Consider the following 55851-nt stretch of genomic DNA (forward strand, 5'->3'; position numbering starts at 1 on the left):
GTGCAGGGCGTCGTCGACTACGGAGCCACGGAGGCGGGCGTCGTCGTCCTCGCCCTGCCGTGCATCCTCCTCTTCCTGATCCTCCAACGTCACTACGTGCGCGGCTTCATGTCGGGCGCCTTCAAGGGATGAACATGACCCGCACCGCGACCACCACCACCGCCCACCTCGTGCCCGTCGCGCCGAGCTCGGGAGCCCTGCGCCCGCTCGGCCTCGACGAGGTGACCATCACGGGCGGGTTCTGGCACCACCGCCAGGAGGTGAACGGCACGAACACGCTCGCGCACATCGAGGGATGGCTCGAGCGCGAGGGCTGGCTGCCGAACTTCGACCTCGCGGCATCCGGTCGACTGCCCGAGGGCCGCCGCGGACGCGAGTTCTCGGACTCCGAGGTCTACAAGTACCTCGAGGCCGTGTCGTGGGAGATCGGCCGCCGCGGCGGCGACGAGGAGCTCGAGGCGCGCCTGCGCCGCATCGTCGCCCGCGTCGCGGCGGCGCAGGAGGACGACGGCTACCTCAACACGCAGTTCGGCCGGCCCGGGCAGGGGCCGCGTTGGTCCGACCTCGAGTGGGGGCACGAGCTGTACTGCCTCGGGCACCTGTTCCAAGCGGCGGTCGCCCGCGTGCGCACGCGTCCCGACGCCGACGACGGGCTCATCGACGTCGCGCGTCGCGCCGCCGACCTCGTGTGCGACGTGTTCGGCGAGGGCGGCGACGAGCGCATCTGCGGTCACGCCGAGATCGAGGTGGGGCTCGCCGAGCTCGGCCGGGCGCTGGGCGAGCCGCGGTACGTCGAGCAGGCGCGCCTGTTCGTGGAACGCCATGGCCGCGGCACGCTGCGCGACATCGAGTGGGGCCGCTCGTACTACCAGGACGACGTCGCCGTGCGCGACGCCGACGTGCTGCGCGGCCATGCCGTGCGGGCGAACTACCTGGCCTCGGGTGCCACGGATGTCGCGGTCGAGACCGGCGACGACGAGCTGCTGCGCGCGCTCGACCGCCAGTGGGATGCGACCGTCGCCCGCCGCACGTACGTCACGGGCGGGCAGGGCTCGCACCACCAGGACGAGGCGTTCGGCGACGACTGGGAGCTGCCCGCCGACCGGGCGTACTCCGAGACGTGCGCGGGCGTGGCATCCGTCATGTTCAGCTGGCGCCTGCTGCTCGCCCAGGGCGACCCGCGGCACGCCGACCAGATCGAGCGCACGCTCTTCAACGTGATCGAGACGTCGCCGTCGGCCCAGGGCACGGCGTTCTACTACGCGAACACGCTGCACCAGCGGCAGCCGGGCTCCGAGGCCGAGGCCGACGTGGTCTCGCCGCGGGCCCACTCGTCGCTGCGCGCGCCGTGGTTCGACGTGTCGTGCTGCCCGCCCAACACGGCGCGCACGTTCGCGAGCCTCGCCGCCTACGTCGCAACGGCGGATGCCTCGGGCCTCCAGCTGCACCAGTACGCGCCCGCGTCGATCCGCACCACGCTCGCCGACGGGCAGGAGGTCGCGCTCGAGGTGTCGACCGAGTACCCGGCGTCGGGTGTCGTGCGCGTGCGCGTGCTGACGGATGCCGCGACGCCGTGGACCCTCTCGCTCCGCGTCCCGGCGTGGGCGTCGGGTGCGTCGCTCGTGGTGCGCCCGGCCGGATCCGGGCTCGAGCAGCGCATGCCCGCCGCGCGCGGGGTCGTCTCCGTCGAGCGCCTGTTCGCGGCCGGCGACGAGGTCGTGCTCGAGCTGCCCGTCGCGCCGCGGTTCACGCGTCCCGACTCCCGGGTCGATGCGGTGCGCGGATGCCTCGTGGTGGAGCGCGGGCCCGAGGTGTTCGCGCTCGAGTCGGTCGACCTCGCGGGCACGGTGCTCGAGGCATCCGACTTCGCGGACCTGCGCGTGGACGCGGCCGTGGAGCCGCGGGAGGTCGCCGACGGCGGCGTGGTCGTGGCGGTCGTCGACGAGCGCACGGGCGCCCGCGCCGAGGTGCCGCTCGTGCGGTACCACGACTGGGCCGAGCGCGGCCCGTCGCGCATGCGCGTCTGGGTGCCGGTCGTCGGGAGCTGAGCGCCCCGCAGGCACGGAAGACGTCCGGGACGGTGGCCGCACCACCGCCCCGGACGTCGGTCCGATCGCGCCGCGGGGCGCGTCAGCGCATCAGCGCCTCCCGCATCAGCCGCGGCCGTTCGCCGATGCCGCCGGCATCGTGATGTTCAGCTGCAGCGTGTCGGTGAGCCGGATGTCCCGCGACGACGAGCCGACCGAGATCTCGTACGACCCCTTCGGCGAGACCCACCGGTCGGCGTCCACGTCCCAGATCGAGAACGGCTGGTTGCTCGCCGCCGAGTCCACCACGAGCTCGACGCGCGTGCTCTCGCCGGCGGCCAGCTCGACGCGGTCGAACGAGACCAGGCGCTTGCCCGGCTCGCCCGCGGCATCCGGCAGCGTGAGGTACACCTGCGGGATCTCGGCGCCGTCGCGGTCGCCCGTGTTGGTGACCGTGAAGGAGACCGTCGCGACCGCGCGCTCGTTCGTGCGGCGCTCGCGATCGACCTGCACCTTCAGGTCCGAGTACTCGAACGACGTGTACGAGAGGCCGTAGCCGAACTCGAACAGCGGGTCGATGTCCTGCTCGTCGTACCACTTGTAGCCGACCTCGAGGCCCTCGGCGTACGACACCTGGCGGATCTCGTTCGAGCCGGCCGGTCGCGTCGTCGAGCCGTCCGAGAAGATGCCGGGGTACTGCGCGGTCGAGGCGCCCGTGGGCGTGTCGGCCACCGACTTCGGGAATGTCATGGGCAGCTTCGCCGACGGGTTCACGTCGCCCCAGAGCAGCGCCGCGAGCGCCGGGCCGAACTGCTCGCCCGAGTGCCAGGCGTGCAGCACCGCGTCGACCTCGCCGAGCCACGGCATCTCCACCGCGCTGCCCGCGTTGAGCACCGCGACGGTCCGGTCGGATGCCGCGGCCACCGCCGAGATGAGGGCGTCGCCGTTGGCGTCGAGGTGCAGGTCGGCGAGGTCCGTCGTCTCGCCCATCGTGTAGTGGCCGAAGACGATCGCGACATCCGCCTGCGCCGCGACGGCCGCCGCCTGTGCGGTGTCGGCGCCGTTGGCGTAGAGCACCTGCCCGCCGGCCTGCTGCACCCGCTGGGTGATGCCGGTCAGCGGATCGACGATCGCATCGCAGTTGAGGGCCGTGCTGCGGGCGAACACGAGGTACCAGGCGCAGCCGGTCTTCGCGCTCACGCCGGCGGTCGGCGTCGCCGAGGCGGTCTGGCCGATGACGGCGACCGTCGGGGCATCCTCCGCGAGCGGCAGCACGCCGTCGTTCTTCAGCAGCACCGTGCTCTGCTCGGCGATCTCGCGGGCGAGCGCCTTGTGGGCGGGCGTCGACACGTTCGGGATCGCCGTCGCCGGGACCGGGTGGTCGAACAGGCCCTTCTCGATGTAGGTGTGCACCACGTCGAACGCGGCCTGCTCGATCTGCGCCTGCGTGATCTCGCCGGCCGCGAGCGCGGCGTCGAGGCGCACGGGCGTGTACCAGATCGGGCGGTTGAGCTCCTGGTCGAGTCCTGCGTCCAGGGACGCGGCCGTCGAGTGCACCGAGCCGAAGTCGCTCATGACGTAGCCGTCGAAGCCGGCCTGCTCGCCGAGGCTCGTCGTGAGGATCGGGTTCTCGCAGGCGTAGACGCCGTTGACCTGGTTGTACGAGCACATGACGCTGCCGGGGTCGCTCTCCGTGATCGCGATCTCGTAGGGCAGGTCGTAGACCTGGCGCAGCGTGCGCTCGTCCATGTTCGACGAGCTCGTCTGGCGGTCGACCTCCTGCTCGTTCGCGACGTAGTGCTTGAGGTTCGCGACGACGGGCTTGTCGGGGTTGCCGTGCTCGAGGCCCTTCACGTTGGCCGCGGCCATGAGCCCCGAGAGCAGCGGGTCCTCGCCGAAGTACTCGGAGCCGCGGCCCGAGAGCGGAGTGCGGCCGCTCGCGATGCCCGGGCCGAGCACGACGGCGCTGCGGCTGTCGAACGACTCGCTCGCGTGCGCGACGGCCTTCTCCTCGCCGAGGGCGAGGTTCCACGTCGAGGCGACGGCGATGGGGCCGGGCCACGCCGTCGTGCCGGCCTTCGTGTAGACGCCGTCGGGTCCGTTGGCGTAGATCACGGCCGGCGTGCACGGCACCTGCACCGGGTAGACGACGCCGCCCGTCCACGTCGTGCGCAGCGGGTCGTTCGCCGGCTGCTCGACCAGCCAGCGGTACATCTGGTGCTGCGTGCTCGCGTCCAGCAGCGCGTGCGCCCGCTGGTCGGCCGACTTCGACGTGTCCATCCACGGATACGCCGAACAGTCCTCGGCCGTCGCGGGTGCGGCGGCGGTGGCGACGACGCCGCCGGCGGCGATCGTCACCCCGATCGCCACGGCCGCGAGCCGCCGCCACCGGCTGCGCGCCGGTCGTGCGGTGATCGAATCCATCGATCTCTCCCTCTTCCTTGAAGGTGTCCCCTGACGGGCGTGCCCCGCCAAGCCCTGTGGTCGGCTCGCCGTGGAGATCGATCTATGTAGACCGATCTACACTCTGAACCGTTTCACAGCCTAGCCACGAGGCGGTCGTCGAGGGAAGGGGTGGTGCGGATTTCGTGACGGATGTCGCGTGCTCGCCGACGGATGTCGCGTGGCGAGGCCGGCTCAGCCCTCGGTCGGCCCCGGCGTCGAGCTCACGATGCCCTGCTCGGAGTCGAGGGCCACGCTGCCGCCGTACTGGCCGAAGAACACGAGGTCGTAGCGCGTGCCGTCGACGCTCGTCTCGTAGTCCACCTCGGTGCCGTCGGGCAGCCCCGCGACCACGAATCCGTCGAGCGTGAGCAGGAGGTCGCCGTTGGTGGCGACGGCGAGCGTGGTCGGGTAGGTGCCGGTCGTCTGCCGCGCGGCATCCAGCATCTGCTCGGCCACCCGGGCGGATGCCTCGAGCTGCCGCAGCTCGTCGTCGACGGGCCGCACGACCGACGGTGGCGCTGCCGGCGGCGCGTCGCCTCGCTCGGCGAGGACCGACATGAACAGGTAGGGGACGAACGAGATCGCGAGGAGCGCGAGCGCCACGACGGACAGGATGATGCCGATGAACGCGTTCGTCGCTCGTTGGTGAGCGCCCACCGCGCGCACCCGCACGACGAGTCCGAGCACCAGGGCGAGCACGGCGAGCGCCGCGAGGCCGCCCGTCGCGATCGGATCGCGGAACGGCGTGACCATGGTGAGCAGCGCGGCGGCGATGCCGACGACGAGCGACACCGTGCCGAGTGCATCGAGCCAGCCCGTGACGGCGGGCCGGCGCTGCGGCACGACGGTGATCGGCTGGTCGCCGTCGCTCGGCGCCGCCGCGGTCGCCGGAGGCACCGGGGGCGCAGGGGCCGCGGGCGGCGTGCTGCTCGGAGGCGCTGCCGACATCGTGGGGCCCTCCTCGTGTCCGATCGGTGTGCCTGCTGTGGCACCATCTTCCGACCGTGCAGGCGGCGCGAACCTCTCGATCCGGTCACGACGGTCTCGATCCGGTCACGACGGTCTCGATCCGATCACGACGGTCTCGAACAGGTCACGACGGTCTCGAACAGGTCACGCGCCGGTCTCGATCCGGTCACGAACGCTGCCGGGCCGAGGGAAATGCATGAGATTCCGGCGGATGCCCCGCTGCTGAGCCTCATCACGCGGAATCTCATGCATCTGCACGGTGGGGGCCGTGGTGCGCCCGAGTTGATGAGGCGGGAGTGGCGGCATCCTTGCGCACCATGGCAGTCTGGCCGGATGCAGCGCAGGAACCATCGGGTCGCTGTGCTCGTGCTCGACGGGGCGAAGCCGCTCGACGTCGGCATCCCGGCGCAGATCTTCTCGACGCGGCAGAGCATGCCGTACGAGGTACGGGTGTGCGGCGCGCATCCCGGCATGGTGACCGGCGGCGACGGGCTCTCGTACCACGTGGCCGACGGACTCGAGGCGTTCGAGTGGGCGGAGACGATCTTCATCCCGGGCTACCGGCACCCCGACCGGGAGGATCCGCCGCCCGAGGTGGTCGACGCCCTGCGCGCGGCGCACGCGCGCGGCGCCCGGCTCGCGGCGATCTCCACGGGCGCGTTCGCGCTCGCCGCGACGGGACTGCTCGACGGACGGCGCGCCACGACGCACTGGCACTACACGCACGCGCTGCAGGCGCGGCATCCGTCGATCAGGGTCGATGAGAACGTGCTGTTCGTCGACGAGGGGAGCGTGCTCACGTCCGCGGGCGCGGCATCCGGGATCGACCTGTGCCTGCACCTCGTGCGGCGCGACCACGGCGTCGGCCTGTCGAACCACGTCGCGCGCCGGCTCGTGGCCGCGCCCTATCGCAGCGGCGGCCAGGCGCAGTACGTGCCCCGCGCGCTGCCCGAGCCGCTCGGCGAGCTCTTCGCGGCGACGCGCCAGTGGGCGATGGAGCGCCTCGGGCAGCCGCTCACGCTCGGCGACCTCGCGCGCAACGCGAACGTGTCGGCGCGCACGTTCTCGCGGCGCTTCGTCGAGGACACGGGCTACACGCCCATGCAGTGGATCCTGCGCGCCCGCATCGACCACGCACGCGAACTGCTCGAGCGCACCGACCTCGGCGTCGAGCAGATCGCCGATCGCGTCGGCCTCGGCACGGGCGCGAACCTGCGGCTGCACTTCCACCGCATCCTCGGGACGTCGCCGAGCGAGTACCGGCACACGTTCGCGGCCCACCCGACGGTCGAGTAGGCGGCGAAGCACCACCCGGTGGTCGAGTACGCGGCGAAGCAGCACCCGTGGTCGAGTAGGCAGCGAAGCAGCCGTATCGAGACCCAGCGGATGCCGCAGCGCGGGCTCGCAGCCTCAGGCCAGTGCGGCCCGGCGCTCCGAGAGCACGGCCGCGTGCTCGGTGCGCGCGAGGAAGTCGCGGATCGTATCGCGGCTGCGGCTGAGGCAGGCGATGCGCTCCTCGATGCCGGTGAGCTCGTGCGCCAGCATGTCGGCGACCGTGCGCGGGCAGCTCGGGCGCTCGTCGGCCGCGGCGTCCTCGAGCTCGAGCACCTCCTTCACGAGGCGTGTCGTGAGGCCAGCCTGCACCAGGCCGGCGACGCGGATGACGCGGTCGACGTGCTCCTCGTCGTACTCGCGGTACCCGTTGGGCTGCCGGTTCGGGGCGAGCAGCCCCTGCTGCTCGTAGTACCTGACCAGCCGCGGGGAGACGCCCGCGCGGCTCGCGAGCTCGCCGATCTTCATGGGGCCGCCTCCTGGGAGCGGGCGATCCGCGACGCAGACCTTGACATTGACATCAATGTCAGAGTTTAGCGTCGAAGCATGGACCGCACCAGCACCCGGATCACCCCCTCCGAAGCCGCACTCCCGACCCGCCCGGCGCCGGCGCCGCGCGGCCTTCCGTGGTCGTCGCTGCTCGTGCTCGGCGGCACCGCGTTCGTGATGGTCACCGCCGAGATGCTCCCGACCGCGGTGCTCCCCGAGATGAGCGCGGGGCTCGGCGTGACCGAGGCGCAGACCGGCTTCCTCGTGTCGCTGTGGGCCGCGGTCGTGGTCGTGGGCAGCCTGCCGCTCGTGCGCCTCACGCGCCGGCTCGACCGGCGCAACGTCGTCGTCTGGAGCCTCGTGGGGCTCGCGGCATCCGTCGCGGTGACGGCACTGGCGCCGACGTACCCGATCGCGGTCGGCGGGCGGCTCGCCGGTGCGCTCGCCGTCGGCCTGCTCTGGGCGACGACGAACGCGTACACCGCCGACCTCGTCGCCGATCGCGACCTGGCCCGCGCGGTCGCCGTGGTGCTCGGCGGCGCGACGCTCGGCACGGTGCTGGGCACGCCGATCGGGAGCCTCGTCGCGCAAGGGGTCGGCTGGCGGGCCGCGTTCGTCGGGCTCGCGGTCGCCGCGGTCGTGGCGGCGGTGCTCGTGCGCACGGTGGTGCGGCGCCCGACCGCGGCGCACGCTGCGACGGATGCTGCGACGGTTGCCGCGCCCACCCCGACCACGCCGGCCGCCGCGCCCACCCCGATCACCGCGCCGGATGCCGCGCCCACCGCGACCACGACGACGGATGCCGCGCCGCCGGATGACCCGACCACCCCCGCCACCCCGGCGGCCACCGGAACCCTGCGCCCGATGCTCGCGATCGTCGGACTCGTCGCGCTGCTGCTCGTCGGGCACTACGGCGTCTACACGTTCGTCACGCGACTCGTCGAGGCGCCGGCGCAGGCGATGCCCGGGGGCGTCGGCGGCATGCTGCTCGCGTTCGGCGTCGCGTCGTGGCTCGGCATCGTGCTCGCCGGACGGTTCGGCGCGCGCACCGCCCGGGTGCTCGTCGCGGGCGCGTTCGTCACCGCGATCGCCGTCGCCGCGCTCGCCCTCGTCGGCGTGCACCCGGTAATCGGCATCGCGGTCGTCGTGGTCTGGGGCGTGGCATCCGGTGCGCTCCCGGCCCTCGCGCAGACGATGATCCTGCGCCTGGCCGGCACCGAGCGACGGTCGCTCGCGGGCGCGCTCATCCCGGTCGTGTTCAACCTCGGCATCGCGATCGGCGCGGGCCTGGCGGCACTCGTCGTCGATGCCTCGGGCGTCGCGGCGCTGCCGCCGCTGGGCGCCGCGGTCGTGGCCGTTGCCGCGCTGGGGCTGTTCGTCGTGCTGCGGCGCTCGCGCGAGGAAGCGGCCTGAGCTACACGTCCACGCCGGGCACGATCCCCACGCCTGGATTCGAGATGCCGGCGATCCAGTTCGGCGCCATCGGTAGCAGCACGCCGTAGTAGATCGCCATGATGAGCGCGAACATCGCGTACGCCATGATCACCATCGTGAGGATGCCGAGCACGGTCCCGAGCACCGCCGGCCACGACACCGGGTGCTCGATCGCGCGGAAGCGGCTCCGCGCCATGAGCCCGAACCAGATCGCGAAGCCGCCGAAGAACGCGACCACGGCGACGCGCCCGATCTCGCCCGCGAGCGGCACCAGGAACGCCACGGCGAGGGATGCGGCCCCGATGCCGAGCGAGGTCCACGCGAAGAAGCGCGCCCAGCCGGCGCCCGCGGTGTGCTCGTAGGGGATCATCCGAACGATTCTGCCCGGTTCGCGCCCCGCGGCGCGAGGATGGATCCATGCCGACCCGGCTCCTGCTCATCTCCGACACGCACGTGCCGGCGCGCGCGAAGCGCCTGCCCGACAGGGTCTGGCGCGCGGTCGACGAGGCCGACGTGGTCGTGCACGCGGGCGACTGGGTGGATGCCGCGACGCTCGACGCCCTCGAAGCCCGTGCGGCGCGGCTCGTCGGGGTCTTCGGCAACAACGACGGCGCGGCGCTGCGGGCCCGGCTGCCCGAGGTCGCACGGTTCGAGCTCGAGGGCCTGCGGTTCGGCGTCGTGCACGAGACGGGTCCTGCGACCGGGCGAGGGCTCCGAGCGGATGCCGCGTACGCCGGCAGCGGCGACGGGCGCCCCGAGCTCGACGTGCTCGTGTTCGGGCACAGCCACATCCCGTGGGACGCCGTGACGCCACGCGGCATCCGCCTGCTGAACCCCGGATCGCCGACCGACCGGCGACGCCAGCCGGTGTGCACGATGATGACCGCGATCGCGGATGCCGGGGAGCTGCGCGAGGTCGAGCTCGTGCCCGTCGAGCGCTGAGGCTCGGCATCCGTCGCCTGCCTCCGGGCGGTGCGTCGCGGCATCCGCTGCCTCGATCGAGGGCGCGAACATCGTGGCGTGATCCTTGCGCATGCTGTCGCTCCGGCCACTGCCGCGGACGCCGCGCATCGACGATCCTCGTGGGGTACCACCGGGAACGAAAGGAACCCCCGCATGACCCGCATCGCCGTGAACGGCTTCGGACGCATCGGCCGCAACACGCTGCGCGCCCTCCTCGAGCGCGACTCCGACCTCGAGATCGTGGCCGTGAACGACCTCACCGACCCGAAGGCGCTCGCCCAGCTGCTGCGCTTCGACAGCTCGCTCGGTCGCCTCGGCCGCCCCGTCGAGGTCGAGGGCGACGAGCTCGTCGTCGACGGCCGCCGCATCAAGGTCCTCGCCGAGCGCGACCCCGCGAACCTGCCGTGGAAGGAGCTCGAGGTCGACGTCGTGCTCGAATCGACCGGCCGCTTCACGTCCGCCGAGGCCGCCAAGGCGCACCTCGAGGCCGGCGCACGAAAGGTGCTCGTGAGCGCGCCCTCCGACGGCGCCGACGTGACGCTCGCCTACGGCGTGAACACCGACGCGTACGACGCGGCATCCCACACCATCGTGTCGAACGCCTCGTGCACCACGAACGCGCTCGCGCCGCTCGCCTCGGTGCTCGACGACCTCGCCGGCATCGAGCACGGCTTCATGACCACGGTGCACGCCTACACGCAGGAGCAGAACCTGCAGGACGGCCCGCACCGCGACCCGCGCCGCGCCCGCGCCGCCGGCGTGAACATCGTGCCGACCACGACGGGCGCCGCGAAGGCGATCGGCCTCGTGCTGCCGGGCCTCGACGGCAAGCTGTCGGGCGACTCGATCCGCGTGCCCGTGCCCGTCGGCTCGATCGTCGAGCTCAACACGACGGTGTCGCGCGAGGTCACCCGCGACGAGGTGCTCGCCGCGTACCGGGCCGCCGCGTCCGGACCCCTCGCCGGCGTCCTCGAGTACTCGGAGGACCCCCTCGTGTCGTCGGACATTACCGGCAACCCGGCGTCGTCCATCTTCGACGCGGCGCTCACCCGGGTCGACGGGAAGCACGTCAAGGTCGTCGCCTGGTACGACAACGAGTGGGGCTTCTCGAACCGCGTGATCGACACGCTGGAGCTGCTCGCTCAGGGCTGAGACGCTCGTCCGAGCTGCCGGGTTGGCGGGATATCGCGCCAACCCGGCAGCCGACCGGTCGCACGATGTCGGTGGCACGACGCAGAATTGGCTGGTGACTCGTCGTGGGCTGATCCTCTTCGCCGCGCTCGGCATCGCCTGGGGCATCCCCTACCTCTTCATCAAGATCGCGGTCAGCGAGCTGGAGCCCTCGATGGTGGTCCTCGGGCGATCCGCGCTGGCCGCGCTCCTGCTGCTGCCGCTCGCATTCTTCCGTCGCGAGGTCTGGCAGGTCGTGCGGCGCTGGAAGCCGATGCTCGCCTACACGATCGTCGAGATCGTGCTGCCGTGGTACTTCCTGAGCTCGGCCGAGCAGAAGCTCCCGAGCTCGACCGCGGGGCTGCTGCTCGCCACGGTGCCGCTCGCCGGCGTCGCCATCGCCTTCATCATGGGCCGCCCCGAGCGGCTCAGCCGGTTGAACTGGCTCGGCATCGCCTTCGGCATGCTCGGCGTCGCCGCGCTCGTCGGGCTCGACATCGCGGGGTCCGACCTCATCGCCGTCGCCGAGGTGGCCGTCGTCGTGGTCGGCTACGCGCTCGGGCCCGCGATCCTCGCCCGCTGGATGTCCGACCTCCCCGGCGTCGGCGTGGTCGCCGTGTCGCTGGCAGCGACCGCCGTCATCTATGTGCCCTTCGTGCTGTTCACCGGTGCGTGGCCGACGGCCTGGCCGTCGACGTCGGTCGTCGTGTCGATCGTCGTGCTCGCGGTGGTCTGCAGCGCCTTGGCGTTCCTGCTCATGGTCGCGCTCATCGGCGAGATCGGACCGGTCAAGGCGACGGCCATCACCTACGTGAACCCGGCGGTCGCCATCCTCGCGGGCGTGCTCATCCTCGGCGAGCGCATCACCGTGTGGACGGTCGTCGGCTTCGTGCTCGTGCTCCTCGGCTCCTACCTGGTGACACGGAAGCGGCAGGAGCCCGTGGCCGCCGAGGGTCCCGAGGAGGCCTGCGCGGAGCAGGAACAGCAACCGGGGCAACGGCAGGATCAGGAGGCGCGCCGACAGGCGTAGCCCGGCTGAGCCCGCTCGACGGGATTGCCAGCACGGCCCTGCGCGGCCAGCATGGGGCGCATGGATGTCGAGCCCATTACGCCGCAGCAGTTCCACGACGCTGACGGCGTCGACGACTGGCGGGTGCTCTACTGGGGTGCGCACGCGTTCTTCCGGGCTACCTCGTACGCGCAGGCGGCCAGGTTCGTGGCCGCGGTCGCCGAGCTCGCCGCGCCGACTCGGCACGACCCCGACGTCGACCTGCGTCGCGAGGGCGTCGCGGTGAAGCTCATCACCCGCGGCATCCGGAACCTCAGCACTCGAGACCTCGAGCTCGCGCGGCGGATCTCCGAGGTGGCGCGCGACCTCGGACTTGATGCCGACCCGTCGGCGCTGCTGGTCGTGCAGGCCGCGGTCGCGTCGCCGCCGTCGGCCGACGTCATCCCGTTCTGGGCGGCGGTGCTCGGTTACGTGCGGCCCAATGGGTCCCACCTCGTCGACCCGTTGCGGCGCAACCCGTCCTTCTTCCTCCAGCGCGAGGAGCGCGTCGCGCCGGGCCGCGGACGCATGCACATCGACGTGAGCGTGCCGCACGACCAGGTGCACGCCCGCATCGACGCGGCCGTCGCGGCGGGCGGCCGCATCGCGGACGACTCCTTCGCGCCCGAGTGGTGGACGCTCGCCGACGCCGAGAACCATGGCGTGGACATCACGACGTGGTGGGGTCGCGAGGCCGTGCGGCTCGAGGAGGCGCGCGACGAGTGACGCGCCCGGCGCGTTGATGCTGCGGAAGCTCCGGGCGCGGCGGGCTCTCCAGCCGCCCGGGCGGGCGGCTCGCTACCAGGTCCCGCCGACGGGATGCTCGTCGTCGGTGAACATGCCGCCGATCGGTCCCCGCGGTGCCGGGATGACGGGCGCCACGCCGTCGCGCTCGGTCGCGACACGCACGGCGTCGTCCTGCGGCTCGTACCCGATGGCGCGACCCGCCTCGAGCGAGAAGCGCGCGGGCGCGTTCGCGGAGACGCCCCAGACGAGGTGGTGACGTCCGTCGTCGACGCGCAGCGCCGCCTCGATGAGCCGCACGGCGTCGTCGACCGAGAACCACTGCGCCAGGCTGAGACCGAGGATGCCGCCGGTTCCGGGGTCGGGCGCGAAGTGGCCGATGCGCGCCGTCACGATGCTCATTCCGAACCGGTCGGCGTATAGGCTGCCGAGCGCCTCGAGGGCCGCCTTGCTGACCCCGTAGTACGTGTCGGGCCGCGGCAGCAGCGGCTCGTCCTGCGCGACATCCGCGACCTCGGCGAACCCGACGGCGTGCACGCTGCTCGCGAGGAAGACCCGGGGCACGCCCGCCGTGCGGGCCGCCTCGAGCACCTTCTGCGTGCCGTCGATGTTCACGCGCAGCAGCTCGGCCCACGGCCGCTCCGAGGCGAGGGCAGCGAGGTGCACGACGGCATCGGCGCCGTCGACGACCCGCCCGATCGCGTCGGGGTCCTCGATCGAGGCCCGATGCCACTCGATGACCCCGAGCTCGTGGTCATCGGATGCCGCGGCGGAATCCTCGGGCACGTCGACGTCGACCAGCCGCAGGGTCCGGCCGGGCCGCCGCAGCAGCGGCACCACGCGCCGGCCGATACGCCCCGACGCGCCCGTGACGACGACGACCTCGCTCGCGGCATCCGCTGCACCCATGGGCACGATCATGCCAAACGGCGCCCCGGCCGCCCGCACGGCACGGTGACGCGACGTTCAGGCTGCGCTGGACGACGGCATTCCGGCCGCGAGCTCCTCGAACACGGCGCGCACGTCGTCGCGCACCGCGAGCGGCGCCGACTGGCCCATCCAAAGCGACTGCAGGTCGCCGCGGCCCTGGCGCGCGGCCTCGGCGCGGAACCTCCCGGTGAGCCAGTTCTGTGCGGGGAACGGCGCGATGGCCCCGGATGCCTCGATCTCGCGGATCGCGCGGTTGAGCTTCCCGCGTGCCAAGCGTCCGCTCATGGCGCGGGTGAGCACGGTCTCGTGCGCGGCCGTCTCGCCGATGGCCGCGCGGTGGGCGTCGTTCGCGGCCGACTGCCGCGTGCGCAGGAACGCCGTGCCCACCTGCACACCCGACGCGCCGAGCGCGAGCGCCGCGGCGACGCCCCTCCGATCGGCGATGCCGCCTGCCGCGATGACGGGCACCGACACCGCGTCGACCACCTGCGGGACGAGCGCGATCGACCCGACGAGCGACTGCTCGGGTTCGCGCAGGAACGACACCCGGTGTCCGCCGGCCTCGAGCCCGGTCGCGACGATCGCGTCGACTCCGCCCGCGTCGAGCGCGACGGCCTCGTCGACCGAGGTGGCGGTGCCGATCAAGCGGATGCCGCGCGCTCGCGCGCGCTCGACGACGTCGGCGGGCGGCACGCCGAACACGAAGCTCGCGACGGCGGGCCGCGCCTCGAGCACGGCGTCCCACTGCTCCTCGAACGACGGAAGGTACGACGCGGGCGGTTCCGTCGGAACGGGGAGCCCGACCTCGTCGAAGAACGGGCGCAGCGCTTCGACGGTGCGATCGTAGCCGTCGCGGTCGAGCGGGGCGTCGGTCGCGGCAACCGTCAGCGGAAGCCACACGTTGAGGTTGAACGGCCGGTCGGTCGCCGCGCGCAGCGCCGCCGCGGTCTCGGCGATGCGCCCGGCGTCGTAGCCGTAGAGCCCGAACGACCCCAGCCCGCCGAGCTCGCTCACCGCCGAGGTGAGCTCGACCGACGAGAGCCCGCCGAACGGCCCGAGCACGATCGGATGCTCGATGCCCAGCAGCTCGGTCAGCCGTGTCGCGGCATCCGCCATGTCAGTCCTCCGTCGTCGCGGGCTGCACGCCCCACTCGTCGGCGCGCCGGGCGCCGCAGTTCCAGCATGTGCCACCCTCGATGAGCGCGCCGCACTCGGTGCACGTCGCCGCGAGCCAGCACACGGCGCCGTCGAGCATCCTGCCCTCGAGCTCGTTCGGCTGCTCCTCCGCTCGCACCGTTCCACGCTACGCCCGTGTGGCCCGAACGAGGGGGATGCGCGCAGTTCCGGCGCCAGCAGGTGGGGAGTACCCTCGGCCCTGAAACGAGCACGCAGGGGGTGTGCGATGCCGTACTACATCATCGAACGCAACTACGCGGAGCAGGTCCACAATTCGCCCGACGGGGCTCGCGAGCTGGGCCTGATCAACGACGAGGAAGACGTGCGCTGGCTGTACTCCTTCCTCTCGGTGGATCGTCGCAAGAGCTACTGCGTCTACGAGGCGCCGTCGCCCGACGCGATCATCGCGGCGGCGGCACGGGCAGGGCTGCCGGCTGACGTCATCATCGAGGTCGACAGCATGGCGCTGCCCAACGGGACGTACGCACCGGTCTCCTGAGGCTCAGGCGAGACCCTGCTCACGGGCGAAGCGGGCGGCGCGGGTCCGGTTCGGCACGCCCACCTTCGTGAGGATGCTGCGCACGTGGTTCGCGGCCGTGTGCTCGCTGATCACGAGCTCGGACGCGATCTCGCGATTGCTGAGTCCCTCGGCCAGCAGCCGCAGCACCTCGATCTCGCGCGGCGTGAGTCCGCCGATGCTCGGTGCCGCGGATGCCTCGGGCAGGCCCCTGAGCACGCGGACGAGCCCGAGCGGCTCAGCGAGTGCGCGCGCCCGTTCGGTGAACGCCCGCGCCTCGACGGTGTCCCCCTCGCGCCGGGCGAAGGCGCCCGCCGCCGCGCAGGCGTAGGCGACGTGCAACGGCGCGTGGAACTCCTCGGCGAGGCGGATGGCGCGATCGAAGTCGGCCGAGGGATCGCCGGCCCCGCACAACGCATTCAGTCGGCCGAGGTACATGTCCGCCGGGCCGAACTGCGCCACGAAGAAGCCCGAGACCAGGTTGCAGCCGGAGTATTCCTCGAGGTGATCGAGAAGAACGCTCGCCGCATCGGTGTCCCCGAGGGCGAGGGCGGCCTCGGCCATGAAGGCCAACCGCCCCGGCCAGTCGGCCGAGAGGCGGATCTTCTCGCCGTCGCGTTCGAGGAGCCAGTGCAGGGTCCGACTGCAGGGCTCCTCCATCCCGAGCTCCGTGTACAACGCGAGCAGCCCCGGCGCCCAGGTGGAGGTGGGCGACTCGTCCCCGGTGACCACGGACGCGGCGATGCCGAGGCGGCCCGTCTCCCGTCGCACCATGAACTCCTGCACGGCATACGAACCGGGGGTGAGGTCGCCGCGGAACCCCTGCTCGATCGTGCCGATCTCACCGAGGATGCGCTTGGCGTCCTCGAGTCGACCGTCGGCGAAGGCACGGCCGAAGCGAGCGGACTCGGCCCAGAACGTCCAGTAGGCGCCCCAGCGCTTCGAGTTCGCCGTCAGGCGGGACTGGCCGCGCTCCATGACGGCGGGATCGCCGACGACGTACCCGGCGAACGCGCGAACGATCCCGGTGAGACCCGCCCAGTCCTCGCTCATGCCCGTCGTCAGCGGCTCCATCTCGTCCGCCTCGGCGATCCGCTCCCAGAGCCCCTCGGGCCGCAGCGACTGCCAGATCCGGGTGCGCAGCGTGGCGGCGAGCGTTCGCTCGTCGCCGAGCTCACGCGCCAGGACGATGGCGCGGTCGCTGATCATGGCGCCCTTCGCCGGGTCTCCGGTGAAGGCGATCGCACGTCCCAGGCTCCCGAGTCCCTCGACGAAGAGGGGATCGTGCTCGTCGGCCGGAACGGCGTCGAGCGCGGCGGACAGCAGCTCCATCCCGCGTGTCCCATCGAGGCCTTCGCGCCACGACCCGTCCTCGTAGCCGATCGCGGCGCGGAGCCGGACTCGGGGATCGCGCGACTCCATCATCCGCTCGTGCAGCTCGCGTTCCCGGCTGAAGTCCGATGCCAACGCCCAGCTGCGTGCGGATCGTCGCCGCAGGTCGTCGCGCTGCCCGGGATCCGCCGCCAGGTCGGCCGCCCGCTCGAACAGCCCGCCCGCCTGCTCGTGCGCGAGTCGCAGGTCGGCGGATTCGGCGGACCGGACGAGGTACTCGACGGCTCGGTCGCCGAACCCGAGTGCCCGCGCCGCGACGTAGTGGTAGGCGAGGCGCTGTACGAGCCGGGGAGCCGTCGGGAACCGGGCCTCGAGCGTCTGGGCGATCCGGGCGTGCAGCCGCATGAGCTCGGACGCCGGCACCCCGTCGAGCACCGCCTGCCGCGCGATCGCGTGCGGGAACCGATACGGGTCGCCGATCCGCGCCGGAAGCTCGAGGAGGCCGGCCCGCACGCTGGCGTCGACCGCGACGAGCGTGTACTCCTGCGTCGCCTCGCTCACGGCGAGGAGCTCCCCGAGGTCGACCTCGTGACCCAGGACGGCGGCTACGCGGAGAACGCCGAGCGCGGCATCCGACAGCATCGCGATGCGTGGTCGAAGCGGCTCGAACACGGACTCGGGCATGTCGACGCGCCGGTCGCGGGCCCCCACTGCATCCAGGACCTGTCGCCAGGTCGTCCGCACGAGGAACGGGTTGCCGCCCGTCACCTCCACGAGGGCGAGGGCCGCCCCACGGGCCTCATCGGCGGGGAGGCCGGCGCCGAGCTCGAGGAACTCGGTGAGATCGGCTGGACTGAACGGCGGGAGCGTCATCCGCTCCACGCCGGGCAGGTGCGTGAGCTGGGAGATCAGGTCGGTGAGCGGCTCCGATCGGTCGGGCGGGTCGGGTCGCAGCGCCACGAGCACGAAGATCCGGGAGTCGGCGATGCCGACGACGAGTCGACGGAGCAGGCGCACCACGTCCTCCGCCGCCCAGTGCATGTCGTCGAGCGCGAGCACGATCGGCCGCATGACGGAAGCCGCGGTGAGCACATCGGCGATGGACGCGAAGAGCCGGTCCTGGCCGATCGCCGGGGCGGTCTCGCGTTCGCGCGCGGTGAATGTGTCGCGAACCACGGCGAGCGCTTCTGCGGGGATGCCGCCGTCCTCCCCCGACCCGAGGGCCGACAGCAGCGGCTCGAGCGCCTGGTCGACCGGCTCGAGCGGACGCCCCAGCTCCTGGATGCAGTCGCCGTACAGCACGGCAGCGCCGAGGTCGTGCAGCGCGCTGCCGATCGTCGCGAGCAGCCGCGACTTTCCGGCGCCCGGATCACCGCTCAGGAAGATGGCCCGCCCCGCACCGGCCTCGACCGCGGAGAAGGCCTCGTGCAGCGCACGGAGTTCCTCGCGTCGGGCCACGAAGGGCGGGGCGCCGGTGTTCGTCCAGCTCGAAGGCAGGGCGGGAGCTGGCCAGCTCCGCATGCTCCACACGATAGCGCCGTCACCGGGGGACGGTCGATGACCCGAATTGACTATGCGATCTGGCCGGCAAGATGACCGATCCACGTCATGTGGCGGGCTCGCGGCATCCGTAGCGTCGCCCTCGACCGGCCGCGGAGGCGAGCCGGCGGGGAAGGGAACGACCATGAACGCTCGAACACTGCGATGGGCGGTTCCGGCAGCTGCGGCCGTACTGCTGCTGGCCGGGTGCGGGCTGACGACGACGGCAGGCTCAGCGAAGCTGACCGTGCCGAAGACCTCGACCGAGGTCTGCAATGCGCCGAACTACGTGCGCCAGGCCGCGCCCGAGGGCGTGTGCGGCACCGACTTCGACCGGCTGATCGCGGAGCAGGTGGAGGACGACCTGAGCCTCGGGTACCTGCACCAGGAGCGGATGCAGCGCGTCCAGCGATGACACCGAGGGTGACGCAGGCCCTCCCAGGGGGCGGATGCCGCAAGGCTCCGCCCCCGCCTTCTGCCTTCACGTGCGTTGGGCGACGACTCCCGGGGCAGCAGATCTCGAGGAGATGTCGATCTGCCGCGGCATCCGTTCGACGTCCAGAATGAGACGGACAGTCCGCCTCGAACGGCCCAGGAGAAGGATCCGCCATGCGCACCCTCATCGTCACCGAGTTCATCACCCTCGACGGCGTCGTCGACTCCCCCGGAGGCGGCGACCACCCGCGCGCGGGCTGGACCTTCAAGGAGGTCCCGTTCGTCGAGGAGGCCTACGAGATCAAGGGCACTGAGCAGGAGGAGGCCGGCGCCCTGCTCATCGGCCGGCAGAGCTACGACGAGTTCGCGCCCGTCTGGCCGAAGATGGACGAGTTCGCCGACTACAACGCCATGCCCAAGTACGTCGTCTCGACGACCCTCACCGATCCCGAGTGGAACAACACCTCGGTGCTGCGCTCGCTCGACGAGGTCGCCGCGCTCAAGGAGGGCGACGGCGAGGGCACGATCCTCGTGCACGGCAGCGCGACGCTCGCGCAGGCGCTCGCCGAGGCCGGTCTCGTCGACCGCTACCACCTGCTGCAGTTCCCCGTCACGCTCGGCGAGGGCAAGCGCCTCTTCAACGGGCGCGAGCAGGGAAAGCTCAAGCTCGTCGAGTTCGAGGCCTACTCGAACGGCGTCGTCAAGTACGTCTACGACGTCGAGCGCTGACGTCGCCTGTCGTCGCAGCGCACGGTGAGCGAATGCCGCGGGGCGACCTCGCGGCATCCGCTCACGCGCGTCGCGGCTGCCAGGGTGCCGGCCGAAAACCGACCAACGTTGGCTCTTTCCAGTCGCGTGAGCTATCCTCGCCTGCACCGGGGGACGTCGTCATGATCGCCATGACGGAAATCGAGGAGAACATGATCTACGAAGACCGGGACCGGCTCCTGCGCGCCCTCCGGACCAACACCGAGGGCTTCACGCGACAGCTCGAGATCGACGAGGCCGCTCGCGGCTGCGCCGAGGCCCTGCTCGCCGGCGACTTCGACCTGGCACAGCTGCACGCCGGCCGCTACGGCGCCCTCACGCGCGAGCCCGCGATCGCGTAACGCGCGTAGCGACTGAGCGGACGCCGCGGGCCTGACCTCGCGGCATCCGCTCGCTCGAACTCGGTACCGAAGTGCCGAAGTTCCGTCGCCCGAAGGGGAGAACCTCGGACCTCGCGGTGCCCACGTGCCCGAGTGTCCAAGTGCACCGACCATTGCCGGGCGGACCCGTCCCGGGATAGGTTCGGCCCGCCGGGAGGATCGACATGGGGACTTCGAACGACAGCGGCGACGCGGCATCCGTCGACCTCGACGAGGTGCGCGCGCTGCTCGTGAGCTATCACGACAACGCGTCGATCTCGCGGGCGAAGGTGCTGCCGGCGCGGGCGCTCGCCGGGGCGGCGTCGCACGGCATCACGATCTCGAACAGCGTCGGGTTCCTGTTCTCGGTCGACGACCACCTCAACGAGACGGCGGCGCTCGACCCGATCGTCGGCGACCTGCGCGGCATCCCCGACGTGTCGGCCGTGGCGATGCTCGACCCCGCGGTCGGGCTCGCGTGGGCGCCCGCCGACCTGCACACGCTCGAGGGCACGGTGCATCCGACCTGCACGCGGTCGGCGCTGCGCCGAGTGGCTGCGGATGCCGCGACCGCCGGCCTCGACTTCCTCGTCGGGTTCGAGCTCGAGTTCACGCTCTTCCGCGGCAGCCCCGACGAACCCGAGCTCGTCGCGCAGGGACCGGGGTACTCGACGCGCGCGACCCTCGACGTCGAGGCGTGGATGCTCGACGTGCTCGACGCGCTCGACACCGCGGGCGTGCCCGTGGCGCAGTTCCACCCCGAGTTCGGGCCGGGCCAGTACGAGCTCGCGCTCGCGCCGCGCGAGCCGTTGCGCGCGGTCGACGACCTCGCGCTCGCACGCATCGTGATCCTGCGCACGGCCGCCGCGCACGGGCTGCTCGTCTCGTTCTCGCCCGTGCCGCTCGTCGGCGGTGCGACCAACGGATGCCACGTGCACCTCTCCGCGACCCGAGACGGGCAGCCGCTGCTCGTCGACCCGGCGACCCGGCTCGGCGTGACGTGGGAGGGCGGGCACCTCATCGCCGGCATCCTCGACCGGCTCGAGGAGGGCGTCGCGCTCCTCGGCGGCAGCGTGCTCTCGTTCGTGCGGCTCAGTCCGCGCACCTGGGCGGGCGCCGACATCTGCTGGGGGACGGCCAATCGCGAGGCGGCGATCCGGTACGTCACCGGGCAGACCGTCGACGTGCTCGCGCACGCGAGCCAGGCGAACCTCGAGGTGAAGCCGATGGACGCCGCGGCGAACCCGTACCTCGCCGTGGCGGCGGTCCTCGCGGCGGCCGTCGACGGCGTGCGTCGCAGCGCACGACTGCCCGAGCCCGTGGAGATCGACCCGGGGCGCCTCACCGACGCGCAGCGTGCGGCACGCGGCATCCGTCGACTGCCCGCCGACCTCGGCACGGCGCTCGACCTGCTCGACGGGAGCGCGTTCTTCCGCGAGGTGTTCGGCGACGTGCTGCTCGACGCGTACCTCGCGGTGCGCCGGCACGAGGCCGACGCCTACGGGGGACGCCCGCCGCAGAACGTGGCCGACGCCGTGCGGTGGCGGTACTGATGGCGCGCGCCGCCGCTCGCGGCTCCGCAGCCGGTGCGCTCGACAAGCGTCCCGTCGTGGTGGACTTCCCGCTGCGCGGCGAGAACTGGATGGCGGTCACGACGCCCGCGTACCGCGTGCCGAGTCACGGCACCGACATGCTCGGACAGCGGTACGCCTACGACTTCGTGAAGGTCGACGACCGCCCGGGCGTGCACGTGCATCCGGGCGGATCGTGGCGCACCGAGACGGTCGGCGGCCGCACGCGCGAGTGCTACGCGTGGGGGCAGCCGATCCACGCGCCGTTCGACGGCGAGGTCGTCGCGGCGGTCGACGGCATGGCCGAGCGCGAGTGGATCGTGCCGACGGGCGAGATCTTCCGCATGCTCAAGAACGCCGTGACGTTCACGCCCGAGAAGCTGCCGTCGATCATGGGGAACCACGTGCTGCTGCGGGCGAGCATGCCGGCGCAGGTCGGCCGGGCCGGCGGCACTGGACCCGTCTATGCGGGCTTCGCCCACATCGCACCCGGCACCGTCGCGGTCGGGCCCGGCCAGCGCGTCGCGGCGGGGGACCTGCTCGGACACGTCGGCCACACCGGCAATTCGACGTCGCCGCACCTGCACTTCCAGCTCATGGATTCGCCCGACCTCATGACGGCGAACGGCATCCCGTGCGCGTTCCGCGCCTACGAGGTGCGGCGCGACGGCGTGTGGGAGCCGGTCGCCGACGGCGTGCCGGGGCGCCGCGAGCGGATCCGGTCGGTCATTGCTCGTTCGTGAAGGTGACCTCGACGTGGTCGACGGTCGGCGAGTCGAGGAGCGTGATCGCGTTGGGGTCGGCGACCGACCAGGCTTCCCGCCACGTGACCGCCTGACCCGGCTCGAGGACGCCGCTCGGCTCGACGCCGACCTCCTCGCCGGTGTCGAGGATGTCGAAGATGATCGCGCCGGGCTGTCCGCCAGACGTGACCTGAGAGTACGTGAGCAGGCTGATGGCCTCGGGGGAGCCGTTCGTGATGGTGAGCGTGAAGACCACGTTGCTCGCGCCGCCGGTGGCGACCTCGGTCGGCACGTACGGCTCGGGCGGGGTGACCGTCATCGTCACGCCGTCCTCCCACGCGATGGTCTGGCCGAAGGGGACGCTCGGGCTCGTCGGCGCGATCATGCCGGGGAAGTCGCCCTTGACCGGATCCTCGATCTCGTCCGGCTCGGAGGTCGATTCGGGTTCGGGCTCGACCGTCGGCTGCTGGACATCCGCGGTGGGCACCCCGCCGCCCATCTCGTCGAGCGTCGCGGGGATCACCGACAGCGCGCCGATGGTGAAGGCGATGATGGAGGTCGCGAGGCCGATGATCGAGACGACGAGGGCGGTGACCGCGCGCCATTCCCTCCCGATGATCACGATCGCGATGATCGCGACCACGAGGCCGACCAGGAGCAGCACCACGCCGACGAGCGCGGGGATCTCGAACGGGAGGCGGGTGAGCACGAAGCCGACGAGCGCCGAGGTCAGTGCACCGATGCCGTACGCGTTGGATCTCCGGGCCTCCGACGGCGGTTCGTCGGCGGTTGCGGTCGCCGTCGCGACGGCCGAGGTGTGCTCCGTCCACGAGTCGCCGTCCCAGTAGCGGAGACTCCCGGCACCGTCGTCGTACCAGCCTGCAGGGGCCTTGCCCGGCTCGCCCACAGCTCGATCGTGGCACTGCGGGACGCCCGCCGACAGTGCTCGCGTGCCCCAGATCGGGGCACAGTCGCCGACGGTGACGGCGGACGCCGCGCCGAGGACGGCCGGCGCGACATCCGTCAGCGCTTCACGGCACGTTCGTGAACGTCGCGTTCGCGTAGGCGAAGCTCGGCGAGGCCTGCATCGTGAGCGAGGCCGGATCGGCGACCGACCATGCGACGCGCCACGACACCGAGCCGCCCGGCGGCACGATCGCGCTGGGCGGGATGCCGACGTCGTCGCCGTTGCCCTCGAGGTCCTCGCCGATGTCGAAGATCTGGCTCGCCTCCTGGTCGGCCGAGGTGAGCGTCGGGAACGGCACGGGCTGCAGGTTCTCGGTCGAGTTGTTCGTGATGGTCATGGTGAAGACGACGTTGTCCGCGAGCGTGGAGCCGACCGCGAACGGGCTCGGCGTGTACGGCTCGGGCGCCGAGACGGTGAGGGCGACGCCGTCGTCCCACGTCATGGTGTCGCCGAAGGCGAGGTTGCCGACCGGCACGGCCGGTTGCTCGGGCTCCCCGAAGGGCGCATCGTCGCCGGGCTGCGGCACGTCGGTCGCGTCGGGGATCGCCTCGTCGATCGTGTCCCACACGTCGCCGAACGAGCCGATGAGCGCGTTGACGAACACGACGATGCCGACGATCGTCGCAACGATCGAGATGATGAGGCCCGTGATCGCGGGCCACTTCGCACCGCGCGCGAACAGCCCGACGAGCGACAGCACGAAGGCGACGGGCAGCAGGATCCACGCGACCCCCATCACGTCGGGGATGACCGCGAACACGAACCCAGCGATCGCGACGACGAGCGCGATGATGCCGACGACGTTCGGCGGCGGGTTCGACGGCTCGGTGAACGGATGCTGCGCCGTCATCACCGCCGTCGGCTGCGGGGCGTACGGTGCCGCGTACTGCGCGCCGTAGTTCTCGGTCGGCGCGGTCGGGCTCGCCGTGAACGCGCTCAGGTCGGGGTCGTCGTACCGTGCGGTCGGGTCGTTCCAGCCGCTCGGCACGGTCGTCGAGTCGCCGTACCCGGATGCCGCGGGCACGCCCTCCCCGTATGCGGATCCGCCGCCCGTCGCAGCGCCCGACCCCCAGACGTACGGGATCGTCGGGCCGTCGATCGGCACGGTCGCGTCGTCGTTTCCGATCGGCGTCGTCGGCGTGGCATCCGCACCGGCCCCTCCGGCCCCGGCGGCCGACTCGCTCGCGCCGCCGAACCCGGGCGCGGTGTACTGGGTCCACGCCTCACCGTCCCAGTACCGCCGCCCGCCCGAGCCGTCTTCGTACCACCCGGCCGGCGCCTTCGTCGGGTCGCTCATGCCTTGATCGTGGCAGACGCGGCGGCCGCCGGTTCAGAACGTTGGCATATCGGTACCTGGGCACTTGGGCACCAGGTCGTGCAGTGCTTCGGTGCTTAGGTGCTTCCGTGCTTCCGTGCTTCGGTGCTTCGGTGCTTCGGTGCTTCGGTGCTTCGGTGCTTCGGTGCTTCGGTGCTTCGGAACTTCGGAACTTCGGAACTTCGGAACTTCGGCACTTCGGCACTTCGGAACTTCGGCACCGCCGTCGCCCGCGGCACCTCGCGGAAGTTCGGCCATGCCGGGCCTCGCGACTGCGGCGATGGGGGTTACGCCCTACCATCGAACGTGCGCGGGTGCCCCGCCCGCCGCATACGAACCTCCAAGCCTGCACTCTCCACCCGATCCGCCGACCCGACGGACCAGCCGCCCCCTGGAGCCCGGTTGACCGCCCCCGCTGAAGACGACCACGTGTCCGGATTCGGCGCGCCCTCGGCCGCACTCGACCGCCCGCGGGATCGATCGGCACGGCAGCAGGCCGGCGCGCACGCACGACGGCTCGAGGTGCCGCCGGTCGAGGTGCCGCGGCATCCGATGCCCGAGCGGCGCCGGTACTTCCTGAGCTCCTTCGAGCCGAGTGGCGACTACGACTCGGTCATCGTCGCCGTGACCGACGGCTCGCGGCGCCGGTATTTCACGACCCGCGACGGCGATGCCCTCACGGAGGTCGACGAGGTGTCGTTCGAGCGTCGCCGAGAGAGCGGCACGCGATCGCTGCTCGAGCTCGACGAACGCGAGCTCGGCGAGCTCGAGGCCGAGCTGCGGTTCGTGCGACCGGTGCGCGGGCGTGATCCGATCGCCGAGGCGGATGAGGCCGACGAGGCGTACGAGCCTGCCGAGCCGGAGCCCGAGACGGCGGCCACCGAGCAGGAGCCGGAGCTCGAATCGGAGCCGGAGCCGGAGCCCGAGCCGGTGCCTACGGAGCCCGAGCCGGAGCCGGTGCCTACGGAGACGACTGCCGAGGAGCAAGACACGGATGAAGCCTGGATCGACGATCCGGCCGACGAGCTTGCGCCCGAGTTCGCAGAGGACGCGGCGCACGACCCGACCGACCTGCCGACCGACGACGCCGACGAGAGGGAGACCGACGACGTGGATCCGATGACCGAGGAGTTCGAGGCGCTGATGATGGAGTCGACGACGTCGCCGTTCGCTCGGCCGGCTGCGGCGGCATCCGTCGTCACCGGCATCGCGGATGCCGCGCCTGCACCTGCACCCGCACCCGAGCCCGACTCCGCCCTCTCGCTGTCGGCCGCCGAGGCCATCGCGCAGGTGTCGCTCGCGAAGGGCATCGCGTTCGTCGCGCATCGCGGGCAGCTCGACCGCAGCGGCCTGCCGTACATCGACCACCCCGGACGCATCGCCGAGCGCTTCGACCCGGTGACCGAGCCTGTCGAGGCGGCGGCCTCGTGGCTGCACGACGTGCTCGAGGACACCGCCGTCACCGAGCAGGAGCTGCTCGAGGCGGGCGTGCTGCCCGAGATCGTCGTCGTCGTGCAGCTGCTGACGCGCCGGCCCGAGGTCTCGCCCGACGAGTACTACGCGCGCATCCGCCGCGACCCGATCGCCCTGCGCGTGAAGCTCAACGACATCGACGACAACACCGCGCCGTGGCGCCTGCGCCGCCTCGACTACGACATGCAGCAGCGCCTCGCCGAGAAGTACCGGTACGCGCGCCACGCGCTCGGCGCCGAATAGCGCCCGCGCTGCCGCGAACCTAAGCGCTCGACGCGCGCCCGTCGATGAGCTCCTGCGCGTAGTCGGGCACGATGTTCGACCAGTCGCGCGGCGGCCGCTCGTACCCGCCGGGCGCCGGACGCGGCGGGATCACGATCGGCTCGGGCTCGACCCGCTCGTAGGGGATCTTCGAGAGCAGGTGCGCCATCATGTTGATGCGCGAGCGCCGCTTGTCGTCGCTGCGCACCTCGTACCAGGGCGCCTCTGCGATGTCCGTCTGGATGAACATGTTGTCCTTCGCGCGGGAGTAGTCCTCCCACTTCGTGATCGACAGCACGTCGTTCGGACTGAGCTTCCACCGCCGCATCGGGTCGTCGAGGCGCGACCGGAACCGCTCCTCCTGCACGACGTCCGACACGCTGAACCAGTACTTCAGCAGGATGATGCCGTCCTCCACCAGCAGCCGCTCGAAGATCGGCGTCTGGTGCAGGAACCGGTGGTACTCCTCGTTCGTGCAGTAGCCCATCACGCGCTCCACGCCGGCCCGGTTGTACCAGGAGCGGTCCATGAGCACGATCTCGCCGCCCGCCGGCAGGTGCGGCACGTACCGCTGGAAGTACCAGCGCGTCTTGTCGCGGGCGCTCGGCGTCGGCAGCGCCACGATCCGCGTGACGCGCGGGTTCATGTACTCCGACACCCGCTTGATCGTGGAGCCCTTTCCCGCGGCATCCCGCCCCTCGAAGATCACCACGACGCGGGCGCCCGTCTGCTGCACCCACGCCTGCATGTCGACGAGCTTCGCCTGCAACGAGATGAGCTCGCGCTCGTACAGGGCCTTCGGCATCCGCTTGGTCATCGGTGACCTCCTCGCGATCGAAGCCTATTGTGTCGGCCCTTCCCCGCGGCAGGTCCGAACTGGTAGCCATGAGCAATGGCCACCAACCTCACGGGCCCGGTGCCCGAGCCGAGTGCCCCGCTCATCCGAGGCGAATCGGCGACGGATGCCGCGCGCCGCGTGCTCGCCGCGATCACCTACGTCACGCTCGCCACCGCCGACGCCGCCGGGCACCCGTGGGCGACGCCCGTGTGGTTCGCCGAGCGCGACCTGCGCGAGTTCATCTGGGTGTCGCGCTTCGAGACCCGGCACTCGCGCAACATCGCCGAGCGGCCGGAGGTGGGGCTCGCGATCTTCGACTCGACGGTTCCGGTCGGCAGCGCGATCGCCGTCTACGTCGAGGCGACGGTCGAGGAGGTCGCCGAGGGCGACCTGTCCGAGGCGCTTGACGTGTTCAACGAGCGCTCCGTCGCGCAGGGGTTGCGGGCCTGGCGCCCGTCCGACGTGAGCGGGTTCGCGCCGCACCGCATCTACCGCGCGACCGCGTCGCAGGCGTGGGTGCTCGACGAGGAGGAGCACCGGATCCCGCTGTTGTAGGGGCGTCGCGCCCGTGGCATCCGCTCGGTTCAGCTCGTGACGGATGCCGCGGCATCCGTCACGCGGCGCTTCTCGCGCACGTAGACCTCGCGCCGAACGCGCGCGACGACGTCGCCGTTGCGGTCCGTGATCGACGTCTCGAACCACTCGAGCACCTTCGCGCCGCCGCGGGCGCGCTCGCGCAGCTCGGCGACCTTCGCGCGCGGCACCTCGAAGTGCGCGGTGAGCACGCCGCGCCCGGGCTTGAGGAACTCGATCTCGCCGCGCGTGTCCCACACCACGTAGTCGCGCCCGATCTGGTGCCGCACGAGCATGAAGTAGTACGGGTCGGTCATCGCCGACATCGACCCGCCGAACGCCGTCTTCACGTAGTTGCGCGTGAACACGTTCACGTGCAGCTCGACGGTCCCGTGCGTCCAGTCGTCGGAGAATCCCTTCACCCGGATGCCGCTGAACAGGTTCGGGATCCACAGGCTCATGCCGATCGCCAGGCGTCGTGGTGTCATGCGCATGGGTTCGATCATGGCTCGATCGGCCGCGAGCGTCGATCTCGTTGTCGGATGCCGCAAGAGAGCGGGCGGGCGGATGCCGCGGGCTGGCCGACTCGCTAGCTGAGGTGGGCCAGCCGCGGCCACAGCTCGTCCCACGGGGTCGTGCGTCCGGTGCACAGCGTGACCGGGATGCCCTGCTCCTCGTTGTCGACGCCGACCCGGTTGTCGAGCGTCGCCTCGGTCGTGCAGCTCGCGAAGTCGGCGGCGAGGCGGTGCGACGGCACGCCCACGAAGACGACGTCGACTGCGGCATCCGGCGGCCGGGCCTGGAACCAGAGCGCGTTGTGCCCGCTGTACGCGGCGTCGGGGTCGAGTCCGGCCTCGGCGCCGAAACGCGAGATCGCGCCCGCCTCGCCGTAGTTCGAGGTGATCACCACCGGCGGCGGCGCCGCGGCATCCGCCTCGTCGCTCGCATCGTGGACGACCTCGGCGACCTGCGCGACGTAGGCGGGCCAGCCGATGGAGTCGCCGACCGTCTGGTTGATGGCCGCGAAGGGGCTCGCTCCGACCAGGCCGATGGGGAGCAGCGGGAGGGCGAGGAGCGCCGATACGATCGCGTTCAGCGCGATGCCGGCCCACACGATGGCCCGGCGGACGGTGGTGCGCATCCAGCCGGCGGTCGGCACGGCGCCGAGTGCGAGCAGCACCTCGACGATGCCGACCGGGTAGTACGGCTGGGCCCCGCCCGCGATCGTCGCGATGACGACGACCGCGAAGGCCACGGCGAACAGCCGGATGGGTCGCCAGGCGGGTCGGCGGAACAGCGCGACGAGTCCAGCGACCCAGATCGGTACGAGCGGCGGCCCGACGAGCAGGAACAGGAACGGCAGCGTGAGGATGCGGCCCTCGCCGCCGGTGTCGTCGGCCAGCGCCGCACCCATGCGCAGCTGCGGGAGGTCGTTCGCCACCTGGTAGGCGAGGTTCGGCAGCGCGAGGACGACGGCGATGCCGACGCCGGCCCAGAGCCATGGCGACCGCAGCACGCGCCATGGGCCGAGCGCGAGGAGCCCGACCCCGATGCCTGCCACGAGCAGCAGCACGAGGAGCTTGTTGTACGTCGCGAGTCCGGTGACGAGCCCGACCGCGAGCCACCATCGCCCGTCGCCGCGCAGCAGCGCTCGCATGGTGAACAGCGCGACGAGCGGCCACACCACGAGGTCGATCGACGCGGTGAGGAACAGGTGACCGAACACCATCGGGAACGACGCGGATGCCGCAGCCCACGCCGCGACCGCCTGCGCTCGCCGACCGCCCCCGGCTTCGCGAGCGATGAGGGCGAGCACGTACACCGCGCCGACCGCGGCCACGATCGCAGGAACGCGCAGCGCCCACGGCTCGTCGACGAGGGCGGTGATCGTGCGGGCGATGAGCGGCGTCAGCGGCGGCTGGTCGACGTAGCCCCAAGCGGGGTCCAGCATGCGGAAGTACAGCTCGTCGCGGTGGAAGCCGTACCACTGGCTCGTGGCGCCGAGCAGCACCGCGAGCGCCGCCATCGCGCCGAGCACAGGACCGCGCGCGAGCGGAGCGAGGTGGGCGAGTCGCTCGGGCGCGCTGGGCGTGCCGGGAGGGTCGGACGCGTCAGGTGCGCCGGATGCCGGCGAGCGGATGTCTCGCGCCGCCGCCGCGCGAGATGTCGACGCGGTCGACGCGCTCCCCGCTGCGGCATCCGACATGCGGCTCACCCTAACGGGACGCCTTCCGCGCCGTCATCCCCGACTCGTGCGTCGGACCTACCGGCGGCACTTCGGAACTTCGGAACTTCGGAACTTCGGAACTGCGGAACTTCGGTACCGCATTCACGACTGCCGGGTCGTGGCCGCCGGTCAGGTGTTCGGCCGTGCCCGGCGGGCAGCACGCCACAGCTCAGTCAGGCGTTCGAGGAGTGCCGGCGACTGCTCACTGCGTGAGGACACCAGTCGCTTCGAGCGAGGGACGAGCTCGAGCGCGCCGAGCACCGCGCCGGTGCTCGTGTCGAGCACGAGGCCCTGCACCTCCTTGTACTGGAGCTGGTAGGTCGCGGGCCGGATCCCCGAGACGGTCTGCCAGTCGATCCCCCAGAACCGGACGGGATTCGACGCCGGGCCGTTCCAGAAGGCGAGGCCCTCGGCGTCGGCGACGGCGGTGAAGAGGTGCGGGGTGCGCCCGACCACGGTGGGCGACGCGTACTGGTCGGGATCCGACCTGAGCCGCTGCTTGAGTGCGGCGGTCATCTCCGACCCGAAGACCACTGCGGCGGGATGGTCCCGAGCGAGGCGCCGGTCGCGGGCATCCGCCCACCAGTTGTAGACTGCGATGACGATGAAGGCCACCGCGGCGGCCCCGACGTAGACCGGTGCGGCCTCGAGGGTGCCGCGCCACGCGTCTCCACCCACTCCGAGAGCTCGGGCGAGCACGAGCGCGGCCGTGATGAGAAGCAGCACGATCGCCGGGATCAGACCCTTCGGTGCTCGATTTCCCACGCGCCGCCTCCTCTCCGACGAACCTAGCGTCCCCTCGGTGCGCCCGTTGTTCGTGCGCGTTGCGCGTGCGCTGGGGTTTCAGCCCCGCGGCATCCGAAGCGTACGCTCGACCCTGTGACGAATCCGAAGCCCAGCTCAGCTCCCGTCCCAGTCGACGACACCACCCGCGCCGCCATCCTCAACGCCGAGGTCGCCCGCTACGCGAACCAGGGCTGGACCGTCAGCTCGGTCTCGTCCGGCCAGGGCGTGCTGCAGCGCAAGAAGCGCATCGGATGGTTCTGGAACCTCCTGCTCGTGCTCATCACTGCGGGCCTCTGGCTCATCGTGATCATCATCCGCGTCGTCAACCGCAAGATCGAGACGACGATCGTGCGCGTCGACGCGTACGGGCGCGTGTCGGTGAGCTGAGCGCTCGCCTTCCTGCTCGCTGCGCTCAGGTCGCGGTGCGCAGCCAGCGCTCGACGACCTCGATGAACCGGTCGGATGCCGCTGCATGCACGTTGTGGCCGACCGGGATCGTGACGAGCGTGCACTCGGGGATGCGCTCGGCCACCTCGCCGAGGAGCTCCTGCGGTACGTGGCTTGCTGGCCCGCCGGCGATGATCAGCGTCGGCGCCGTGATCGTGGCGAGCGCCGGCCACGCCCGGCGATCCGGGTCGTCCAGCAGGGAGTGGACCGCCGGCACGACCGCCCAGTCGAACTCGAGCGGACCCTCCGGGCGCGAGGCCATCGGCCGCCCGTTCCTCGGGTACGGCGGGCAGGCCTCCTCGATGACCAGCCGCGAGATCCGCTCGGGCTCCGCCTCCGCGACGAGGTAGGCGACCATGCCGCCCAGCGAATGTCCGACGAGCACGACGCCTTGGGCGCCGAGCCCATCGAGCACCCCGACGACGTCGTCGCGCATCCGCTCGAACGCGTACTCACCCGGCCAGTCGCTTCGCCCGTGCCCCCGCAGGTCGATCGCCGCGACGCGATACGTCGACGCGAAGTGCTCGGCGATCGCACCCCAGTCGTCGGCCTGCTCGCCGAGCGCGTGCAGCAGCACCATCCACGGCGTTCCCGGTTCACCCGACAGCTGCACGGCGATCCGGATGCCGCCGCTCACCTCGATGACCCGGTGCTCCATGCGCCCACGCTAGCTGCCGGACGCTGCCGGTCATCGCCGGACGAGCGTTGTACCGAGCGGGAGCCTGGGTACAACGCCACAACGCCACAACGCCACACCGCCACAACGCCACAACGCCACACCGCCACCCCGAGTTCAGACCAACTCCACCGTTGACGCCGATCCCGCAGCGCCACTAGTGTTCGAAGGCTGCGCATCCCGCGCGGCATCCCCGGAACTGGACGGAAGGACTCGGCCGTGTATCTGCAGCACACGTTCGACACGCCTTCCTTCGAGCGCGCCCAAGCGGCGCCCGCTCCCACGACGAACCGTCGTCTGAGCGAACTCGACCAGCTCCTCGACCAGGCACCCTGACGCCGCGGCATCCGTCGCGATCTTCGTCACCCCGGTGCCCTCGAGGCCCGGGGTGTTCTCCTGTCTGCGCGCGACGACCGGAGCCCTCGGGCTCGGGACATCCGTTCACCAAGAAACCAGACAGGAAAGGAACATGGAGACCATCTCGAAGCGGCTCGTCTCGTGGGCGAGCCTGATCGACGGCAAGACCGTCGACCAGGCTCGCACCTCGTCGGCCATGCCGTTCATCTACCCGCACCTCGCGCTGATGCCCGACGCGCACCTGGGCCTCGGCGCCACGGTGGGGTCCGTCATCCCGACGCTCGGGGCGATCATGCCCGCGGCCGTCGGCGTCGACATCGGCTGCGGCATGATCGCGGTGCGGACGCAGTTCGCGGCATCCGACCTGCCCACCGACCGGCGTCCGGTCAGGGAGCAGATCGAGCGGGCCGTCCCGCTCTCAGCGGGCAAGCAGAACCGCAAGATCGTCGCGACCGCCGAGCCGCGGATCGCGGAGCTCGAGGCGCTCGCCGAGGCCAAGGGCTTCGACCCGGGCCGGTACGCGGGCAACTGGCGCGAGCAGCTCGGCTCGCTCGGCAGCGGCAACCACTTCATCGAGGTGTCCGTCGACGAGCTCGACCGGGTGTGGCTGTTCCTGCACTCGGGCAGCCGGGGCGTGGGCAACAAGATCGCGCAGCACCACATCACCGTCGCGAAACGGCTGGCGAAGCAGTGGTGGATCGACCTGCCCGACCCCGACCTCGCCTACCTCGTCGAGGGCACGCCCGAGTTCACGCGGTACATCGCCGAGCTCGGGTGGGCGCAGCACTTCGCGCTGCTCAACCGGGAGGAGATGATGGACCGCGTCGCGCGGCAGGTCGGCGAGTGGGTCGGCACGCCCGTGGAGGAGCAGGAGCGGATCAACTGCCACCACAACTTCACCGAGAGCGAGGAGCACTTCGGCAAGCGGGTATGGGTGTCGCGAAAGGGCGCGATCCAGGCCGACCCCGGTCGGCCCGGGCTCATCCCCGGCTCGATGGGCACCGCGTCCTACGTGGTCGAGGGCCTCGGCCACCCGATGTCGCTCAACTCGTCGCCGCACGGCGCCGGCCGGGAGTACTCGCGGACCAAGGCACGGCAGCTGTTCACCCACGAGCAGCTGCGGGAGGCCATGGTCGGCATCGAGTTCCGGGACACCGACGCGTTCCTCGACGAGATCCCGCAGGCCTACAAGCCGATCGACCGGGTCATGGCCGACGCGTCCGAGCTGGTGAAGGTGCGGCACGTGCTGCGGCAGCTCGTGAACGTGAAGGGCGACTGAGGCGAGCGTCCCACCGCGCTGAGCGCGAGCGGATGCCTCGGGCTGCGGCCCGCACGCAGGGGAGCGTGCGGGTCGCGGCCGCGCTCAGCCCGCGCGAAGCGCCTCACACCGGTCGATGAGGATCGGAATCGCCGTGCGAACCCAGAACTTCGGATCCACCACGCCGTCGCTCATGCCGCTGCCGATCGCGAACTCGGGCACGTGGAATGGCTCCGCGCTCTCGACGAGCCGATGCCCCGTGATGCGTTCGAACTCCTGCTCCACTGCGCTGCGAACGTCCCAGAATCGCTCCGGGAGCGGGCGACCCTTCACTGCGCTCGCCATCGCGCGCCAGAGCGGCGGGTCGCCTCGCATGCCCCACTGCGTCAGCGGCCGCTCGAAGACCGTCGAGAAGTCGGGTTCTGCCATCAGCTCGTCACTTCCCATGTCGGGTTCAGTCCGAGCATGGCAGTCGGGCGTGGTCTCGGTGCAGCCCCAATCGGAGGGCGCGCCGAGGTGTCGCGGTACTTCGGCACTTCGGCACTTCGGCACCAGATTCCCCGGGCATGACGCTTCGGCGGCCGAACCCAAGTATGGGGTCCGGCGACCGACCGGGCTCGGGTCACGTTCTCGTATCGACTCGGTGGCGACGATCTCGCACCGCTGTCGATCTGCGCCATCCCCGTTCGACGCATGAGTAGAAGCATCCGTTCGAGGCATCCGCTTCGAGCAGGACACAGAAGCTCGAGCGAACGACCAAGGAGACGACATCATGTCAACACCCCGGGCACTCCGGCCCCTCCGCAACCCGGCCTACCGCTGGCTCGCCGCGGCGCTCGTGGCGTCGATGGTCGGCGCCGGCATCTGGATGGTCGCGCTCGTCTGGCAGATCGTGGCGATCGGCGGCGGCGCGGCCGAGCTCTCGCTCGTGGCCGGGGCATCCGCCGTCGGCATGCTGTTGACCACGCTGCTCGGCGGCGCACTCGCCGATCGGATGTCGCAGCGCCGCATCCTGCTCGTCGTCGAGGTCGTGCGGGCCGCGAGCGTCGGCATCGTCGCGCTGCTGTCGCTCGCCGGCGCCCTCGAGGCGTGGCAGCTCGCAGCGGTCGCGTTCGTGGGCGGCGTGATGGCCGGGCTGTACTACCCGGCGTACTCGGCGCTGCTGCCGAGCGTGCTGCCCGAGGACCAGCTCATGGCGGCGAACGGCTTCGAGGGCATGGCGCGTCCGGTGCTCATGCAGGCCGGCGGCCCGGCGCTCGCGAGCGCGCTCATCGCGATCTCGTCGCCCGGTGCGGCGCTCGCCGTGGCCGCGCTCACCAGCGTCGCGGCGGTCGTGTTCATCCTGAAGGTGCCTGAAACGCCGCTGCGCGGCGAGCGCCCCGAGCTCGAGCAGGCGACCGCGGGCGAGAGCGGCGCGGCGGGCAACGCCGCAACGCGGCATCCGGCCGTCGCATTGCTCATCGATGTGGCCGCCGGCTTCCGCTACATGGTGCGCACGCCGTGGCTGCTCGGCACGCTGACCTTCGCGTCGCTGCTGATCTTCCTGATCATGGGGCCGTTCGAGGTGCTCGTACCGTTCGTGATCAAGGACCGGGCCGCCGGCGGCCCCGACGACCACGCGCTGATCCTCGCCGCGTTCGGCATCGGCGGCGCCGTGGGCTCCGCGATCGTCGCCTCGCTCCGGATGCCGCGCCGCTACCTCACCGTGATGAACCTGCTCTGGGCGTTCGGATGCCTCCCGCTGGCGGTGTTCGGGCTGACCGACCAGATCTGGGTGATGGCGATCGCGGCCTTCCTGGTCGGCGCGGCCTTCAACGGCGGCGTGGTGATCTGGGGCACGCTCCTGCAGCGCCGCGTTCCGCCGGAGATGCTCGGCCGGGTCTCGAGCCTCGACTTCTTCGTCTCGCTCGCGTTCATGCCCGTCTCGATGGCCGTCGCCGGGCCGGCGGGGGAGTCGCTGGGCCTGCCGGTCGTGTTCCTCATCGCGGGCGTCGCGCCGCTCGTGATCGGGGTCGTCGCAATCATCGCGGCACGGATGACGCGGGACGAGATCTCGAACCCGATCGATGCAGGCGAGCAGTCGGCGGAGGTCGCCGCGATCTCCGTGGCCGCCTCGGTCGACACGGATGCCGCGGAAGCGTCCACCTCGCCGGAACGCGAGCTCGCGGCGGCCGCCGCCTGAGTTCCGCGACGCCGACGCGTCGACGATGCGACGACGGATGCCGCGACCCGCGCCCAATGTGTGGTGCGCCGGTCGCGGCATCCGTCGGTCGTGCTCGTCGATCAGCCCTGCTCGTGGATGGTGACCTGGTAGCCGTCGGGGTCGGCGAAGGTGAATGTGCGCCCGAACGGGCCGTCGATGGGAGCGGACGTGATCGCGGCGCCGGCGGTGACGAGGTCGTCGTGCATCCGCTGCACATCGTCGGCGCGAACCCAGAGACCGATGCCGCCGCCCGGCTGGGCGAGCGTCTCGAGGTCGAGGCCCGGGAGCGCTTCCCGCACTGCGAAGGGGATGGGCTGGGTGGCGAAGACGACCGCGTGGAGCGGCGAGACCTCGGCGCGATGCAGACCGAGGTGCCGTTCGTAGAACGCGGCCGAGCGCTCGAGGTCGCGCACCTGCAGCGAGATGAAGTCGGGTCCGATCGCGGACATGTTGCCTCCTTGTATGTCAGAACATTGACATCAGCCAAGGTATGTCAGACTACTGACATGCACCAAATCCGCACGGGCGTCGATCTGGATGCCTCACTCGGCTATCTGCTCAAGCAGGCGGCCAGCACGCTGCGATCATCGATGGATGCCGCGTTGCGGCCGCTCGGCCTGACCGTGCCGCAGTACGCGTGCCTCGAGTTGCTCGCCCAACGACCGGGGCTCTCGAACTCCGAGCTCGCGCGCGGTGCGTTCGTGACCAGGCAGTCGATGAACGTGCTGTTGCATGGCCTCGAACGCGACGGGTTGGTCATCCGCCCCGCCGAGCCGCCGACCACCGGCCGTGCACTGCCCGCGCAGCTGACGAGGCTCGGACGTGAGCGACTCGCGGTGGCGAGCTCGGCGGCACAGGCAGTCGACGAGCGGATGAGCGCCCGGCTCGATGCCGATCAGCAGGAAGCACTGCGGGTGCTGCTCACCGCGACGATCACGGCGCTGGACGAGGCTCCCTAAGCCAACGCTGATCGCCGACGGCTTCGCCGCAGCACCGCGACCGTGGCCACCGCCGCGAGTCCCGCCAGGGCGGCGGAGACCGTCAGCGTCACGCCGTCGGGGCGAACGATGCTCTGCCCACGAAGCGCCTGCCAGGTGACGAGCAGCACGACCGCGGTATAGCTCGCCCCCGCTACGGTCAGCAGCCGCGCGCGGGTCGTCTCGTCCAGGTGCGTCCACCGCAGCAGCGCCCAGGCGAGCAGTGGCAGCACCTGCAGGGCGTGCAGGCCGATGAAGTGCCCCACGCGCAGGTCGCCGTGCTCGAGGCTCCAGCCGGTGATCGGCATCCCGGCGCCGCCGTCCGCCGCTCCGACGGTGTGTCCGCCGGAGTCGTTCCAGGCCTTGTTGAAGACCATCGTGACCGCCGCGAGCATGCCGAGCACGCAGATGCCGATGCCCCAGCGGAGCCCGGCAGCCAGTCCGCGGTCGAGCCCTCGCTGTCGCAGCGCGAGCACGCCGGCGGCGATGGTCGCGATCAGCACGAGCGACACGATGCCGCCCATGGCGTACCAGACCGCGGCATCCAGGTCGCTGGATTCGTTGTAGTGGCTGGTTGTGCCGCGGAAGACCTGCATCTCGACGAGCGCGATCTCGGCGACGAGGGCGACCGCGATCACCGTGCTGAGCACCGCCAGCAGCCGTGCGTGGCCCCGGACGTGCGACAGGATCCAGCGCAGCGTCAGCAGGTAGACCGCGATCGAGAACGAGAACTTGGCCGGCTTCATCCAGGCGGGAGCCCCCGTGATCACGGTCGGGTCGACGATGAGGCCGACGACGGCGATCGCGAACGCGACGGCGCTGAGTCCGGCGCCGATCGCGAGCACGGCGCCCGCTGCCGACGCGCGGGAGGCGGAACGGGGAGGCGTGGTGGTTGGGATCGTGGTGCTCATGCCTCGATGCTCCGCTCGCGGCATCCGGCCGTCATCGCACCGTGGAACGCCTCGTTCTCGTACCACGGGACGAGGCGCGGACCCGTCCGATACGGTTTCGTTGAGGCGAAAGCCGAGAGGAGCGACGCATGATGCGGGCTTCAGTCGGGGCGGGTTCACGGGTCACCGACCTCGTCTACGCCGGGATCGCCCTCGTCGCCGCGGTGCTGGCCGTGGTCGGTGCGCAGTTCGACCCCGTGGTCGTGGTGGCGATGCTGGTCGCCCTGGTGCCCTGGGCCCTGCTCGTGTTCGGCGACGAACTCCCCCAGCTCGCCTTCGTGACCCTCGCGATCGTCCCGGTGGTCCCGGTCATCGCGCTCTCCGAGATCGGCGCGGCGCTCTTCGTGAGCTTCGCGGCCGCCAGCCGGCTGGCCAGCAGGTCCGACGACCGCTGGCTGCTCGGCACGGTCACCGTGGTCGTCATGGCGATTCCGTTCGTGCCGTTCCTGTTCGGGGTCGAATGGGACATCGGCGCTGTCTACTTCGCGTTCGGCGGCGCGTTCAGCGTGCTCGTGGGCGTGCTCCTGCGACGCGCCACGCGGTTGACCGACGAACTGCGCGCGGCCGAGGGGGAGCTGGCGGATGCCGCTGCGCGCGAGGAGCGGCATCGGATCGCCCGCGACGTGCACGACCTCGTCGCGCATTCACTGACGGTCGTCGTGCTCCACGTCGGCGGGGCGCGTCGTCTGCTGCGGTCGGATCCGGATGCCGCCGAGGCGGCCCTCATGGAGGCCGAACGGGTGTCGCGCGAGAGTCTCGACGCCATTCGCGGGGCCGTCGGGATGCTCCGGGATGACGACGAGTCCGAGGCGGGATCCTTGGACCTCGAACGACTCGTCACGACCTATCGTTCGGCCGGGCTTCCCGTGGAGCTGAGGGTCGACGGCACCGCGGAACCCCTTTCACTGCCGGTGCGGCTCACGCTCTACCGGGTGGTGCAGGAGGCGCTCGCCAACGCCGCTCGGCACAGTGCTCCCGGGGCGTCGGCCACGGTGGAGGTCGGGATCGACCATCACGCCGTCGTCGCTCGCGTCTCGAACGAGTTCCTTCCGGGCTCGACGGATGCCGGCCCAGACGGCTCCGGACTCGTCGGCTACGGACTCGTCGGGCTGCGGGAGCAGGCCGCCTCGCTCGGCGGCGAGGTCAGCAGCGGGCCCGAAGGCGACTCGTGGGTCGTGGAGTGCCGGCTTCCCCTCGGGGGTGCCGCGTGACTGCGCCGCTTCGGCTCCTGCTCGTCGACGACCAGGCCATGGTGCGAGCCGGCCTCGCGCTCATCCTGGGTGCCGAACCCGACCTCTCGGTGGTCGCCGAATGCGCCGACGGCACGGGCGTGCTGCCGGCCGTTCGCGCGCACCACCCCGACCTCGTGCTGATGGATGTGCGGATGCCGCGTATGGACGGCCCCCAGGCGACGCGGCAGCTGCGAGCCGTCTCGGCGTCCCCGCCCGTGCTCGCCCTCACGACGTTCGACGACGATGCGGTGCTCTGGGGAGCGCTGACGGCCGGGGCCGCGGGCTTCGTGCTCAAGGACAGTCCGGCAGAGGACCTGATCGCGGCGGTGCGTGCGGTCGCCGCCGGGGGAGCCTGGCTGGACCCACGGGTGCTTCCCCGGGTGCTGGCGCGGGCGAAGGACCGCGCGCCGGCGTCTCCGGCGGCGAGCCGTGCCCTCGAGCAGCTGACGCCACGCGAGCTCGAGGTGCTGCGCCGCATCTGCCGCGGGGCGAACAACCGCGAGATCGCGGCGCAGCTGCACGTGGGAGAGCGCACGGTGAAGTCGCACGTCTCGGCGATCTTCATGAAGCTCGGCGCGCGCGACCGGGCTGCCGCGATCGTTACGGCTTACGACGCGGGGTTGCGTCCGTAGCGGCCATCAGATCGGATGCCGCGGAGCGCTCGGATTCGTCGGCAGCGCGCCCCCCATAGGTGGCACTGCGGCCTGAAACGGCTGGGAGTCCGGTCGGGGGCCTGCCTCATGACGGGCCCCGAACTTTATGATGGAGCATGGCCGGGTTCTGGGTCAGGCGCCGACGCGGTGCGCAGGAACTCGAGGTCCACGACGCCGACGTGGCGAAGCGGGCCGGATCGGCGCTGGTCGCGGCCGATGAGCGCATCCGCCTCGCCGCCGACGAGCTCGACTTCGCCGAGGCGGAGCTCGGATTCGACGCGACCGAGGGGTTGCGGCAGGCGATCGTGTCAGCGCGACAGCTGCTCGGTGACGCGTTCCGGTTGAACCGGACCAATCACGATCCGTTCCGCGGCACCGCTGAGGACGTGCTCGCCCGCAATGCCCGGATCGTCCTCCTGTGCCAGGAGGCCGAGCACGTGCTCGACGAGCACCTCTCCGGCCTCGCCGCTGGGATCACTCGGTCGCGGCATGCGCCCGAGGTCATCGCCGGCGTTCGAGCCGACGTCGAGCGCCAGTGCTCTCGTCTCCCGCAGGCCCGCGACACCATCGACCGATTGGCCGTGCGCTATGCGCGCGAGGCGCTCGCAGGTGTGGAGTCCAACCCTGCCGAGGCGGAGCAGCTGCTCGGATTCGCCGAGCACAGCGTCGGCGTGGCCGAGCGACGGCGGCACGCCGGGCATCGCGAGCAGTCGCTCGTCGCGCTCGAGGCATCCGTCGTCTCGGTGCGTCGGGCCGCGGCACTGCTCGACGCCGTGGAGGCCTTCGAGGTCGAGGCGTTGCGGGCGGAGTCCGAGCTAGCGGCGATCGTGGAGGAATCCCGCCGCGCGCTCGCGGCTGCGCTCGAGGAGCCCCACTCGCGCCCCGTTGCGAACGCGATTGCCGACCTGCAGGCGGCCCTCCGTGACATCCCGCCGGTCGGCGTCATCACAAATCCGTTCGCCCACCTGAGCCGACTGCGCGAAGCGCGTGCGACGCTGGATGCCGCGATCGGAGCGGCCCGCGAGCGCGCGGCCGGTCCGATCGTGCTCGTGGACCACGTCCGTCGTGCGATCACGCAGGCGGACCGCGAGCTCGATGTCGCCCGCGATGCCATCGCCGGCCACCCGGGCCGGATCGGCGCCGAGGCCCTCACGCGACTGGCCGAGGCCGAGCGCATCCGGACCGATCTCAGCCACTACCTCAGCGGCTTCGGCGCGACGATCACGACGATGGACCTGGATCGCCGAGCGCAGGTGATCGCGATGGCCCAGCGTGCCGCATTCCTCGCGAGCGAGTCGCTGCTCCTGGCGCGGAGTGATCTCGACGCGTTCCGACAGCAGGATCCGTGGCCCGTCCATTGGGGGAGGACTCCGCGAGTCCCGACCGGGTAGCATCCACGTGACCCGGCCCGACGAGTGGAGCGCGCGTGCGTGCAAGAACGTCAACCCGAGTCCGGATCGCCGCCGCCGCGATGCTCACCACTGCCCTTGTGGCCTTCGGGGCGGCATCGCCCGCATTCGCCGACGAAGTCGTCATCGAGCATCCGCCGACGATGCGGCAGGGCGGGTGCGGCAACACGGGAGTCCCGCTCGGACAGACGTTCACGGCGACGGCTACCGGCGCCCTCACCGAGGTCGGGTACTGGACCTGGCTCGTGTTCAATGACCACACCACCGAGCTGCGCGTGCGCGCCGACGGCCCCAGTGGTGCGATCCTCGCAGCTCAGGACGTGACCTTCCACGCCTCTTCCGCGACGCCCGGCCTGCAGAGCTTCACGCTCGACGTCCCGGTCCCGGTCGTCGAAGGCCAGGTGTACGCGTTCGAGATCGCCAACGGAACGTGCAATTCGGGGGTGAACCTCGCGGACAACTTCAGCGACTACTCAGGCGGAGCCCAGTACAACGAGAACGGCTTCGGGCTCGGCGACCAGACGTTCCGCCTGGTGATCGAGACCGATGGAGACGCCGATGGTGTCGCGGACTCCGCCGACCAGTGCGCCGGCACGACCTTCTCGCCAGGCCCGGCGAAGCTGAAGAAGAACCAGTTCTGGTCGCCGACGGTCGACGGATTCCTCGACGGCACCGGCACGGTGGCATACACGCTCGCGGACACCGGCGGATGCTCCGCCGAGCAGATCATCGCCGCGGCGAAGCTCGGCAAGGGTCACATAAAGACGGGCATCTCGATCGGTGAGCTGCAAGCCTGGGTGGCATCCGTCGCCGGATAGGTGAGCGGCCGCCGGTTCGGCCAGGTCGCATCGACGGGAACCCGTCAGACGAGTTCCACGCCGTACGCCGCGGACGCGCCCCGGCGCGGCATCCGGCGCGCTCCCGTCGGAAGGTCCCCGGGCGGGAGTACGCTCTCGCGCAGCGGACACCGCGACGTGTGTGCCGCCAGCGGATGCGGCTCGGCCCGCAGCGAGAAGGAGGCAGTCATGACGGTCCCCGAGATCAACTACTGGGCGGTGCTGCTGGCGACGGCGTCGAGCATGCTCATCGGCTCGATCTGGTACGCGCGAGGCGTCTTCGGAACGCGGTGGGCGAAGCTCGCGAACGTCGACATGGATCGGCCGGGCGCCAGCGCAGTGATGCCGATCATCGTGACGGTGCTCGTCAGCTTCATCACGGCCTGGGTGCTCGCCGGCGCCTCGACGATCGCGTGGCACTTCTACGGCGGCAGCTACCTCTTCTCGGCGGTCCTCACGGCGCTGATCCTCTGGGCGGGCTTCACGGCCGCCAGGTTCATCACCCACGACGCCTTCGAGGGTCGCCCGTGGGCGCTGACCGGGCTCAACATCGCGCACGAGCTCGTGACGGTCATCATCATGGGGCTGATCATCGGGGTGTGGCCGCCGGCCGGCACCGTCTGAGTCGCGGTCGACGCTCCGGTCACCTCGCATCCAAATTCAGTGTTCGGCCGGCCCCGCAGCGAGCGCCTGGGCAATGTTGCACGTGCGTGAAGGTGCGGTACTTCGGTACTTCGGTACTTCGGCACGTCTGGGTCAGACCAACTCGACGCGAGCACGGATACCCGGCGCTGACGCGAGCCTGGCGTCGCGCGTGAGGAGCGGGGCATCCGTCTGCTCGGCCAGGGCAACGTATGCGGCGTCGTAGCTCGAGAGGTTGGCGCCGAGTTCCCATGCGCGAGCGGCGATCGCCAGCCAGGGCCAGAGGTCGATCGGCAGGTCGATGAGCTCCGCGTGAGCGAGGTCGGCCTCCGCGCCCGAGAGGAGACCGGCGTCGCGCCGACGTCGAAGCAGGTTCGCGACTTCGAAGGGCATCAGCGCGGGAGCGAGAAGGGTTGCGTGGCGCATGCGCGCCGCCACGGCATCCCCTGCAGGGCCAGGATCGATGAGCAGCGTCACGACGGCGGACGCGTCGACGACGAGTGGTGCCGGGACATCCGCTCGACGCTGCCCGCGCTCAGCGGCGGTCGGCATCGAGGTCGGCCATGAGGTCGGCCGGGCCGACCGGCGGATAGGTGCGGGCGCGTGCCCGTGCCCGCATGATCGCCTCGAGCACGCTCGGCCTGGACGCAAGCGCCTCGAGCTCGGCGCTCAGGTACTCCTGCAATGACTTGCCGGCCAGGGCCGCTCGGGCCGCAAGCACGTCGCGCACCTCGTCGGGAACGGCGCGGACGGTGATCGTGACGGGCATGCCGTCAGTATAGCTGCGGCGCATGCAGATTGCATGCAGATCTGCATGCAGATTGCATGCAGATTGCTTGCAGATGGGCGAATCACCCGCGTCCGGCGCTCTCGTTCTGGCTCGCCGCCGCGGCCGCGGCCGCATCCCGCACCGACCGCTGGTAGGCGCCCGGCGTGAGGCCGACCACGGAGCGGAAGTCGTTGCCGAGGTGCGCCTGGTCGGCGTACCCGAGGCGCACGGCGAGATCGGCGAGTTCCACCGCGGCATCCGTCGAGAGCACACGCGCGACCTCTTGGAGGCGGACCCGGCGGGCGACCCACTTCGGGCCGTGGCCGATGGTGCGGGCGAGCGCGCGCTGCACGGCGCGGTCACTGACGCCGAATCGTGCGGCGAGTGTCGTGCCGGTGCGGCGGCGCACGCGGGCGACGAGTTCCACGAGCACCGCGTTCGCGAGCTCCTGCTCAGCATCGAGGGGTCGTCCTTGGAGGAGGGCCCCGATAGCGGCGTCGGCCGCCAACGCCCGCGCCGTGGCATCCGTTGCCGGTTCGATCGTCGTGAGCAGGCGGTGCACGCGAGCGTCGAGCGCCCGGGTGACCGGAGTCGTGGCATCCGCGAGCTCGCGTACCTCGAGGTCGCTGACGACGCCGAGCCCGGCCGGGCGGAGCCGGATCGCGAAGACCGATCCGGAACCGGTGATCCGTCGCCGCCAGGCGCCCCGCTGCACGCCGGTGATGACGAGGGGTGCGGGCACGTCACCCGACTCGAGCGTGAGGGTGACCGCGGGCTGGTCGATGATGCGCTGGTCGATGCGTTCGCCCGGCGGCAGCGCCCACGTCACGTGCCAGTAGGTGTCGACCACGTCGGCGACGGAGGGGTGCGGGTCGAGCCAGGTCGCGGCGAACCGCTCGGCGTTGCGCGGATGCAGCATACCGGACCGCTCATCGGGGCGGATCGGATGCCTCGCGGGAATGGCAGCGGGAATGGGTGCCGGCGTGGTCTGCGGCATACGCCCATTCTGGCGATCTGGCGGTCGCATTTCTTCAAGACGTGCAACACCGCCCTCGGTGATGATCGACACATCCGCTGCGGGAAGGCCGCCGAACCGTCGACGGCGAGGAGGATTCGATGATCGAGGCATTCGGTGCCGTGAACTGGTGGGCGGCGGCGCTCGGCGCCCTCGCCTACTTCGTGCTCGGTTCCCTGTGGTTCTCGCCGCTGTTCGGACGCGTCTGGGACCGAGCGGTCGGCCACGAACGTCGAGCGGGCGAGCGGTTCCCGACGTCGTACTACGTCGTGCCGCTCGTGAGCAGCATCGCCATCGCGGTGGCGACCGCGTGGCTGGAGGAGGCGGTCGACCTCGACGGCCTCTGGGACGGCGCCCTCTTCACCATCGCGCTGGGGGTCGGCATCGCGGCCGCGGTCTCGGTGACGAACGCCATGACGCCGAGCATGCGGCATCCGTTCGTCTATGGCGTGGTGACCGGCGGCTACCACGTCGTGGGCATCGGCATCGTGACCGCGATTGTGGTGGTCATGGGTTGACGACGGATGCCGCGGCGCGGTCATCGTCGATCCAGCTCCGCGACCCCACCCGCCGCGCGTTCACGTGCGAGGCGAATGGCGTTCAGTAGGCTGCGAGTTCGTGCCCGAAATGCGGGCGCCAGCCTGACGAGAAAGGCAATTCATGCCCGAGACTGCACCGATCCTCGCGTGGACGCTCCAGAATGAGATCCCCGTGCCCGCCGATGTGAACCCGTTGCTCGTCGAGGGTGAGCAGGCCGTCGCTTCGTTCAAGACGTTCCGGGACTCCGCGACGTTCACCACCAAGCGACTGATCGTGCGCGACGCGCAGGGCATCACGGGGAAGAAGGTGGAGATCCACTCGCTTCCGTACAGCGCGATCAACATGTGGTCGACCGAGAACGCCGGTGGAATGCTCGATCGCGACGCAGAAGTCGAGCTTTGGACGCGAGCCGGACACATCAAGGTGAAGCTCACGAAGGGCGCTGACATCCGTCGCATCGACAGCCTGCTGGCTTGGGCTGTGCTTCAGCGCTAACGGCAGCGCGGCCCGAGCCCTGCTCTCTCGCTGTTTGCGCAGCCTCCATCACGGGCAGAACGCCGATGGACCTCGCACGTCTTCGCGTCCGGGTTCGACATCGTGGGCGGCAAGCTTCCTAGTCGATTCCGTCGATGACATATCCGAGGTCGGCAAGTCTTTGAGCGGCCCCGTAGATGCCTCCGGAGAAGTCGGCAGGCTTTAGCGCCTCGCCGTGCTGGTTCTTCCATGCGGCCGCAAAGATGGCCTTGGAGTCGTATCGTCCGGTTTCGGTGACGAGAAAGTACTCGCGTGCTTCGCCGAATCCGTAGCAGGCGAGGAATGCCTCCCGACCTATTCGATCGAATTCGCCGATTGCAGCATCGACAGCGTCAAGGTCAGTGAGGTCCGCAAGGCGGAGGCCGCGGGGTCTTGCTTCCGCACCCGGTGCTGGCCTGAGTTCCTCTGCGGGTCCTGGCCAGATCTGACTAATGCTCTTGATGAGCGACAGGGAGCGATCTTGAATGTCGGTCTCCGTCCATGAATCATCGTGACCGTCGAGCAGGGATTTATTGAGGACCAGAAGGCTGAACTTGTCGAGCAAGGAGCGCTTGCCTCTGCCAGCTTCACCGCCCTCGGCGAGCCCAACTGCGGCGGAGTCCGTCCACGGCCGATTTGAAAGGGATCCGTTCAGCGACTTGGTCACGAGGGTCAGGTTCCCCAGGGTGTTGACGAGGAGATCGCGTCGCGCTGCCTCCTCTGGGAGAAGCTTTGGCTCGGAGTCCCAGTGTGTACGCCAGCCCTGCGGCATGATGTGTTCGATTTCCAGCCCCTTCGGCACCGAAAGGGTCTCATGCATTGTGCTCTGCGCCCTCAACTGGTCTTCTACCGCGCCCAAGATCACTCGAAGGCGCCACTGCCGGATGTTCCCGTAGATCCTGCTCCCGGGAAGGGTGGTCACCATGTCACTGTTGGTTGGCCAGTACCGCGTTTCCGCAGTCTGAGCGGACAGAAATGCAAAGAGAGCCTCTCCCGCCGCGGATGCGTCGGATTCGCTCAGCACTCTGAGTACAGCGACCATGAACTTGTTGACGTCCTTTGTGGTCAAGCGAAGAAGCGTCCGACGAATGGCCCAGCTCTCGAGCGCCTCGATGCCGCGTTGACGTTGGTCGGCCGGAACGTTGTGATTTCTGGAGAGGAACCAGAGGAAGACGGGTGTCGTCGCGGCAAGTTCCATGGTCTCGATGACGCGGCTGTAGAACAGGCCCTCGGGCGTCGTATCGTCGAGTTGAGCGAAGCTGCGATAGGTATCGGCATCGGATTTCAGTGTCCGCAGCAGGTCGTCCGCAGCTGCGGCATTCGTCATCCGCTTGTCGGCGAAGGTGGCGAACCCCCGGAACACGTCCTCTGCCTTCAGTTCGACCTGGAGGCGCATCGTCAGCCAGTACTGCAGGAAGATGTCGACGCGCGATCTTGTGAGCCTGCCCTGTCGGATCTCCTCACGCCACCAAACCGTGTCGAAGTCCTGCCAGTAGGTCTCAGCCCACCGCTCGACGTCAGCACCGAGCAGGGACCCTTTACGGAAGATCCAATTCTTGATGAGGTCCGCCTTTAGCAGGGGGGTCCCACGATCGTTGAGCGTTTCGAAGATGAGTTGCGAATCGTCGTGGCCCGTGAGATCGATCGCTATCAGAACGAGGCGATCTTGAAGCGTCGAACTGAGGGCCTCAACTCGCAGCGCTTCCGATCCGGGTGGGAGCACGCCGTCATCGTCGGGGCGTCCCTGCAGCCACGCCGCCGCTTCTCGCCGAAAGAAGGCATGCGCTTCTCTGATTCGGTGCTCACCCGACTGCCAGTCCTGACGTGGATCCATGGCGTGTTCGAACGCCTCACGATCGGCCTGGGAGGGCCAAAGCTTGAAGCGTTCACGCTTGCCCCTGAAGGCCGCAGACCGATTGAGAATCAGGTCTTCGAGCGCTTCGGCCATGATGTCGTGGCCGTGCGCGCTGACCTCCTCTTGGACTGCATCGATCAGGAGCTGCAGAGTGGTCATCCGTTGTTGGCCGTCGATAACATCGTGGCGCGTCACGTCCCCTGCGACCGGTGGTCGGGACTCATAGACCACTGCGCCCAGGAAGTGGTGCGGAATCGACGGTTCTGAGTCGGACTCTTTCGCCTTGATGTAACTCTCGGCAACGCGAACGACGTCGCCCCAGAGTGGAGCCCACTGGTCTTCCTCATTCCACACGTAAGGACGCTGGAAGGCCGGGATTTCGTAGTGTTCTTTGCCTTCGAACAGAGCACGAGGACTGCGCGGGTGTGCTTCCACGGTCACACACTAATGGCGGCGACCATGCCAGTGCCGCCAACAACGCCAGCATACGGTGTCAATGGCTGGCGACGTGTCTGGGCCGGAATGCGGAACTTCTCCGCGAAGGGTAAATCCGGGAACGCCAAAGCCGGAAGGAGGGGCGCGGTCATCGCGAGATGGCTCGAGTGACTCATATGCTTCCGATCATGGGGGCAAGAGCAGACAGCGACGAGCATTACGTGCTCGATCTTTGCGATCAACTCATTGGTGCAAAGTGCTCGCGTCAGCATCGGTTCGAGTGGTTGCTTGGTGACCCATCACCTGCGACTGGACGACGAGTCGCACTCCCGGTCGACGGATATTGGGAGGCTGAGGGCCTTGTCGTAGAGTTCGCCGAGTCTCAGCACACAGAGTCGACTCCGTACTTCGACAAGCCGGACGTTGTGACGGTGTCTGGCGTCCATCGCGGCATCCAGCGCGCGATCTACGATGATCGGCGCAAGCGTCTCATTCCAGAGCACGGTATGCGGTTGGTGGTCATTTCAGCATCGGAGTTTCCTCTAAAGGCGAGGCGGATCCATCGTGACCGAGATCGCGATCTCGAGATCGTCTCGAGCATCCTCGAGCGCGAGGGGGTGGGAACGGCCGCGCCGCGTGTGCGGGACCATGAACAGCGAACTCGCGAGATAGATCTGCCCCGCGTTGGCGACGCACTCCGCGAGTTTGTCACGGAGCGCGATTGGGACAGGTTCCACTCTCCTGAGAATCTGGCCAAGAGCATCAGCATCGAAGCTGGTGAGCTTCTCGAGTGTTTTCAATGGAATGGCTCGGCCGACCCTGCACGCATCGCCGAGGAACTCGCGGACGTGATGACCTATTGCCTTCTGCTCGCCGACAAGTTGGGAGTAGACGCCGACCAGATCATCCTCGAGAAGCTCGAAATCACGCGAAAGAAGTATCCTGCCGACCGATCGCGTGGGCGGAGCGCGAAGTATGACGAACTTTAGGATCGAACACTTCCCGTTCTCGAAGCAGGCGGTGAGGACGTGGACTGAGCCTGATGGCCGACACGCGAACTGGCCGGTCGTGTATGCGCTCAACAATGAGGGCGACATCTATGTCGGTGAGACGCTGAATGCAGTCGGACGACTTCGGCAGCACCTCGACGCCGCATCAAAACAGCACCTCAACGCAGTCCGCGTCGTTATCGATGAGACCTTCAATAAGTCCGTCTGCCTCGACCTTGAGTCGTACCTCATCCGCCTCTTCGCTGGCGACGGGCAATACAAGGTCGTGAACCGCAATGAGGGCATCACTGACGCCGACTATTACGACCGAGTCCGGTACCGAGCCACGTTCGACCAGATCTTCGAGCAGCTTCGTGCGGCAGGAATGTTCACCCGCGACATCCCGGACATCGAGAACAGTGACCTCTTCAAGCTCTCACCCTTCAAGGCGCTCAACCAGGAGCAGGCCGTCGCGATGGAGGGCATCCTCGAGGGACTCTTCGAGGACTTGGAGAATGGCGGTCGGAGCACGATCGTCGTCCAAGGGGATCCCGGGACGGGGAAGACGATCGTCGGCGTCTTTTTGATGAAGCTGCTTCGCGACATACAGCACTCGAACCCCGACGACCGCCCTGAGACAGACTCCCTCTTCTCCGACTTCTTCACCGAGGGATACGCGGAGTTGCTTCAGGACTTTCGGATCGGCATCGTCGTTCCCCAGCAGTCGCTTCGCAAATCCATCGAGAAGGTGTTCGCCAAGACTCCTGGCCTTGGCAAGCACCTCGTGATGACTCCATTTGATGTGGGCGCCGCTGGGGCGGAGTTCGACCTCCTCGTGGTTGACGAGACACATCGCCTCAATCAGCGCGCCAATCAGCCGACAGGTGTTCTGAACAAGAAGTTCAGGGAGAACAACATCCGGCTCTATGGCGGGGACGATCTCTCGAAGACACAACTGGATTGGATTCGCTCCAAGAGCCGGCACCAGGTCTTCCTGCTCGATGAGGCCCAGAGCGTTCGACCCGCGGACCTTCCTGCCCGTATTCTGACCCCGCTCGTGCAGGAGGCGCGGCGAGTAGGCCGCCACTACCCGCTCTCGTCTCAGATGCGAGTCGCGGGAGGAGCTGACTACATCGACTACATGCGGCGGCTCCTTCGGGCTGAAGCAAACGAGCCGAGGCGCTTCCCGGGCTACGACCTACGGATGTTCGACGACCTTCGAGAGATGCGTGACGCGATACGCGGGATGGATGGGGAGCACGGTCTTTCCCGTCTTGTCGCCGGTTACGCCTGGCCGTGGAAAAGCCGGAAAGACCCCTCCAAGTTCGACATTGAGCTGGATGGTGTCCAGCTCCGATGGAATGGGACCGCGGTGGATTGGATCAACTCACCTGGATCGATCGATGAGGTGGGCTCCATCCACACGGTGCAGGGTTACGACCTGAACTATGCCGGCGTCATCATCGGCGCTGACATTCGGCTCGACGCGAGTACCGGGCACGTTTACGTACACCGTGACTCGTACCAGGACACGAAGGGCAAAGAGAACAACCCCACTCTCGGCATCAAGTACGACGATGCCGATTTGCTGCAATTCGTGGTGAACATCTACGCCGTTCTGCTTACGCGTGGGATGCGAGGCACCTTCGTGTACGCATGCGACCCCGACCTTCGCGCATACCTGCAGCGGTTGCTTCCAGCCTCCGATGCTCCTGCCGTCTGAGGTGCCGGGATGCCGCCGGAGTGGCAGCCCGAGCTCACCCCACAGCGCACTCCCAGCGCCGACCCTAGGATCGAAGGCATGGCCGGATTCTGGGGCAAGCGCAAGCGCGAAGAAGAGCAACAACTCCAGGCGCAGGACGCCGACCTGGCGAAGCGCGCCGGAACCGCCCTGGTCGCCGCCGATGAGCGCATCCGCGTCACCACCGACGAGCTCGCATTCGCCGAGGCCGAGCTGGGCCCCGACGCCACCAAAGAGCTTCGCGAAGGGCTCACTGCAGTGCGCACGCACCTGGGCGAGGCCTTCCGGCTGAACCAGCTCAACTACGACGAGATCCCCGACACGCCCGAAGAGCTGCGCACCCGCAACGCCCGCATCGTCCAGCTGTGCGACTGGGCCGAAGACGTGCTCGACGAGCGCACCTCAGCCCTCGCGGAGAAGATCGCCCGCGCACGGCGCGCCCCCGAGATCATCGCCGGCGTGCGAGGGGATGTCGCACTCCTGCGCGCCCGCATCCCGCAGGCCCGCGATACCGTCGATCGCCTTGCCGCCCGCTACGCGCCCGATGCGCTCGCCCAGGTGCAGTCCAACCCCGCGGAGGCCGAGCAGCTGCTCGGATTCGCCGAGCACAGCGCCGGCGTCGCCGAGCGGCGGCGTGAGGCCGGGCAGCGCGAGCAGGCGAACCTCGCGCTCGAGGCATCCGCTGAGTCGGTTCGCCGAGCGGCGGCGCTGCTCGATGCGGTTGAGAACTTCGAAGTCGAGGCGCTGCGGGCCGAGTCCACGCTGGCGGCGATCGTCGAGGACTCCCGCGGCGACATCGTCGTCGCGCTCAAGGAGCCGCACTCGCCTGGCGTCGAGAAGGCGGTCGCCGAGCTGCAGTCGGCCCTCGCTTCTCTGCCGCCGGCCGGCGTGAACACCGACCCGTTCACGCACCTAGACCGGTTGCGCGAAGCGAACTCGGGGCTGGATGCCGCAATCGCGGCTGCCCGCGAGCGCGCGGCTCGTCCGATCCCGCCGCTCGAACACGTGCGCCACGCCATCGACGACGCCGACCGGCAGCTGGCCGTCGCCCGCGACGTCATCGCCGGCCACCGCGGTTGGATCGGTGCGGACGCCCGCACTCGGCTGGCCGAGTCAGAGCGCATCCGGATCGACCTCGACCACTTCCTCGGCCGGTCGGCGGCGACGGCCACCGTGATCGACGAGGACCACAGAGAGCAGGCGATGGCGATGGCCCGGCGCGTCGCGTATCTCGCCGCCGAGGCCCTGCACCTCGCACGGCGCGACATCGACTCGTCGCGCCCGCAGGATCCCTGGGGCGGCGGCCCTGGCTGGGGCGGCGGCCGTCGCGGCGGCGGAGGCGACATGATGGGCGGCATCCTCGGCGGCCTCGTCATCGGAAGTGTGCTCGACGGGATCTTCGACTAGCGGCGCACACGCACGGGCTGCACACGGAATAGAGTCAGATCGTCCGGTTGTCGGCGTGGACGGAAACGATAAAGAATCTGCGCCGTAGAGCCGGGCGCGCAGTCAGGACGCCTCCGACTGCGCCCAAGGACTTGCTAGTTTCGTTCAGAGATGTGTTCGACGCCCTGACCGACCACTCGATGTGTTCGAGTGGGCGATCAGTCGGAAATCGCAATCCGCGTAGAGCGTGTCGCCAGCCACTCGCGTTCGGTCCCCTCGCCGCGTCCGGCCACTTCGGTGACTCGAATGGTGCTCCCGGACCCCAGCGCTCGGACCGGCAGCGAGGTAATTCCAGTGACCCATTGCTCGCCAACGGCCGTACTAATCCGGACGGCTGTCATACCTGCGACCGAGGCCTCCACTTTGCTTATCTGACCTTCAACGCAGTCAGGATCGGTCCAGGTCATGGCGGCTGCCCAGTGGGGTTCGCACCTGAGGCGACGTCGGCAGTACTTGCATCCTCTTTCGTCTGGCACCTCCATGGCAGGCTGTGCGCGGGCCTCCTCGATACGAGCCAATAGTGCATCGATTTCTGCCTGCGAGAACTCGACATGAACAGCGCCGTGCCGAAGGCTGAAAGCGACGAGTACGTCGGGGAGATGCCCGCATTCCTTTCCGAACAAATGGGCGTAGATAAGAAGTTGCGTCCGGACACCGTCGCTAAAGCCGTGTGCACCCGTCTTAAGGTCCACGACGGCGCCACCGATCGGGTCGTCAACCACGATGTCGAGCTGCCCGTATAGCCCGTGAACGTCGTCTTGAAGGAATGCCTCCGATCGCGCACGAGTGCCAGAGGCCTTGAGGAGACCCGCGAGCTCGGCGCCGCGGGCACGCAGCCTCGAACGCGTCATGATCGAATCACGCAGCCGTTTCGCGTCAACATTCCATCGCGCGGCCTCGCGGTCCCAGGCCACCTGCAGCGCGCTGCCCGCATCCTCGTCCAGCCAAGCACCGCTTTCGAGCCATGCGCCCATCGCTAGGTGCGCAAGTGTCCCGGCATTGTCAGGTGCGGATGGTGGGATCGACTGAGGCGCCGCAACGAACGCTGCGGACGCCGGGCAACTCAGCAGACGCGTTGCAGACGTCGCCGACAGCCACTGGGTCGCGCTTGTCATTGCGCCGCCTGTGCGGCATCGGCGATGAGCTTCAACACGCGACGCGGGTCGCGGTCAATCGTGAACCAGTCGACAAACACTACTCCTTCGCAATCCTGTGCTGCCTCGATGTCCGCTGCTGCATCCGCGAGCCGCTCGGACATCACCTCCGCGTCGGACGCCTCGAAAGGATGCCGCAGGACCACTGCAAATCTTCCGTATTGCGGATTGTCCATCATCGCGGCCGACGCGCCCGTGGTTTCGAGGACCGTCGCCCCAAAGGACGCTGCCCATCGCCCGAGTGCAACCGACTCTTCTGCGCGATCGATGCGCAGCTCGCCGTTGCGTAGCAGACCGAAAAGGTCGCGTGCGAGCCGCCAGTCGAGCAGGGCGTGGTAAGCCATATTTCCGTAGTCACGAAGACAGCGATAGCACGACGAGTTGCACGTCTCGGGATGGTCGTCGTCCTCCAGCTCTCCGAGATACTTTTCGACTGCTTCGAGAAACTCGGGCAAGAATCCCGCGGACCCGAGATGAGTGCTAAACCCAGCGCCGTTCTCTAGCGTGTCTGCCAGGAACGCTTGAACCGTAGGCTCGCCTCCGGCGGTCATGCCCGAATAGATTCCTGCGTTGAGTTCGAGAGGAAGGATGTCTAGTTTGGTTGCCGCCACCGTGCGAAGCAGGAATGCGAGCGAGTACCAGCCGGCTCGACGTCCCTCCGTCACGTCGGGCGCGGTGCTGGGCTGATAGATGCCCGACACCAGGTTAAGCCGGATTCCTCGCTCGCGGTCTGTCGGCGCCATTGCGCCGATGAAGAGGAAGTCAGTGTGTTGGACAGCTCCGAGAGCGACATTCTCGACATCTCCTGACGCATACGACGAATTGAGTAGGTCCTGTTCGATTGCCTGCACCGAGACGTATCCGCCCCAATCGAGGCCGCCGGGAGTAGCTGGGCGAAGTGGGAACAGGCGCCCGCCGTTGTCATTGATGACGTACCTCTTGGCGGGACCCGCGAGCACCTGCGCTCGGCCCGCGACGGACTCGGCAAGATTCTTTGAGTCAGCCATGGCTCGCGCAGCCATCGCGCGTGGCGACCACGAGAAGTTGCCGTCGAAGTCGGTGGGTCGACCACTTCGGAATCCAAGGGGCTCCCGGAGCGGGACCTCATTGAAGGAGAGGGGTCCGGCCCCGCATCGCGGACATGTGTCGGACCCATCCCCGGCGCGTTCGTCACCCAGATAAGAGCAGGTGCGGCAGATATACAACGCAGTTGCATTCCCAAGCGGGTTGGGCACGGGCTGCGGTGTTCCTGCGCCGGACGGCTTGAACTCCGTGATGCCGACAACCGGGTAAACCTTGCCGTCTCGGACTACCTCGCTAAGCGGAGCGAATGCGCTGACGGCCATACTCAGGTCGCGGTCGATGACACCCTTCGGCGGCCACGGATTCGACCTCGACGGGCGACCCAAGTAGAGGTACCGAACCGATGTCGGAAATCCGAACATGGGCAGCAATCCGGCTTCCGCAAGTAGCTGGCTAAGGTCATCATGCCTGGTCGTTGCAACTGCCGCCGAAACCTCCTCAACCAGGTTCCCAAGCACGACTTTTGCACGCTCCACTGCATTGCTCTGGAAGGAAGTGCCCGAAGCCAAGGCGCTGGCTATGGAAACCACTGTCCCTTCATTCTCGGCAATCCACTGTTGGAGTCGCGGCCGGATGGTCACGTCCCAGTCGCCAGTCTTCCCGAACTCCCCGTGCACATTCCCCGAGATGTCGTCGCCATCGTCGGCAGACAGATACTCGGCGGATCCAAGTCGCAGAATCTCGCTGCGGAGCGAGCGGTCGAACAACTCGGAGCGGTTCAGCGTCAAGTATGGCTTGGGTGTGGGCTCATTCGTGATGCGGTCCGGTCGCTCGAAATAGTACTCGTCATGGCTGCGGCCACGGCAGATGGTCAGTGCGATGGCTACGGGCGAATCGCGACGACCGGCGCGTCCGACACGTTGCTGATAGTTGAACCTCGTTGGTGGCATGTTTCCGAGCACCACAGCCGACAAGGAGCCGATGTCGACGCCCGCCTCCATGGTGGTCGTGACCGATAGAAGGTCGACCGCGTCAGTCTTGGGGTTCTCGTCTCCTGCGAGGAACACACCCTGGAATCGAGCCTGCCGGTCCTGAGCGTCGACTCGGTCGGTCTGACCGGTCAGCTCGGCAGTGTTGAGCCTGAAGAGTCCATCATCGCTCATGGCCTTCCAGGCGTAGTAGTCGGTGTCGTTGACCACCGCGTTGGGCTCCGAAGGCAGTTTCCGCGCGCACTTGGTGCAATAGCCGTTGCCCGTCGTGAGGTGTTGACGACGGCACGTGCCGCATGTCCAAGCCCGCCCGTCGCTAAGCCGAATCGAGACTTTCGACGGGTCAATCAGGTAGTCGATGACCGCGGAGCCCGCACGGTTCATCGCCTCCTGCCGTATCGAATCCGGGTCACCCTGAGTATTGTCAGCGACCTTTTTCCAGAACTTCCGCAAGCGGGAGGTGGGGTCAGGGCGCGCAGTACGAATCTTCGTGAATCGTCGCTGGTCAGCCAGAATTCGCAGGGTCGCTCGCGCCTCCGCGGTGCGGTTGTCACCCGGCGCATGCGGCGGCGCGGCGTCGTCGGCCAGAGTCAGCCAGCCAAGACCCGTCGTCTCGAAATCACGGCCGCCGCCGGCATACAGACCTTCGAGGATTTCGCTCTCGAGGGAAGCGCTGATGTCCTCGATGAGCGACTGCGCACTGAGAGAAAGGCCTCCGCGAGGACTAACCGGGTTGGCGCTCCAGTTGTACAGCGACGACCATGTCTCATTGCCACGCTCGCGAAGGCTTGCGTGAGGACCGCCCGGATTCATACCGAGCTGAAGCAAGTCAAGCGACACAAGCGATGACAACTCGCTGAGCGTCAGCCCCTTCGACAAGTCGGCAACGAGCGTCGGCTCACTCGACGGGTCGATGCCGGGCGCGTTATCCCAGATGTCCCTTAGAGCGGTGAAGGTGACGGCATCCCGCGCACGAAGGCGAGCGATAGCCTCCCACCTGTCGTCAGTCTTCTTGCCGTCAACCAGATACTCTCGAGCAAGCGCCACATCAGTCGCAGGGTCACCTGCGTTCTTCAGGCGGAGGTACATGAGCTGACGAAGCAGGTCCTGGTAGTGACGCAGGCCGAGCCCCGCCGAGAGCTTTGCCGCGTCTTGCCGACTGTCCGTAAAGACGATGAGTTTTCGCTCTCGTTCGCTGAGATCATTCGCGAGTTCGGTCGTCAGGACCTGGTTAATCTTCTCGAAACCAGTGCGCATGGCCCGGATGGGCGAGCGCTGCGTGCGAGGGTCAGTCGGTTTGAGACGCTGGCT

At 69.7% G+C, this 55851-nt stretch carries 54 protein-coding genes (2 of these 54 cut by a window edge); 30 read left to right on the forward strand and 24 right to left on the reverse strand.

Going from position 1 to position 55851, the window contains the following annotated elements:
- Positions 1-132: the end of a carbohydrate ABC transporter permease gene (locus ACWEOH_RS10835; RefSeq protein WP_452030796.1), read on the forward strand. The gene continues 843 nt to the left of window position 1, outside the view; 132 of the gene's 975 nt are visible here — the last part of the coding sequence; its start codon lies off the left edge, out of view; its stop codon occupies positions 130-132.
- Positions 129-2048, forward strand: a complete 1920-nt coding sequence (locus tag ACWEOH_RS10840) for a glycoside hydrolase family 127 protein (protein ID WP_452030798.1) — start codon at positions 129-131, stop codon at positions 2046-2048. Before ACWEOH_RS10835 ends, ACWEOH_RS10840 begins: the two co-directional genes overlap by 4 nt.
- 105 nt (positions 2049-2153) lie before the next feature.
- Here ACWEOH_RS10840 and ACWEOH_RS10845 read toward each other — a convergent pair whose 3' ends face one another.
- Entirely contained in the window at positions 2154-4451 is a 2298-nt protein-coding gene (locus ACWEOH_RS10845; RefSeq protein WP_452030800.1) for a beta-glucosidase, read from the reverse strand.
- A gap of 213 nt (positions 4452-4664) precedes the next feature.
- Positions 4665-5420: a hypothetical protein gene (locus ACWEOH_RS10850; RefSeq protein WP_452030802.1), complete on the reverse strand. Its 756-nt coding sequence runs from the start codon at positions 5418-5420 to the stop codon at positions 4665-4667.
- Between the two features lie 354 nt (positions 5421-5774).
- Here ACWEOH_RS10850 and ACWEOH_RS10855 point away from each other — a divergent pair, with 354 nt between their 5' ends.
- A complete protein-coding gene (locus tag ACWEOH_RS10855; RefSeq protein ID WP_452030803.1) occupies positions 5775-6737 on the forward strand; it encodes a GlxA family transcriptional regulator in 963 nt (320 codons plus the stop codon).
- A 114-nt stretch (positions 6738-6851) separates the two neighbouring features.
- Here ACWEOH_RS10855 and ACWEOH_RS10860 read toward each other — a convergent pair whose 3' ends face one another.
- Positions 6852-7241, reverse strand: coding sequence for a MerR family transcriptional regulator (locus ACWEOH_RS10860; protein ID WP_452030805.1), 390 nt, complete (start codon positions 7239-7241; stop codon positions 6852-6854).
- Between the two features lie 78 nt (positions 7242-7319).
- Here ACWEOH_RS10860 and ACWEOH_RS10865 point away from each other — a divergent pair, with 78 nt between their 5' ends.
- Positions 7320-8675, forward strand: a complete 1356-nt coding sequence (locus tag ACWEOH_RS10865) for an MFS transporter (protein ID WP_452030807.1) — start codon at positions 7320-7322, stop codon at positions 8673-8675.
- Between the two features lies 1 nt (position 8676).
- Here ACWEOH_RS10865 and ACWEOH_RS10870 read toward each other — a convergent pair whose 3' ends face one another.
- Positions 8677-9066, reverse strand: coding sequence for a hypothetical protein (locus ACWEOH_RS10870; protein ID WP_452030809.1), 390 nt, complete (start codon positions 9064-9066; stop codon positions 8677-8679).
- 47 nt (positions 9067-9113) lie between these two features.
- Here ACWEOH_RS10870 and ACWEOH_RS10875 point away from each other — a divergent pair, with 47 nt between their 5' ends.
- The 4 genes from ACWEOH_RS10875 (at position 9114) to ACWEOH_RS10890 (ending at position 12603) form a co-directional block, all read left to right on the forward strand.
- Complete coding sequence (locus ACWEOH_RS10875; protein WP_452030811.1) at positions 9114-9638, forward strand: metallophosphoesterase family protein; 525 nt, start codon at positions 9114-9116, stop codon at positions 9636-9638.
- 174 nt (positions 9639-9812) lie between these two features.
- Positions 9813-10811: a type I glyceraldehyde-3-phosphate dehydrogenase gene (gene gap, locus ACWEOH_RS10880; protein WP_452030813.1), complete on the forward strand. Its 999-nt coding sequence runs from the start codon at positions 9813-9815 to the stop codon at positions 10809-10811.
- A gap of 94 nt (positions 10812-10905) precedes the next feature.
- Positions 10906-11859, forward strand: a complete 954-nt coding sequence (locus ACWEOH_RS10885; RefSeq protein WP_452030815.1) for a DMT family transporter — start codon at positions 10906-10908, stop codon at positions 11857-11859.
- A 60-nt stretch (positions 11860-11919) separates the two neighbouring features.
- Complete coding sequence (locus ACWEOH_RS10890) at positions 11920-12603, forward strand: VOC family protein (protein ID WP_452030817.1); 684 nt, start codon at positions 11920-11922, stop codon at positions 12601-12603.
- 72 nt (positions 12604-12675) lie between these two features.
- On the opposite strand, the gene ACWEOH_RS10895 is transcribed toward ACWEOH_RS10890, so the two are convergent.
- From ACWEOH_RS10895 to ACWEOH_RS10905, 3 genes are read right to left on the reverse strand one after another with little or no spacing between them, the layout of a single operon-like run.
- Complete coding sequence (locus ACWEOH_RS10895; protein ID WP_452030819.1) at positions 12676-13530, reverse strand: NAD-dependent epimerase/dehydratase family protein; 855 nt, start codon at positions 13528-13530, stop codon at positions 12676-12678.
- Between the two features lie 57 nt (positions 13531-13587).
- Positions 13588-14667, reverse strand: coding sequence for an NAD(P)H-dependent flavin oxidoreductase (locus tag ACWEOH_RS10900; protein WP_452030821.1), 1080 nt, complete (start codon positions 14665-14667; stop codon positions 13588-13590).
- 1 nt (position 14668) lies between these two features.
- The gene (locus ACWEOH_RS10905) at positions 14669-14845 is read right to left on the reverse strand and encodes a hypothetical protein (protein ID WP_452030823.1); all 177 of its coding nucleotides are present in this window, start codon (positions 14843-14845) and stop codon (positions 14669-14671) included.
- Between the two features lie 108 nt (positions 14846-14953).
- Between ACWEOH_RS10905 and ACWEOH_RS10910 the strand changes: the two genes are divergently transcribed.
- Complete coding sequence (locus tag ACWEOH_RS10910; protein WP_452030825.1) at positions 14954-15226, forward strand: nickel-binding protein; 273 nt, start codon at positions 14954-14956, stop codon at positions 15224-15226.
- 3 nt (positions 15227-15229) lie between these two features.
- Here ACWEOH_RS10910 and ACWEOH_RS10915 read toward each other — a convergent pair whose 3' ends face one another.
- Positions 15230-18097 carry an ATP-binding protein gene (locus tag ACWEOH_RS10915; RefSeq protein ID WP_452030827.1) on the reverse strand — a complete coding sequence of 956 codons (2868 nt, stop codon included), beginning with the start codon at positions 18095-18097 and terminating at the stop codon, positions 15230-15232.
- Positions 18098-18260: 163 nt separating this feature from the next.
- Here ACWEOH_RS10915 and ACWEOH_RS10920 point away from each other — a divergent pair, with 163 nt between their 5' ends.
- The 5 genes from ACWEOH_RS10920 to ACWEOH_RS10940 all read left to right on the forward strand — a co-directional run bounded on the left by ACWEOH_RS10920 (position 18261) and on the right by ACWEOH_RS10940 (position 21991).
- The gene (locus tag ACWEOH_RS10920) at positions 18261-18530 is read left to right on the forward strand and encodes a hypothetical protein (RefSeq protein ID WP_452030829.1); all 270 of its coding nucleotides are present in this window, start codon (positions 18261-18263) and stop codon (positions 18528-18530) included.
- Between the two features lie 194 nt (positions 18531-18724).
- Positions 18725-19279: a dihydrofolate reductase family protein gene (locus ACWEOH_RS10925; protein WP_452030831.1), complete on the forward strand. Its 555-nt coding sequence runs from the start codon at positions 18725-18727 to the stop codon at positions 19277-19279.
- 170 nt (positions 19280-19449) lie between these two features.
- A complete protein-coding gene (locus tag ACWEOH_RS10930; protein WP_452030833.1) occupies positions 19450-19659 on the forward strand; it encodes a hypothetical protein in 210 nt (69 codons plus the stop codon).
- A gap of 203 nt (positions 19660-19862) precedes the next feature.
- A complete protein-coding gene (locus tag ACWEOH_RS10935) occupies positions 19863-21230 on the forward strand; it encodes a hypothetical protein (RefSeq protein WP_452030834.1) in 1368 nt (455 codons plus the stop codon).
- A complete protein-coding gene (locus tag ACWEOH_RS10940; protein ID WP_452030835.1) occupies positions 21230-21991 on the forward strand; it encodes a M23 family metallopeptidase in 762 nt (253 codons plus the stop codon). Before ACWEOH_RS10935 ends, ACWEOH_RS10940 begins: the two co-directional genes overlap by 1 nt.
- On the opposite strand, the gene ACWEOH_RS10945 is transcribed toward ACWEOH_RS10940, so the two are convergent.
- On the reverse strand, positions 21975-22898 hold the full coding sequence (locus ACWEOH_RS10945) for a DUF2510 domain-containing protein (protein ID WP_452030837.1): 924 nt from the start codon (positions 22896-22898) through the stop codon (positions 21975-21977). The genes ACWEOH_RS10940 and ACWEOH_RS10945 overlap by 17 nt on opposite strands.
- A gap of 124 nt (positions 22899-23022) precedes the next feature.
- Positions 23023-24255 (reverse strand): DUF2510 domain-containing protein, encoded by a 1233-nt coding sequence (locus ACWEOH_RS10950; protein WP_452030839.1) that lies wholly within the window; start codon positions 24253-24255, stop codon positions 23023-23025.
- Positions 24256-24702: 447 nt separating this feature from the next.
- Here ACWEOH_RS10950 and ACWEOH_RS10955 point away from each other — a divergent pair, with 447 nt between their 5' ends.
- Complete coding sequence (locus ACWEOH_RS10955; protein WP_452030841.1) at positions 24703-25989, forward strand: hypothetical protein; 1287 nt, start codon at positions 24703-24705, stop codon at positions 25987-25989.
- A gap of 19 nt (positions 25990-26008) precedes the next feature.
- Here the strand turns inward: ACWEOH_RS10955 and ppk2 are convergent, their stop codons facing one another.
- The gene (gene ppk2, locus ACWEOH_RS10960) at positions 26009-26824 is read right to left on the reverse strand and encodes a polyphosphate kinase 2 (protein ID WP_452030843.1); all 816 of its coding nucleotides are present in this window, start codon (positions 26822-26824) and stop codon (positions 26009-26011) included.
- A 75-nt stretch (positions 26825-26899) separates the two neighbouring features.
- Here ppk2 and ACWEOH_RS10965 point away from each other — a divergent pair, with 75 nt between their 5' ends.
- On the forward strand, positions 26900-27400 hold the full coding sequence (locus tag ACWEOH_RS10965) for a pyridoxamine 5'-phosphate oxidase family protein (protein ID WP_452030845.1): 501 nt from the start codon (positions 26900-26902) through the stop codon (positions 27398-27400).
- A 29-nt stretch (positions 27401-27429) separates the two neighbouring features.
- Here the strand turns inward: ACWEOH_RS10965 and ACWEOH_RS10970 are convergent, their stop codons facing one another.
- The 3 genes from ACWEOH_RS10970 to ACWEOH_RS10980 all read right to left on the reverse strand — a co-directional run bounded on the left by ACWEOH_RS10970 (position 27430) and on the right by ACWEOH_RS10980 (position 30410).
- Positions 27430-27924: a DUF4442 domain-containing protein gene (locus ACWEOH_RS10970; protein ID WP_452030847.1), complete on the reverse strand. Its 495-nt coding sequence runs from the start codon at positions 27922-27924 to the stop codon at positions 27430-27432.
- 83 nt (positions 27925-28007) lie between these two features.
- Positions 28008-29624: a glycosyltransferase family 39 protein gene (locus tag ACWEOH_RS10975; protein ID WP_452030849.1), complete on the reverse strand. Its 1617-nt coding sequence runs from the start codon at positions 29622-29624 to the stop codon at positions 28008-28010.
- A 150-nt stretch (positions 29625-29774) separates the two neighbouring features.
- Positions 29775-30410: a hypothetical protein gene (locus ACWEOH_RS10980; RefSeq protein ID WP_452030851.1), complete on the reverse strand. Its 636-nt coding sequence runs from the start codon at positions 30408-30410 to the stop codon at positions 29775-29777.
- Between the two features lie 114 nt (positions 30411-30524).
- On the opposite strand from ACWEOH_RS10980, the gene ACWEOH_RS10985 reads away from it, so the two are divergent.
- Positions 30525-30818, forward strand: a complete 294-nt coding sequence (locus tag ACWEOH_RS10985; RefSeq protein WP_452030853.1) for a hypothetical protein — start codon at positions 30525-30527, stop codon at positions 30816-30818.
- Positions 30819-30843: 25 nt separating this feature from the next.
- Here ACWEOH_RS10985 and ACWEOH_RS10990 read toward each other — a convergent pair whose 3' ends face one another.
- Positions 30844-31536, reverse strand: coding sequence for an alpha/beta fold hydrolase (locus ACWEOH_RS10990; protein WP_452030855.1), 693 nt, complete (start codon positions 31534-31536; stop codon positions 30844-30846).
- A 487-nt stretch (positions 31537-32023) separates the two neighbouring features.
- On the opposite strand from ACWEOH_RS10990, the gene ACWEOH_RS10995 reads away from it, so the two are divergent.
- On the forward strand, positions 32024-33190 hold the full coding sequence (locus ACWEOH_RS10995) for an RtcB family protein (protein WP_452030857.1): 1167 nt from the start codon (positions 32024-32026) through the stop codon (positions 33188-33190).
- Positions 33191-33274: 84 nt separating this feature from the next.
- Here ACWEOH_RS10995 and ACWEOH_RS11000 read toward each other — a convergent pair whose 3' ends face one another.
- Positions 33275-33598 (reverse strand): hypothetical protein, encoded by a 324-nt coding sequence (locus ACWEOH_RS11000; RefSeq protein WP_452030859.1) that lies wholly within the window; start codon positions 33596-33598, stop codon positions 33275-33277.
- Positions 33599-33941: 343 nt separating this feature from the next.
- Between ACWEOH_RS11000 and ACWEOH_RS11005 the strand changes: the two genes are divergently transcribed.
- Positions 33942-35351: an MFS transporter gene (locus ACWEOH_RS11005; protein WP_452030861.1), complete on the forward strand. Its 1410-nt coding sequence runs from the start codon at positions 33942-33944 to the stop codon at positions 35349-35351.
- A 101-nt stretch (positions 35352-35452) separates the two neighbouring features.
- Here the strand turns inward: ACWEOH_RS11005 and ACWEOH_RS11010 are convergent, their stop codons facing one another.
- On the reverse strand, positions 35453-35821 hold the full coding sequence (locus tag ACWEOH_RS11010) for a VOC family protein (RefSeq protein WP_452030863.1): 369 nt from the start codon (positions 35819-35821) through the stop codon (positions 35453-35455).
- Between the two features lie 57 nt (positions 35822-35878).
- Here ACWEOH_RS11010 and ACWEOH_RS11015 point away from each other — a divergent pair, with 57 nt between their 5' ends.
- Positions 35879-36331 (forward strand): MarR family winged helix-turn-helix transcriptional regulator, encoded by a 453-nt coding sequence (locus ACWEOH_RS11015; RefSeq protein ID WP_452030865.1) that lies wholly within the window; start codon positions 35879-35881, stop codon positions 36329-36331.
- Here ACWEOH_RS11015 and ACWEOH_RS11020 read toward each other — a convergent pair.
- A complete protein-coding gene (locus tag ACWEOH_RS11020) occupies positions 36328-37260 on the reverse strand; it encodes a hypothetical protein (protein ID WP_452030867.1) in 933 nt (310 codons plus the stop codon). The two genes, ACWEOH_RS11015 and ACWEOH_RS11020, sit on opposite strands and share 4 nt — an antisense overlap.
- Before the next feature lie 128 nt (positions 37261-37388).
- On the opposite strand from ACWEOH_RS11020, the gene ACWEOH_RS11025 reads away from it, so the two are divergent.
- The 5 genes from ACWEOH_RS11025 (at position 37389) to ACWEOH_RS11045 (ending at position 42053) form a co-directional block, all read left to right on the forward strand.
- Positions 37389-38510 carry a sensor histidine kinase gene (locus ACWEOH_RS11025; RefSeq protein ID WP_452030869.1) on the forward strand — a complete coding sequence of 374 codons (1122 nt, stop codon included), beginning with the start codon at positions 37389-37391 and terminating at the stop codon, positions 38508-38510.
- The gene (locus tag ACWEOH_RS11030) at positions 38507-39163 is read left to right on the forward strand and encodes a response regulator transcription factor (protein WP_452030870.1); all 657 of its coding nucleotides are present in this window, start codon (positions 38507-38509) and stop codon (positions 39161-39163) included. Before ACWEOH_RS11025 ends, ACWEOH_RS11030 begins: the two co-directional genes overlap by 4 nt.
- Before the next feature lie 137 nt (positions 39164-39300).
- The gene (locus tag ACWEOH_RS11035) at positions 39301-40575 is read left to right on the forward strand and encodes a hypothetical protein (protein ID WP_452030872.1); all 1275 of its coding nucleotides are present in this window, start codon (positions 39301-39303) and stop codon (positions 40573-40575) included.
- Between the two features lie 80 nt (positions 40576-40655).
- Entirely contained in the window at positions 40656-41411 is a 756-nt protein-coding gene (locus ACWEOH_RS11040) for a DUF4082 domain-containing protein (protein ID WP_452030874.1), read from the forward strand.
- 207 nt (positions 41412-41618) lie between these two features.
- Positions 41619-42053, forward strand: a complete 435-nt coding sequence (locus ACWEOH_RS11045) for a DUF1761 domain-containing protein (RefSeq protein WP_452030876.1) — start codon at positions 41619-41621, stop codon at positions 42051-42053.
- Positions 42054-42185: 132 nt separating this feature from the next.
- On the opposite strand, the gene ACWEOH_RS11050 is transcribed toward ACWEOH_RS11045, so the two are convergent.
- The 3 genes from ACWEOH_RS11050 to ACWEOH_RS11060 all read right to left on the reverse strand — a co-directional run bounded on the left by ACWEOH_RS11050 (position 42186) and on the right by ACWEOH_RS11060 (position 43759).
- Positions 42186-42623: a type II toxin-antitoxin system VapC family toxin gene (locus tag ACWEOH_RS11050; protein ID WP_452030878.1), complete on the reverse strand. Its 438-nt coding sequence runs from the start codon at positions 42621-42623 to the stop codon at positions 42186-42188.
- Positions 42607-42840 (reverse strand): FitA-like ribbon-helix-helix domain-containing protein, encoded by a 234-nt coding sequence (locus ACWEOH_RS11055; RefSeq protein ID WP_452030880.1) that lies wholly within the window; start codon positions 42838-42840, stop codon positions 42607-42609. The genes ACWEOH_RS11050 and ACWEOH_RS11055 overlap by 17 nt, the downstream gene beginning before the upstream one ends.
- Positions 42841-42922: 82 nt before the next feature.
- Positions 42923-43759: a helix-turn-helix domain-containing protein gene (locus ACWEOH_RS11060; protein WP_452030881.1), complete on the reverse strand. Its 837-nt coding sequence runs from the start codon at positions 43757-43759 to the stop codon at positions 42923-42925.
- 197 nt (positions 43760-43956) lie between these two features.
- Here ACWEOH_RS11060 and ACWEOH_RS11065 point away from each other — a divergent pair, with 197 nt between their 5' ends.
- Positions 43957-44373, forward strand: coding sequence for a DUF1761 domain-containing protein (locus ACWEOH_RS11065; RefSeq protein WP_452030883.1), 417 nt, complete (start codon positions 43957-43959; stop codon positions 44371-44373).
- Positions 44374-44515: 142 nt separating this feature from the next.
- Positions 44516-44890, forward strand: coding sequence for a PH domain-containing protein (locus tag ACWEOH_RS11070; protein ID WP_452030885.1), 375 nt, complete (start codon positions 44516-44518; stop codon positions 44888-44890).
- A 118-nt stretch (positions 44891-45008) separates the two neighbouring features.
- Here the strand turns inward: ACWEOH_RS11070 and ACWEOH_RS11075 are convergent, their stop codons facing one another.
- Entirely contained in the window at positions 45009-47198 is a 2190-nt protein-coding gene (locus tag ACWEOH_RS11075; RefSeq protein WP_452030886.1) for a DUF262 domain-containing protein, read from the reverse strand.
- A 188-nt stretch (positions 47199-47386) separates the two neighbouring features.
- Between ACWEOH_RS11075 and ACWEOH_RS11080 the strand changes: the two genes are divergently transcribed.
- From ACWEOH_RS11080 to ACWEOH_RS11090, 3 genes are all read left to right on the forward strand, one after another.
- On the forward strand, positions 47387-48187 hold the full coding sequence (locus tag ACWEOH_RS11080) for a nucleotide pyrophosphohydrolase (RefSeq protein ID WP_452030888.1): 801 nt from the start codon (positions 47387-47389) through the stop codon (positions 48185-48187).
- Positions 48174-49910, forward strand: coding sequence for a DNA/RNA helicase domain-containing protein (locus tag ACWEOH_RS11085; protein WP_452030890.1), 1737 nt, complete (start codon positions 48174-48176; stop codon positions 49908-49910). The genes ACWEOH_RS11080 and ACWEOH_RS11085 overlap by 14 nt, the downstream gene beginning before the upstream one ends.
- 78 nt (positions 49911-49988) lie before the next feature.
- Positions 49989-51335: a hypothetical protein gene (locus ACWEOH_RS11090; protein ID WP_452030892.1), complete on the forward strand. Its 1347-nt coding sequence runs from the start codon at positions 49989-49991 to the stop codon at positions 51333-51335.
- A gap of 197 nt (positions 51336-51532) precedes the next feature.
- Here the strand turns inward: ACWEOH_RS11090 and ACWEOH_RS11095 are convergent, their stop codons facing one another.
- Both ACWEOH_RS11095 and ACWEOH_RS11100 read right to left on the reverse strand, forming a co-directional pair.
- Entirely contained in the window at positions 51533-52489 is a 957-nt protein-coding gene (locus ACWEOH_RS11095; protein ID WP_452030894.1) for a PD-(D/E)XK nuclease family protein, read from the reverse strand.
- Positions 52486-55851, reverse strand: partial view of a DEAD/DEAH box helicase gene (locus ACWEOH_RS11100; RefSeq protein WP_452030895.1) — the 3' portion only. It continues 2064 nt past the right edge of the window; only the last 3366 of its 5430 coding nucleotides appear in the window; the start codon falls outside the window, past its right edge; its stop codon occupies positions 52486-52488. The genes ACWEOH_RS11095 and ACWEOH_RS11100 overlap by 4 nt, the downstream gene beginning before the upstream one ends.

Source organism: Agromyces sp. NPDC004153 (assembly GCF_053603635.1).

Excerpts from the sequence above, each read along its gene's own strand:
- ACWEOH_RS10840 (WP_452030798.1), top strand. The coding sequence starts at position 129 with ATGAACATGACCCGCACCGCGACCACCACCACCGCCCACCTCGTGCCC.
- ACWEOH_RS10845 (WP_452030800.1), bottom strand. The coding sequence starts at position 4,451 with ATGGATTCGATCACCGCACGACCGGCGCGCAGCCGGTGGCGGCGGCTC.
- ACWEOH_RS10850 (WP_452030802.1), bottom strand. The coding sequence starts at position 5,420 with ATGTCGGCAGCGCCTCCGAGCAGCACGCCGCCCGCGGCCCCTGCGCCC.
- ACWEOH_RS10855 (WP_452030803.1), top strand. The coding sequence starts at position 5,775 with ATGCAGCGCAGGAACCATCGGGTCGCTGTGCTCGTGCTCGACGGGGCG.
- ACWEOH_RS10860 (WP_452030805.1), bottom strand. The coding sequence starts at position 7,241 with ATGAAGATCGGCGAGCTCGCGAGCCGCGCGGGCGTCTCCCCGCGGCTG.
- ACWEOH_RS10865 (WP_452030807.1), top strand. The coding sequence starts at position 7,320 with ATGGACCGCACCAGCACCCGGATCACCCCCTCCGAAGCCGCACTCCCG.
- ACWEOH_RS10870 (WP_452030809.1), bottom strand. The coding sequence starts at position 9,066 with ATGATCCCCTACGAGCACACCGCGGGCGCCGGCTGGGCGCGCTTCTTC.
- ACWEOH_RS10875 (WP_452030811.1), top strand. The coding sequence starts at position 9,114 with ATGCCGACCCGGCTCCTGCTCATCTCCGACACGCACGTGCCGGCGCGC.
- gap (WP_452030813.1), top strand. The coding sequence starts at position 9,813 with ATGACCCGCATCGCCGTGAACGGCTTCGGACGCATCGGCCGCAACACG.
- ACWEOH_RS10890 (WP_452030817.1), top strand. The coding sequence starts at position 11,920 with ATGGATGTCGAGCCCATTACGCCGCAGCAGTTCCACGACGCTGACGGC.
- ACWEOH_RS10895 (WP_452030819.1), bottom strand. The coding sequence starts at position 13,530 with ATGGGTGCAGCGGATGCCGCGAGCGAGGTCGTCGTCGTCACGGGCGCG.
- ACWEOH_RS10900 (WP_452030821.1), bottom strand. The coding sequence starts at position 14,667 with ATGGCGGATGCCGCGACACGGCTGACCGAGCTGCTGGGCATCGAGCAT.
- ACWEOH_RS10910 (WP_452030825.1), top strand. The coding sequence starts at position 14,954 with ATGCCGTACTACATCATCGAACGCAACTACGCGGAGCAGGTCCACAAT.
- ACWEOH_RS10915 (WP_452030827.1), bottom strand. The coding sequence starts at position 18,097 with ATGCGGAGCTGGCCAGCTCCCGCCCTGCCTTCGAGCTGGACGAACACC.
- ACWEOH_RS10920 (WP_452030829.1), top strand. The coding sequence starts at position 18,261 with ATGAACGCTCGAACACTGCGATGGGCGGTTCCGGCAGCTGCGGCCGTA.
- ACWEOH_RS10925 (WP_452030831.1), top strand. The coding sequence starts at position 18,725 with ATGCGCACCCTCATCGTCACCGAGTTCATCACCCTCGACGGCGTCGTC.
- ACWEOH_RS10930 (WP_452030833.1), top strand. The coding sequence starts at position 19,450 with ATGACGGAAATCGAGGAGAACATGATCTACGAAGACCGGGACCGGCTC.
- ACWEOH_RS10935 (WP_452030834.1), top strand. The coding sequence starts at position 19,863 with ATGGGGACTTCGAACGACAGCGGCGACGCGGCATCCGTCGACCTCGAC.
- ACWEOH_RS10940 (WP_452030835.1), top strand. The coding sequence starts at position 21,230 with ATGGCGCGCGCCGCCGCTCGCGGCTCCGCAGCCGGTGCGCTCGACAAG.
- ACWEOH_RS10950 (WP_452030839.1), bottom strand. The coding sequence starts at position 24,255 with ATGAGCGACCCGACGAAGGCGCCGGCCGGGTGGTACGAAGACGGCTCG.
- ppk2 (WP_452030843.1), bottom strand. The coding sequence starts at position 26,824 with ATGACCAAGCGGATGCCGAAGGCCCTGTACGAGCGCGAGCTCATCTCG.
- ACWEOH_RS10965 (WP_452030845.1), top strand. The coding sequence starts at position 26,900 with ATGGCCACCAACCTCACGGGCCCGGTGCCCGAGCCGAGTGCCCCGCTC.
- ACWEOH_RS10970 (WP_452030847.1), bottom strand. The coding sequence starts at position 27,924 with ATGATCGAACCCATGCGCATGACACCACGACGCCTGGCGATCGGCATG.
- ACWEOH_RS10975 (WP_452030849.1), bottom strand. The coding sequence starts at position 29,624 with ATGTCGGATGCCGCAGCGGGGAGCGCGTCGACCGCGTCGACATCTCGC.
- ACWEOH_RS10990 (WP_452030855.1), bottom strand. The coding sequence starts at position 31,536 with ATGGAGCACCGGGTCATCGAGGTGAGCGGCGGCATCCGGATCGCCGTG.
- ACWEOH_RS10995 (WP_452030857.1), top strand. The coding sequence starts at position 32,024 with ATGGAGACCATCTCGAAGCGGCTCGTCTCGTGGGCGAGCCTGATCGAC.
- ACWEOH_RS11000 (WP_452030859.1), bottom strand. The coding sequence starts at position 33,598 with ATGGCAGAACCCGACTTCTCGACGGTCTTCGAGCGGCCGCTGACGCAG.
- ACWEOH_RS11005 (WP_452030861.1), top strand. The coding sequence starts at position 33,942 with ATGTCAACACCCCGGGCACTCCGGCCCCTCCGCAACCCGGCCTACCGC.
- ACWEOH_RS11010 (WP_452030863.1), bottom strand. The coding sequence starts at position 35,821 with ATGTCCGCGATCGGACCCGACTTCATCTCGCTGCAGGTGCGCGACCTC.
- ACWEOH_RS11015 (WP_452030865.1), top strand. The coding sequence starts at position 35,879 with ATGCACCAAATCCGCACGGGCGTCGATCTGGATGCCTCACTCGGCTAT.
- ACWEOH_RS11020 (WP_452030867.1), bottom strand. The coding sequence starts at position 37,260 with ATGAGCACCACGATCCCAACCACCACGCCTCCCCGTTCCGCCTCCCGC.
- ACWEOH_RS11025 (WP_452030869.1), top strand. The coding sequence starts at position 37,389 with ATGATGCGGGCTTCAGTCGGGGCGGGTTCACGGGTCACCGACCTCGTC.
- ACWEOH_RS11035 (WP_452030872.1), top strand. The coding sequence starts at position 39,301 with ATGGCCGGGTTCTGGGTCAGGCGCCGACGCGGTGCGCAGGAACTCGAG.
- ACWEOH_RS11040 (WP_452030874.1), top strand. The coding sequence starts at position 40,656 with ATGCTCACCACTGCCCTTGTGGCCTTCGGGGCGGCATCGCCCGCATTC.
- ACWEOH_RS11045 (WP_452030876.1), top strand. The coding sequence starts at position 41,619 with ATGACGGTCCCCGAGATCAACTACTGGGCGGTGCTGCTGGCGACGGCG.
- ACWEOH_RS11050 (WP_452030878.1), bottom strand. The coding sequence starts at position 42,623 with ATGCCGACCGCCGCTGAGCGCGGGCAGCGTCGAGCGGATGTCCCGGCA.
- ACWEOH_RS11055 (WP_452030880.1), bottom strand. The coding sequence starts at position 42,840 with ATGCCCGTCACGATCACCGTCCGCGCCGTTCCCGACGAGGTGCGCGAC.
- ACWEOH_RS11060 (WP_452030881.1), bottom strand. The coding sequence starts at position 43,759 with ATGCTGCATCCGCGCAACGCCGAGCGGTTCGCCGCGACCTGGCTCGAC.
- ACWEOH_RS11065 (WP_452030883.1), top strand. The coding sequence starts at position 43,957 with ATGATCGAGGCATTCGGTGCCGTGAACTGGTGGGCGGCGGCGCTCGGC.
- ACWEOH_RS11070 (WP_452030885.1), top strand. The coding sequence starts at position 44,516 with ATGCCCGAGACTGCACCGATCCTCGCGTGGACGCTCCAGAATGAGATC.
- ACWEOH_RS11080 (WP_452030888.1), top strand. The coding sequence starts at position 47,387 with ATGGGGGCAAGAGCAGACAGCGACGAGCATTACGTGCTCGATCTTTGC.
- ACWEOH_RS11085 (WP_452030890.1), top strand. The coding sequence starts at position 48,174 with ATGACGAACTTTAGGATCGAACACTTCCCGTTCTCGAAGCAGGCGGTG.
- ACWEOH_RS11090 (WP_452030892.1), top strand. The coding sequence starts at position 49,989 with ATGGCCGGATTCTGGGGCAAGCGCAAGCGCGAAGAAGAGCAACAACTC.
- ACWEOH_RS11095 (WP_452030894.1), bottom strand. The coding sequence starts at position 52,489 with ATGACAAGCGCGACCCAGTGGCTGTCGGCGACGTCTGCAACGCGTCTG.